Origin of the sequence: Pseudomonas fluorescens, from assembly GCF_902498065.1 — a bacterium.
Lineage (GTDB): Bacteria > Pseudomonadota > Gammaproteobacteria > Pseudomonadales > Pseudomonadaceae > Aquipseudomonas > Aquipseudomonas fluorescens_BJ.
The window spans coordinates 1366212-1423435 of sequence record NZ_CABVIR010000001.1 but is presented as its reverse complement, the minus strand read 5'-3'; the positions used below and the strand labels follow the sequence as shown (position 1 = coordinate 1423435).

The 57224-nt window shown below is 58.8% G+C and carries 53 protein-coding genes and 1 pseudogene (2 of these 54 cut by a window edge); 19 read left to right on the top strand and 35 right to left on the bottom strand.

The features are described from left to right. Nucleotides 1–231 carry the end of an HAD family hydrolase gene (locus F8N43_RS06750; protein ID WP_150639006.1) on the top strand. 591 nt of this gene lie to the left of the window's left edge, so the window shows 231 of its 822 coding nt (coding positions 592–822); its start codon lies beyond the left edge, outside the window; its stop codon occupies nucleotides 229–231. A 112-nt stretch (nucleotides 232–343) separates the two neighbouring features. Here the strand turns inward: F8N43_RS06750 and nhaB are convergent, their stop codons facing one another. The 3 genes from nhaB to F8N43_RS06730 all read right to left on the bottom strand — a co-directional run bounded on the left by nhaB (nucleotide 344) and on the right by F8N43_RS06730 (nucleotide 3766). Further along, the gene (gene nhaB, locus F8N43_RS06740; RefSeq protein ID WP_150629721.1) at nucleotides 344–1846 is read right to left on the bottom strand and encodes a sodium/proton antiporter NhaB; all 1503 of its coding nucleotides are present in this window, start codon (nucleotides 1844–1846) and stop codon (nucleotides 344–346) included. Nucleotides 1847–1924: 78 nt separating this feature from the next. Next, nucleotides 1925–3214 (bottom strand): hypothetical protein, encoded by a 1290-nt coding sequence (locus tag F8N43_RS06735; protein WP_150639004.1) that lies wholly within the window; start codon nucleotides 3212–3214, stop codon nucleotides 1925–1927. A gap of 285 nt (nucleotides 3215–3499) precedes the next feature. Further along, on the bottom strand, nucleotides 3500–3766 hold the full coding sequence (locus F8N43_RS06730) for a hypothetical protein (protein WP_150629717.1): 267 nt from the start codon (nucleotides 3764–3766) through the stop codon (nucleotides 3500–3502). Nucleotides 3767–4109: 343 nt separating this feature from the next. Here F8N43_RS06730 and F8N43_RS06725 point away from each other — a divergent pair, with 343 nt between their 5' ends. Further along, nucleotides 4110–5435, top strand: a complete 1326-nt coding sequence (locus tag F8N43_RS06725; RefSeq protein ID WP_150629715.1) for a sigma-54 dependent transcriptional regulator — start codon at nucleotides 4110–4112, stop codon at nucleotides 5433–5435. 63 nt (nucleotides 5436–5498) lie between these two features. On the opposite strand, the gene F8N43_RS06720 is transcribed toward F8N43_RS06725, so the two are convergent. The 9 genes from F8N43_RS06720 to F8N43_RS06680 form a co-directional block, all read right to left on the bottom strand. Continuing rightward, complete coding sequence (locus tag F8N43_RS06720) at nucleotides 5499–6803, bottom strand: transporter (RefSeq protein ID WP_150639003.1); 1305 nt, start codon at nucleotides 6801–6803, stop codon at nucleotides 5499–5501. Nucleotides 6804–6849: 46 nt separating this feature from the next. Beyond that, the gene (locus F8N43_RS06715; protein ID WP_150629710.1) at nucleotides 6850–7593 is read right to left on the bottom strand and encodes a hypothetical protein; all 744 of its coding nucleotides are present in this window, start codon (nucleotides 7591–7593) and stop codon (nucleotides 6850–6852) included. A 43-nt stretch (nucleotides 7594–7636) separates the two neighbouring features. Next, the gene (locus F8N43_RS06710; protein ID WP_150629708.1) at nucleotides 7637–8317 is read right to left on the bottom strand and encodes a C39 family peptidase; all 681 of its coding nucleotides are present in this window, start codon (nucleotides 8315–8317) and stop codon (nucleotides 7637–7639) included. Nucleotides 8318–8380: 63 nt separating this feature from the next. After that, entirely contained in the window at nucleotides 8381–9403 is a 1023-nt protein-coding gene (locus F8N43_RS06705; protein WP_150653449.1) for a heme utilization protein, read from the bottom strand. Nucleotides 9404–9466: 63 nt separating this feature from the next. Continuing rightward, nucleotides 9467–10045 carry an adhesin gene (locus tag F8N43_RS06700; protein WP_150629704.1) on the bottom strand — a complete coding sequence of 193 codons (579 nt, stop codon included), beginning with the start codon at nucleotides 10043–10045 and terminating at the stop codon, nucleotides 9467–9469. A 1-nt stretch (nucleotide 10046) separates the two neighbouring features. Further along, entirely contained in the window at nucleotides 10047–10493 is a 447-nt protein-coding gene (locus F8N43_RS06695) for a hypothetical protein (protein ID WP_150639000.1), read from the bottom strand. Between the two features lie 357 nt (nucleotides 10494–10850). Continuing rightward, on the bottom strand, nucleotides 10851–11375 hold the full coding sequence (locus F8N43_RS06690; protein WP_150629700.1) for an AAA family ATPase: 525 nt from the start codon (nucleotides 11373–11375) through the stop codon (nucleotides 10851–10853). Next, nucleotides 11372–11935 carry a nicotinamide riboside transporter PnuC gene (gene pnuC / locus F8N43_RS06685; protein ID WP_150629698.1) on the bottom strand — a complete coding sequence of 188 codons (564 nt, stop codon included), beginning with the start codon at nucleotides 11933–11935 and terminating at the stop codon, nucleotides 11372–11374. The genes F8N43_RS06690 and pnuC overlap by 4 nt, the downstream gene beginning before the upstream one ends. Before the next feature lie 158 nt (nucleotides 11936–12093). After that, entirely contained in the window at nucleotides 12094–13728 is a 1635-nt protein-coding gene (locus F8N43_RS06680) for a methyl-accepting chemotaxis protein (RefSeq protein ID WP_150638997.1), read from the bottom strand. 293 nt (nucleotides 13729–14021) lie between these two features. On the opposite strand from F8N43_RS06680, the gene F8N43_RS06675 reads away from it, so the two are divergent. Both F8N43_RS06675 and F8N43_RS06670 read left to right on the top strand, forming a co-directional pair. Further along, nucleotides 14022–14852 (top strand): undecaprenyl-diphosphate phosphatase, encoded by an 831-nt coding sequence (locus tag F8N43_RS06675; protein ID WP_150629694.1) that lies wholly within the window; start codon nucleotides 14022–14024, stop codon nucleotides 14850–14852. Further along, on the top strand, nucleotides 14849–15274 hold the full coding sequence (locus tag F8N43_RS06670; protein ID WP_150629692.1) for a DUF1294 domain-containing protein: 426 nt from the start codon (nucleotides 14849–14851) through the stop codon (nucleotides 15272–15274). Before F8N43_RS06675 ends, F8N43_RS06670 begins: the two co-directional genes overlap by 4 nt. Here F8N43_RS06670 and F8N43_RS06665 read toward each other — a convergent pair. Continuing rightward, the gene (locus F8N43_RS06665) at nucleotides 15271–15630 is read right to left on the bottom strand and encodes an MmcQ/YjbR family DNA-binding protein (protein ID WP_008043775.1); all 360 of its coding nucleotides are present in this window, start codon (nucleotides 15628–15630) and stop codon (nucleotides 15271–15273) included. The two genes, F8N43_RS06670 and F8N43_RS06665, sit on opposite strands and share 4 nt — an antisense overlap. After that, nucleotides 15627–16535, bottom strand: a complete 909-nt coding sequence (locus F8N43_RS06660) for a LysR substrate-binding domain-containing protein (protein ID WP_150629690.1) — start codon at nucleotides 16533–16535, stop codon at nucleotides 15627–15629. Before F8N43_RS06660 ends, F8N43_RS06665 begins: the two co-directional genes overlap by 4 nt. A 129-nt stretch (nucleotides 16536–16664) precedes the next feature. Between F8N43_RS06660 and F8N43_RS06655 the strand changes: the two genes are divergently transcribed. Together F8N43_RS06655 and F8N43_RS06650 are read left to right on the top strand one after the other, a co-directional pair. Beyond that, the gene (locus tag F8N43_RS06655; protein WP_150653448.1) at nucleotides 16665–17276 is read left to right on the top strand and encodes an FMN-dependent NADH-azoreductase; all 612 of its coding nucleotides are present in this window, start codon (nucleotides 16665–16667) and stop codon (nucleotides 17274–17276) included. 257 nt (nucleotides 17277–17533) lie between these two features. Further along, nucleotides 17534–18571: an alpha/beta hydrolase family protein gene (locus tag F8N43_RS06650; RefSeq protein WP_150629686.1), complete on the top strand. Its 1038-nt coding sequence runs from the start codon at nucleotides 17534–17536 to the stop codon at nucleotides 18569–18571. A gap of 94 nt (nucleotides 18572–18665) precedes the next feature. Here F8N43_RS06650 and F8N43_RS06645 read toward each other — a convergent pair whose 3' ends face one another. Beyond that, entirely contained in the window at nucleotides 18666–19853 is a 1188-nt protein-coding gene (locus tag F8N43_RS06645; protein ID WP_150653447.1) for an MFS transporter, read from the bottom strand. 205 nt (nucleotides 19854–20058) lie between these two features. Beyond that, nucleotides 20059–21648 (bottom strand): ABC-F family ATPase, encoded by a 1590-nt coding sequence (locus tag F8N43_RS06640; protein WP_010460520.1) that lies wholly within the window; start codon nucleotides 21646–21648, stop codon nucleotides 20059–20061. Between the two features lie 494 nt (nucleotides 21649–22142). Between F8N43_RS06640 and lpxO the strand changes: the two genes are divergently transcribed. After that, entirely contained in the window at nucleotides 22143–23042 is a 900-nt protein-coding gene (gene lpxO / locus F8N43_RS06635; protein WP_150653446.1) for a lipid A hydroxylase LpxO, read from the top strand. Nucleotides 23043–23178: 136 nt separating this feature from the next. On the opposite strand, the gene F8N43_RS06630 is transcribed toward lpxO, so the two are convergent. Further along, on the bottom strand, nucleotides 23179–24051 hold the full coding sequence (locus tag F8N43_RS06630; protein WP_150653445.1) for a Ku protein: 873 nt from the start codon (nucleotides 24049–24051) through the stop codon (nucleotides 23179–23181). Nucleotides 24052–24237: 186 nt separating this feature from the next. Between F8N43_RS06630 and F8N43_RS06625 the strand changes: the two genes are divergently transcribed. Then, nucleotides 24238–24594, top strand: coding sequence for a hypothetical protein (locus F8N43_RS06625; protein WP_150653444.1), 357 nt, complete (start codon nucleotides 24238–24240; stop codon nucleotides 24592–24594). A gap of 51 nt (nucleotides 24595–24645) precedes the next feature. After that, nucleotides 24646–25797: a PQQ-dependent sugar dehydrogenase gene (locus F8N43_RS06620; protein WP_150653443.1), complete on the top strand. Its 1152-nt coding sequence runs from the start codon at nucleotides 24646–24648 to the stop codon at nucleotides 25795–25797. Nucleotides 25798–25900: 103 nt separating this feature from the next. On the opposite strand, the gene rimI is transcribed toward F8N43_RS06620, so the two are convergent. Further along, a complete protein-coding gene (rimI, locus tag F8N43_RS06615; protein WP_150653442.1) occupies nucleotides 25901–27004 on the bottom strand; it encodes a ribosomal protein S18-alanine N-acetyltransferase in 1104 nt (367 codons plus the stop codon). Between the two features lie 92 nt (nucleotides 27005–27096). Here rimI and F8N43_RS06610 point away from each other — a divergent pair, with 92 nt between their 5' ends. Continuing rightward, complete coding sequence (locus F8N43_RS06610) at nucleotides 27097–28671, top strand: RimK family protein (protein ID WP_150638994.1); 1575 nt, start codon at nucleotides 27097–27099, stop codon at nucleotides 28669–28671. A 7-nt stretch (nucleotides 28672–28678) separates the two neighbouring features. Continuing rightward, nucleotides 28679–29602 (top strand): magnesium transporter CorA family protein, encoded by a 924-nt coding sequence (locus tag F8N43_RS06605; protein ID WP_150629670.1) that lies wholly within the window; start codon nucleotides 28679–28681, stop codon nucleotides 29600–29602. 128 nt (nucleotides 29603–29730) lie between these two features. Here F8N43_RS06605 and F8N43_RS06600 read toward each other — a convergent pair whose 3' ends face one another. Further along, nucleotides 29731–30066 (bottom strand): DUF2834 domain-containing protein, encoded by a 336-nt coding sequence (locus F8N43_RS06600; protein ID WP_150638993.1) that lies wholly within the window; start codon nucleotides 30064–30066, stop codon nucleotides 29731–29733. A gap of 248 nt (nucleotides 30067–30314) precedes the next feature. Here F8N43_RS06600 and ilvA point away from each other — a divergent pair. Then, a pseudogene (gene ilvA / locus F8N43_RS06595) lies at nucleotides 30315–31310 on the top strand (threonine ammonia-lyase, biosynthetic); the annotation flags it as partial. A 172-nt stretch (nucleotides 31311–31482) separates the two neighbouring features. On the opposite strand, the gene eco reads toward ilvA, so the two are convergent. Then, nucleotides 31483–31965, bottom strand: coding sequence for a serine protease inhibitor ecotin (gene eco, locus F8N43_RS06590; protein WP_150653440.1), 483 nt, complete (start codon nucleotides 31963–31965; stop codon nucleotides 31483–31485). A 308-nt stretch (nucleotides 31966–32273) separates the two neighbouring features. On the opposite strand from eco, the gene F8N43_RS06585 reads away from it, so the two are divergent. Further along, a complete protein-coding gene (locus F8N43_RS06585; RefSeq protein ID WP_150629663.1) occupies nucleotides 32274–32543 on the top strand; it encodes a DUF1652 domain-containing protein in 270 nt (89 codons plus the stop codon). Between the two features lie 59 nt (nucleotides 32544–32602). On the opposite strand, the gene F8N43_RS06580 is transcribed toward F8N43_RS06585, so the two are convergent. Continuing rightward, a complete protein-coding gene (locus F8N43_RS06580; protein ID WP_150629661.1) occupies nucleotides 32603–32869 on the bottom strand; it encodes a DUF2790 domain-containing protein in 267 nt (88 codons plus the stop codon). A gap of 402 nt (nucleotides 32870–33271) precedes the next feature. On the opposite strand from F8N43_RS06580, the gene F8N43_RS06575 reads away from it, so the two are divergent. Continuing rightward, nucleotides 33272–34573: an OprD family porin gene (locus tag F8N43_RS06575; RefSeq protein ID WP_150638992.1), complete on the top strand. Its 1302-nt coding sequence runs from the start codon at nucleotides 33272–33274 to the stop codon at nucleotides 34571–34573. Between the two features lie 122 nt (nucleotides 34574–34695). Here F8N43_RS06575 and F8N43_RS06570 read toward each other — a convergent pair whose 3' ends face one another. The 12 genes from F8N43_RS06570 to F8N43_RS06515 form a co-directional block, all read right to left on the bottom strand. Next, nucleotides 34696–35640, bottom strand: a complete 945-nt coding sequence (locus F8N43_RS06570) for a carbohydrate kinase family protein (protein WP_150653439.1) — start codon at nucleotides 35638–35640, stop codon at nucleotides 34696–34698. Between the two features lie 13 nt (nucleotides 35641–35653). Continuing rightward, a complete protein-coding gene (gene xylB / locus F8N43_RS06565) occupies nucleotides 35654–37150 on the bottom strand; it encodes a xylulokinase (RefSeq protein ID WP_150653438.1) in 1497 nt (498 codons plus the stop codon). A gap of 187 nt (nucleotides 37151–37337) precedes the next feature. Beyond that, nucleotides 37338–38807, bottom strand: coding sequence for a mannitol dehydrogenase family protein (locus tag F8N43_RS06560; RefSeq protein WP_150653437.1), 1470 nt, complete (start codon nucleotides 38805–38807; stop codon nucleotides 37338–37340). Between the two features lie 16 nt (nucleotides 38808–38823). After that, a complete protein-coding gene (locus tag F8N43_RS06555) occupies nucleotides 38824–39927 on the bottom strand; it encodes an ABC transporter ATP-binding protein (RefSeq protein ID WP_150629652.1) in 1104 nt (367 codons plus the stop codon). A gap of 31 nt (nucleotides 39928–39958) precedes the next feature. Then, a complete protein-coding gene (locus F8N43_RS06550) occupies nucleotides 39959–40789 on the bottom strand; it encodes a carbohydrate ABC transporter permease (protein ID WP_007936731.1) in 831 nt (276 codons plus the stop codon). 10 nt (nucleotides 40790–40799) lie between these two features. After that, nucleotides 40800–41726 carry a carbohydrate ABC transporter permease gene (locus tag F8N43_RS06545; RefSeq protein WP_150629650.1) on the bottom strand — a complete coding sequence of 309 codons (927 nt, stop codon included), beginning with the start codon at nucleotides 41724–41726 and terminating at the stop codon, nucleotides 40800–40802. Between the two features lie 143 nt (nucleotides 41727–41869). Beyond that, a complete protein-coding gene (locus F8N43_RS06540) occupies nucleotides 41870–43180 on the bottom strand; it encodes an ABC transporter substrate-binding protein (RefSeq protein WP_150629648.1) in 1311 nt (436 codons plus the stop codon). A gap of 241 nt (nucleotides 43181–43421) precedes the next feature. Next, complete coding sequence (locus F8N43_RS06535) at nucleotides 43422–44327, bottom strand: AraC family transcriptional regulator (protein ID WP_150638988.1); 906 nt, start codon at nucleotides 44325–44327, stop codon at nucleotides 43422–43424. Nucleotides 44328–44422: 95 nt separating this feature from the next. Beyond that, nucleotides 44423–45298, bottom strand: a complete 876-nt coding sequence (locus tag F8N43_RS06530; RefSeq protein WP_150629645.1) for a phospholipase — start codon at nucleotides 45296–45298, stop codon at nucleotides 44423–44425. A 110-nt stretch (nucleotides 45299–45408) separates the two neighbouring features. Further along, nucleotides 45409–46311, bottom strand: coding sequence for a phospholipase (locus tag F8N43_RS06525; protein WP_150629643.1), 903 nt, complete (start codon nucleotides 46309–46311; stop codon nucleotides 45409–45411). Nucleotides 46312–46361: 50 nt separating this feature from the next. After that, nucleotides 46362–47663, bottom strand: coding sequence for a glycosyltransferase (locus F8N43_RS06520; RefSeq protein ID WP_150629641.1), 1302 nt, complete (start codon nucleotides 47661–47663; stop codon nucleotides 46362–46364). 93 nt (nucleotides 47664–47756) lie between these two features. Beyond that, on the bottom strand, nucleotides 47757–48122 hold the full coding sequence (locus tag F8N43_RS06515; protein WP_150653436.1) for a response regulator: 366 nt from the start codon (nucleotides 48120–48122) through the stop codon (nucleotides 47757–47759). Between the two features lie 260 nt (nucleotides 48123–48382). Here F8N43_RS06515 and F8N43_RS06510 point away from each other — a divergent pair, with 260 nt between their 5' ends. The 5 genes from F8N43_RS06510 (at nucleotide 48383) to F8N43_RS06490 (ending at nucleotide 54927) form a co-directional block, all read left to right on the top strand. Continuing rightward, nucleotides 48383–51874: a response regulator gene (locus tag F8N43_RS06510; RefSeq protein ID WP_150629638.1), complete on the top strand. Its 3492-nt coding sequence runs from the start codon at nucleotides 48383–48385 to the stop codon at nucleotides 51872–51874. Beyond that, nucleotides 51874–52707: a CheR family methyltransferase gene (locus tag F8N43_RS06505; RefSeq protein WP_150638986.1), complete on the top strand. Its 834-nt coding sequence runs from the start codon at nucleotides 51874–51876 to the stop codon at nucleotides 52705–52707. Before F8N43_RS06510 ends, F8N43_RS06505 begins: the two co-directional genes overlap by 1 nt. Beyond that, nucleotides 52704–53297, top strand: coding sequence for a chemotaxis protein CheB (locus tag F8N43_RS06500; protein ID WP_150638985.1), 594 nt, complete (start codon nucleotides 52704–52706; stop codon nucleotides 53295–53297). The genes F8N43_RS06505 and F8N43_RS06500 overlap by 4 nt, the downstream gene beginning before the upstream one ends. Then, nucleotides 53291–54472, top strand: a complete 1182-nt coding sequence (locus F8N43_RS06495; protein ID WP_150638984.1) for a hybrid sensor histidine kinase/response regulator — start codon at nucleotides 53291–53293, stop codon at nucleotides 54470–54472. Before F8N43_RS06500 ends, F8N43_RS06495 begins: the two co-directional genes overlap by 7 nt. A gap of 77 nt (nucleotides 54473–54549) precedes the next feature. Continuing rightward, nucleotides 54550–54927, top strand: coding sequence for a response regulator (locus tag F8N43_RS06490; RefSeq protein WP_150629631.1), 378 nt, complete (start codon nucleotides 54550–54552; stop codon nucleotides 54925–54927). A gap of 132 nt (nucleotides 54928–55059) precedes the next feature. Here the strand turns inward: F8N43_RS06490 and F8N43_RS06485 are convergent, their stop codons facing one another. Together F8N43_RS06485 and F8N43_RS06480 are read right to left on the bottom strand one after the other, a co-directional pair. After that, nucleotides 55060–56730 carry a response regulator gene (locus tag F8N43_RS06485; protein ID WP_150653435.1) on the bottom strand — a complete coding sequence of 557 codons (1671 nt, stop codon included), beginning with the start codon at nucleotides 56728–56730 and terminating at the stop codon, nucleotides 55060–55062. Further along, nucleotides 56727–57224 carry the end of an ATPase domain-containing protein gene (locus F8N43_RS06480; RefSeq protein WP_150653434.1) on the bottom strand. The gene runs 1005 nt beyond the window's last position, so 498 of the gene's 1503 nt are visible here — the last part of the coding sequence; the start codon falls outside the window, past its right edge — the gene reads right to left on this strand; its stop codon occupies nucleotides 56727–56729. Before F8N43_RS06480 ends, F8N43_RS06485 begins: the two co-directional genes overlap by 4 nt.

Genomic DNA, 57224 nt, shown 5'->3' with positions numbered 1-57224 from the left:
AACAAGGGTGACGCCTTGGCGACACTGGCCGAGTTCCTCGGCGTGCTGCTGGCCCAGACCGCCGCCATGGGCGATGGCGGCAATGACCCGGCGATGTTTCATCGCGCCGGATTGTCGATTGCCATGGGGCAGGCGGAGGAGGCGGTGAAGCGTCAGGCCGACGTCGTGACCGGCGCCAACACCGAAGATGGCGCGGCGCAGGCGATCGAGCGGTACATCCTCCCTCGCTAGCGACACAAAACCCTGTGGGAGCGGGCTTGCCCGCGATGGCGGACTCACATTCAACAATGATGCTGAATGTGAGGGACTCATCGCGGGCAAGCCCGCTCCCACAGGGTCGGTGTTACAGCCAAAAACTTACGGCATACCAGCCCAGCCCACCCATCACCACGGTATATGGCAACGCCATCCACACCATCCGCCCATACGACAGACGAATCAGCGGTGCAATCGCCGACGTCAGCAGAAACAGAAACGCGGCCTGACCATTGGGCGTCGCCACGCTCGGCAGGTTGGTGCCGGTGTTGATTGCAATTGCCAGTGTCTCGAAATGTTCACGGCTCATGTGGCCGGAGATGAACGCCTGTTTCACTTCGGTGATGTAGATGGTCGCGACGAACACATTGTCGCTGATCGCCGACAACAAACCGTTGGCGATAAACAGCATGCCCGGTTGCTGATCCGCCGGCAGCGCCAGCACCCACTGGATCAGCGGCGTGAACAACTGCTGGTCGTGAATTACCGCCACCACCGCAAAAAACACCACCAACAGCGCCGTGAACGGCATGGCGTCCTTGAACGCACTGCCGAGGCGGTGCTCGTCAGTAATCCCAGTGAACGCGGTAATCAGCACGATCACCATCAAGCCGATCAGGCCCACTTCAGCCAGGTGGAAAGCCAGGCAGCCAATCAGGATCAGCGCCGCCAGCCCCTGAACAATCAACGCAGCGCGTTGGCGCGAAGTGCGTTCGGCGTTGTCTTCGGCGGCATAGTTGGCCAGCACCGCGCGCACGTTGTCCGGCAGCAGCGTGCCATAACCGAACCAGCGCAATTTCTCCAGCAGCACGCAAGTCACCAGGCCCGCCACCAGCACCGGCAGGGAAACGGGGGCGACTTTCAGGAAAAACTCAGCGAAGTGCCAACCCATTTCGTGGCCGATCAGCAGGTTTTGCGGTTCGCCGACCAGCGTGCAAACACCTCCCAGTGCAGTGCCCACGGCGCCGTGCATCAGCAGGCTGCGCAGAAAGGCGCGGAACTGTTCGAGATCCCCGTGATGCAGCGTTGGCAGGTGCTGGTCATCGCTGAATTCACTGTCCTGACGCGGATCGTTGCCCGAGGCGACACGGTGATACACCGAGTAAAACCCGACGGCGGCACTGATGATCACGGCGGTCACGGTCAAGGCATCGAGAAATGCCGAGAGAAACGCCGAGAGAAAGCAGAACATCAACGCCAGCATGGCTTTGGAGCGAACGCCGAGCAGCAGGCGCGAGAACAGAAACAGCAGCAGGTCTTTCATGAAGTAGATGCCGGCCACCATGAACATCAGCAGCAGAATCACCGGAAAGTTGTGCAGCAGTTCGTCATACAGCGCCTGAGGCGTGGTCATCTTCAGCAACAGCGCTTCGATCAGCAGCAAGCCGCCTGGCATCAGTGGATAGCACTTCAGCGCCATGGCTAGGGTGAAAATGAATTCCAGCACCAGCAGCCAACCGGCCGCTACCGGACCCACGGTCCAAAGCACCAAGGCATTGAGAATCAGGAAACCGACAATACTGGCCTTGTACCAGCGGGGTGAGTGCCCGAGAAAATTATGCGCGAACGCCTGGGCCATTGAGCCGGACATCGGCTGCTCCTTGTATTAAGAAGCGCGCAACTTGCCGTAAGCGGCCCGGAAGATCAAGTGTGGGAAATGTCGGCAGGTCTATCCCAGGTAGCGTGCGACGATTGCCCGGTAGTTGCCATCCAGCGAATAGCCACCTACGACGATGTTGCCATCGTCCTGCACGGCCAGCGACGTCGCCGTATCCAGGCTGCGACCCAGGCGGGTACGGACCCAGCCAGTGCCATTGCCGAACTGCTCGTCGAGTTGTCCGTCAGGACGATACCGGGCCAGGATGAAGTCGGCTTCGACGCCACCGATGGTCGCGCCAACGGTCAACACACGCCCGTCTGCAAGGGCTTGGGCGGCGGTCCACTGGCAGCCACTGTGGCCGATGCCCAGCAGGTGCGGCTGGCCGTCGTTGCAATGAATGTCCGGGCGACCGTTACTGTGGACTTTCAGGGCCATGCAATGCATCGGGTCGCGGCTGCTGCCAAAACAGTGCAAGTCGCCGTTGTCCTGTTGGATGATCTGGCTGACCTGAGCGTGACGTTCCTGTGCCATGAAACTCATGAAGCCATCCACGGCGAAACTGTCGTCGAGGCTGCCGTCGCTGTGATAGCGCGCAAGCAGGCCCTCTTCAGGAAAGTTGATTGAGCCGCCCACCAGTATCCGGCCGTCGCGTTGCACCATCAGGCTGCTGAGCCAGGTGTTCATCAACAGGTGCCGGACCAGGACGAAGCCGCGACCGTTGAAGGTATCGTCCAGTGTGCCATCGGGGTTGAGCCGCATCAGCAGGCCGACGTGATCGGCGAGTTCGAAATGATGATTGGCCAGCAGGAGCAGTCGTCCGTCTTCCTGCACGCACACATCACAGGCTTCGGCGCCCGGTACGCCGGGGGGAAGCCAGCCATCCCGCACACCCAGGGAAAGATTGCCCGGCAGGCGCACGACACGGCGTCCGTTGTTGCCAAAGCCTTGGACCGGTTTGCCTTGCTGATCGAACAAGGCGAGGGCGGGCAGCGTCTTGTGTGCATTTTCATAGTGCAGGCCGGTCAACAGAATGCACCCGTCGGGCAGGATCAGCACTTTGCCCCCCATGGCTTCGAAGCCGGGTTCGAACTGGCTGATGACACTGCCTTGATTGCCGAATGCCAGATCCGCCGAGCCGTCCTCAAGCAGGCGGGCCAGACCGAAGCGGCTGCCACCTGGGGTTCCGACCTTGGCTGCGACGAGTAGCCGACCCTGCGAATCAATCGCGACGCCATTGGCCATGCTCGACGTGCTGCCGGCGAAATACACCTGGGTTTTACCGGCGCTGGCAAAGGTTTTGTCGAGTGCCCCGGCGCCGCTCAGTGTCGCGGGTAGGGCAAAAGCGGTCTGGGTTGGCATCCACGCATCTCCTTGCGAGTCGTCAGGGGCCAGGAGTTGGGGTGGCGACTTATAGGGGAAACATTCAATCCCTGAATGAATGGCTGCACAACTCCAAGAACTAACAGGCGGAGGGTCGCTGTGTGCCAGAACAGTGTCTTTTCGATCCACTGACAAGCCTGCCAAGTAGTTGGCCGCGTTCAAGTACACACAAATAGATGTCGCGAGTGCTATTGGCCTGCAACGCCAACAAACTAACGATCAAGGAGGAGGGTGCGGATTACCACCAAGTAATCCGCAAAAAGATTAGTGCGGCATCGACCACGATTGCAGCGCGTAACCTTCCTGGCTCAGCTCTTTACGGGCTTCTTCCAGAACATGTTCCAGTTGCGCTGGATCGGTATAGGCACTGCTCGGGATCTGTTTGCGCCCGATGCGGTTATTGGTGCGGTCGATGACGGTCAGGCTGAGTTCGCCGTTGCCGTCTTGTGGGGCCCAGGCCACGCATTGAAATGGCTTGAACGCGCGGTCGGCAATCAAAAGAGCTTCGTTGATACGGAGCGGGGCGGTCATGGGATCTTCTCTCTGTATGCCCAATCAAGTGATGTGCCGTCGGTTGGGCTTACCGTTCGGCTGGTTACTTGTACTGATGCCCGCAACCCGTGGGTGGGTCACATACAATTAAAAGAATTTTCAACTTTCTTTCATTCGTTCAGGTTTCTGACGTTTTTTGAAAGCTGAATGAATGGTTCGACTCGTTAGGTAACTAACAAAGTTGCTTCTTATAACTGCTTGCTCGCACTCCCTATAGTCAATCGATACAAGCCAGCGTCAAATTCTTGCTAATGTTACAGCCAGATTCGCCAAATGATTGTTTTTAATAATATTTCCTATAATTTGGCGTCAAGGAACAGTCATGATCGAAACGCCTGCGTTACGACGTCTGTTAGTAGTGGACCCTTGCGACGACTGTCATCGCCTGCTGCCAGGTCTGCGTTCTGTCGGTTGGGACGTTGATAGCTGTACGCTGGAAAATGCCGCCGACCGAACCTGCGACGTTGGCCTGTTGCGGCTCCAGCCGTTTCACCTGGAGCGCCCCGATGCCGTCAAGGAGCTGATCAGCCGCAGTGGCACCGAGTGGATCGCCGTGCTTAACCAGGAAGTCCTGCGGATGCAAAATGTCGGGGACTTCGTCTGCGAATGGTTTTTCGATTTTCACACCTTGCCGTTCGATGTATCCCGGGTTCAGGTGACGTTGGGCCGGGCGTTCGGCATGGCGCGCTTGCGTGGCCAAGGCACGGTTCACATCGATCAGCCCGAACACGAGCTGCTCGGTGACAGTAAACCTATTCGCGAACTGCGCAAACTGCTGAGCAAACTGGCGCCCACCGAGTCTCCGGTGTTGATTCGCGGCGAGAGCGGGACCGGCAAAGAGCTGGTCGCCCGGACACTGCACCGACAATCCCAACGCCACAACAAACCTTTTGTCGCGATCAATTGCGGCGCGATTCCCGAACACTTGATCCAGTCCGAATTGTTTGGCCATGAGAAGGGGGCCTTTACCGGTGCCCATCAACGCAAGGTCGGACGGATCGAAGCGGCCAATGGTGGCACCCTGTTTCTCGATGAGATCGGTGACCTGCCGCTGGAGCTGCAAGCCAACCTGTTGCGTTTCCTCCAGGAAAAACACATCGAACGCGTGGGCGGCAGCCAGCCGATTCCGGTCGATGTGCGGGTGCTGGCGGCGACTCACGTCGACCTTGAAGCGGCCATCGAGAAGAAACGCTTTCGCGAAGATTTGTATTACCGCCTCAACGTGCTGCAAGTGGTCACCGCGCCGCTGCGTGAGCGGCATGGCGACTTGTCGATGCTGGCCAACCACTTTTCCCATTTCTACAGTCATGAAACCGGGCGTCGTCCGCGCAGTTTCAGCGAAGACGCATTGATTGCCATGGGTAAGCATGACTGGCCGGGCAACGTGCGCGAGCTGGCCAATCGCGTACGTCGCGGGTTGGTTCTGGCTGAAGGACGACAGATCGAGGCGCGTGACCTGGGGTTGATCAGTCAGCATGCCATCGCCGCACCGATGGGCACTCTCGAAGACTACAAGACTCGCGCCGAACGGCAGGCGTTGTGCGATGTATTGAACCGCCACAGCGACAACTTGAGCGTCGCCGCCCGTGTGTTGGGCGTGTCGCGGCCGACCTTTTACCGATTGCTGCACAAGCACCAGATACGCTGATCTTCAGACACAATCAAAAGCCCCGCTACGATCGAAATCGCAGCGGGGCTTTTGTGTTGCGGGTCAGAAGTAGTACGGGAATTTCAGGCTGAAGGTGAAGTCCGGCGCATCGTCCGTGAGTCCAATGGACAGGTTCGGCACGATGGTCAGGTTGTCGGTGGCCGCAACGGTCATGCCGATGTTGAAGTAACCGGCGTTGGCATCGCTGGAAGTAACCGATTGCCAATCCCCGCCATCCTCCTTGATCTTGCTTTTACGCTGCACCAGGTCAGACACCGAGAACGACATACTCATCTTCTCGTTCAGTGCGAACGCAACGCCGGCACCGATCTGGAAACTGTCGCCAATACTGACCTTGCCAGGGTTCTTCACGTTTTCCGTGGAGCTGATGTCGTCGAAGGACTCCTCAAAGTTGTGGGTGTAGGACAAGCTGCCGAACAGTACGGCCGGGTCGAAGGTTTTGACGAGCGAGATGCCCGGGCTGATCGACCAGACGCCATTGCCGGTCGGCAAGGTGTCAGGCACGAACAGGTTGGTGTTCTCGTCGGCCTGGCGCAGCTTGATGCCGAACGGGTCCTTGCCGGTAGGCGCCTTGACTCGCAAGGTGACCACGGCATCCGGCGTACTCACCGATTCGTCCATGAACTTGTAGGCGATGCCGAAGTTGACGTCGCCAATGGTCGGATCCCGGGTGACGCTGTCTTCGGTGGTGACGCCTGCTGAACCCTGGTTGCCGCCGCCGGATTGATACGTCGATTCGCGGTAGATGACGGGCACGTTCAGGTCGAACTGCCAGCGGTTGTCGAAGTTGTAGCGGCCGGTGAGGTCAAGTGTCCAGGTGTCGGCCTTGATCCGGTCCAGGTTGATGTTGCCGAGAAAGATCGAATCCAGTGCGAGGAAGCCGTTGAGAATCAGCTGGCGGGTGTCATAGCGGGAGTAGGTAATCCCGGTTTCGAAGCTGAACTTGCCGCCGCCGAAGAATCCGCTGGCCTCGTCGTAGAGATTGGAAACGCTTTGTGCCGGTTGTGAATCATCAGCCAGCGACTGCCCGTAGGAACTGCCGCTTCCCCCGGCGGCGCCACCTGAAGCTGCCGCGGCGCCGGTGCCGGTCGCTACCTTGTTGCCTTTCATATCCGCTGGCGACTTGGCCAGGCGTTTAGGTTGTGGGGTTGCCGGTTGATCTTCGACCTGGCGGACCCGTTGCTCGAGTACCGCCAGGGCTTTTTGTTGTACTTCGTATCGTTGCTTCAGCTCCAGAAGCTCTTGTTTCAGAAGCTCTACATCCGCATCGGGCGCTGCTTGCAGCATCGCCGCCGGGAACAGAGTGCTCAAACATACAACTGCGCGCAGTGATACTGATCGATACATGTAATAAGCCGTCCCTTTAAGCCCAATGATCGAGAGTCAGCGTAGTTCAATATCCGAGGGAACGTAGTGCGGTTAGTTGAGAAAGGTTGCAGTCCAGTCCACCTGCACTCGGGCCGTTATTATTGAGCACTACGTTGAGTTGGGTCATGTTGGTGACCATATTGCTGCTACCCAGTAGCTGGGTGTTTTGGAGCAGGCCGCCCTGGCCAACCCGTTGCATGGAGGACCCCTGGTTGTTGTTGGCCGCGATGGCCATCTGGATACCACCGCGCGTAGCGGAAATAGCCACATTCCCCGCAGCATTGCCGCCCGTCACAGTTTGTCCGCTCATCAGCAACTGGCCTTGGCCAGGGCTCAATGCAGGGGGCAGTCGGCCCTCGCTGACGTTGATGCCGACGTTGTTATAGGCGGTGTTGCCATCGCCAGCGGCACGTACGCTTTGCGTGACGCCCTGGCTGCCGTTCAGCCCGGCGCCGCCGACAATAACGCCGGTGCCTTGAGCGGGCGTACTGCCGTCGCCGCTCTGGCTGTAGGTCGAAACATAGAATTCGGGTTTGACGGTAGACGACTGGATCTGCATCGAGGAAGTCGCCCCGATCAAGTCACCACTGGCGTTGCGCCAGGTACTGCTCATGACAATACCGAAGCTGATGATCCGCCCCGGCATAACGTAACGACCGCGTAGCTCACCGAGCTGCTGATCACTTATTTCGATGGGTTTGAATCCGTTGGCAAAACTTGAAGCGCTCGCTGCCAGGCAGGCGGCGGCCAGCAAGTATGACGTTTTCATTTGCTGCTCCCGGGGCATCCAGCCCGAATAACATCGTAGGCGATTAAAAGAAGTCGCTCTGAATGAAACCAAAGTCCATCAATTCAGCATCTTTGACCGGGTTGAAGTTATCCAGCTTGTTCTTGGCTGTCAGGGGTTCCGGTGGACTGCGTAATGCATTGGTTTTTTCGTAACCGGGCCCGACGATAGCGAAAACGATGCCGTTCCAACCTTTGACAAAGTCATCGTGGGAGAAGCGTTTGTGACCGAGTACCGGGTCGCCGATATAGACCCAGTTTTTGTCTGAGCGCTGCAACACCACGAAATGCTTGTAGCCGCGAATATCCATCAGTACCACCACCGGAATAGTGACTGCATCCAGCTTTTCAGGTGGGATCTTGTAGCCCCGTGCACGCATGCCGATGCTTTCTACGTAGCGCTTCATGTCCAGCATGGAGAAACCTTGAGTGCGAACAAGGTCCTGGTCAGCGTTGACCAGCATGCCTTTGATGACGTGCTCTTCATCGACGTCGAGCCAATAGGCCTGGCGTAAAATCGTTGCCAGTGCGGCGGCGCCGCAGCTGAAATCGGTTTTTTGTTCGACGATGTCGGTGAACTTGCGCTCACGCACACTCTGCACGTCTTTGTAGATCAGCACGCCGCCAGGCAAGGCGGCCACAGGCATCTGTGCGGCCTGAGTCAGGCCAGACAGGCAGAGGAGGGCGAAAAGGGCAGTCTTACGCATGATCGATACGCCTTTGCGGACTGAGGAAAAGCCCCGTTTCCGGGGCTTTCGTTTCGATCGCGGTTACAGGCAGGCTCTGCAGCCTGCGGCGATGGACAGCGAGTTGCTTTGTTGGTTGCCTACGCCAGCCGATACGTTGACGCCACTGTTGCCGGACATCCCGTTCATCGAGTTGGTCATGTTGGCAGTGTTGGTGACAGGGTTTTTCCAGCCGTCTGGAGTCATCACTTGTTGGGTGTATACGCCAGCCAGGCCGAATACGCCTACAGCCACGAAGTCAGAGGTGTCGTTGTCACCATGACCACCACCGTTGTTGCCGCCGCCTCTGTAGTCATTGCCGTGACCATTGCCATGACCATGATCGTCATCACGGGTAGTGGCAGTGCCTGCGGCTACGAACACGCCAGCCGCATTAAAGGTACCGACCAAGGTATCTTTTTTGTAGACCTGGGTGCCGTAGTTGTTGACTGTCAGCCCGCTGGAGGTTTGGTTGGCCGACGCAGCAGCTGTTGCTACACGTCCACCCGATACAGCGATCGCCAGGTTGTTTTTCTGTTGGTTGAAGTTGCCGGCCGCCACGTTGACACCGATGTTGCCGGAGCCGTTGTTGGCAGCGTTGTTCAGGTTGGCAGTGTTGGTACTGGACCAGTTGTTGACCGTGTTGTTGGTGTTGGTTTGTGTGGCGCTGGAAACAGCGACGGCGGAGCCGAAGATGAACCTTTCGTCAGCAGTGGCCAGTGCCGCGGCGTTGTCTTGTTGGTTGCCGTCGCCAGCTGCAACGTTGGCGCCCATGTTGCCGTTGGAACCATTGAGCGAGCCGTCGACTTTGGCGTCGTTTTTGGTGCCTTGGTTCGAGACGTTGTTGCGTTGGCTGCTTTGAGTGTCAATGACGGCAGCCCCAGCGCCCGCAGTGATTGACAGCAGAGTTTCAAGGCTTGGGCCCCGAGGACCATGGTTGTTGCCATGCCCGTTGCCATGCCCGTTACCATGACCGTTATTATCGTCACGCCCGTTAGCTTGTGCTGCGATTGCCATCACTGCTGCCAGAGCGAAAACCAGTGGTTTGAGAGCCATTGTAGGTTTCATGGTGTTTCTCCGTGCTTATTAGTTGGTTAAGTATTGGTACTTTCTAATCGCACTGCGTTTGGGTCAGTCAGCGACCCGGATGCTCAGGGTGTTAGCCATTCGGTTCCCCACCCCAGCACTCTGGTTCACCTGAATCACGCCCCGGCTGCCGGTGAAGGCCTGGTCGCTGGTAACGACCTGGCGACTGCCGATTGGGGTGCCAGTTGCTCCTGAGCTTGGTAGCAACGCCACGTTCTGTTGAGAAAGGGCGCTATCGTCAACGGCTTGCGGCCCGGCACTGATGCTGATGCGCATGACGTTGGCCATCTGGTTGTTGGCCCCGGCGCTCTGGTTGACGCCCAGAACTCCGTTGCCATTACTGAAAGAGGTGCCGCCGATGGTGGTGGTCGCGTTCATTGACCGGTTGGCGGGGGTATCGATTCGCTGGTTTACGCCAGTGATCGCAGCGGCTTCGGTGCCGATGGCGATTGCACGAACGTTGGTTTGTTGCTGCTGGTCACCGGCCGCCTGGTTGACGTTGTAGTTGCCTCTGTATTGCGTGCCGGAGTTTTGAATATTGGCGGTGTTCACCGTACTGACGCTGGAGTCAGCCATTGCAGTGGTGCAGGCGAACATGGCAAGGAGCAGGAGGGTACGATTCATGTCATTGACCTCCAGCCAGTCTGCCCAATGGGGCGAGGCCGGAACCCATGGCACGGTTGATGGTTCCCGAAATCGCGCTGCCACTGCCGCCGCCGTGGCCGGCGCCCATGCCAGACATGCCGTTGGGGTTGTTGACTACGTTGAGGCCGTGAATGCTGCCATTCGGGATGACGGTGTTGCGAATGGAAGAGCCGCTGGATACGCCGGCGAAGTCACCGTCGCTCAACTCGTTATTGGCAATGTTCTGATTGACGCGGCTGGATGGATTGGCATTGACGGTGGTCGGGTTGGGATCCTTGCCACCGGTACGGCCGAAGTGAACAGGCTTGACATCACGAGTCAGCACAATGATGCCATCGCCCTCTGCCTGAGCGGTGAAGCTGAGTAGCGAGCTGGCGGCACATCCGATCAGCAGGAGGCAGGTCAAACCTTTATTGATAGTCCCCACGGCGGCAATTCCTTCTTCTTGTGGGCTGGCCCTAGTCAGCGTTGTGAAGGAGAGAGCGAAAGCTGTGCCGCTTTTGGATTATTGTTTTAATTCAATAGCTTGCAAGTTTTGTCCGGGAAGGTGGTGTCTAGGCTGTTTCACGATTGAGACAACGCCTCGCACCTGCAACTGAACAAAGTGGGCGCAATGCTCTAGAACAAGGGTTTGCGCGGAGGTGTTTCACAACCTTGACACTTTGCGCACCAAGACCGCACAGGCCGCTGAAACGGCCTGTTTTGGGTGCAAGGTGTGTATCAGAGACGGACACTTTTCCCCCTCAACAGGGGAAACGCTGGGGAAAAGGCCCCAAAAACAGGGTCAGGGGCCGAGCAGTAGCGTGACGGCTTGCAGTGCGTGGTGACGGCGCTCCGCCCAGTTTCCCCGCAGTATCTGGAACGGTTGTTCATGGGTTTGGAGCCAGGTCAGGGTCGCGTCGAAAAATGCCCGGCGCTCACTCAAATCGGGTTGGCAGCGCTGACCATCGTCCGTCCAGTCGACCTGTTCAGGCGACAGCAACAGGTGCAAATCGTACTGCCGAGTCAACAGTGCTTGCTCAATCCATGGCGGGCAATCGCCAAACAGCGTCTGGCTCCAGAGAATGTTGCTCAGCAAGTGAGTGTCGAGAATCAGCAGCCGTGGCCGCCGGGTGCGGGCCTCGTCTTCGCACTGCAATTGCCCACGGGCAATGTCGGGAACATCGGCCAGGCAGGTATCTCTAGGGTTCTGCTCGATGAACCGGCGCACATATTCGTCGACCAGAACCCCGCCGAAATGCGCTTGCAACTCGGCTGCGAGCCAGCTCTTGCCGCTGGATTCGGGACCGGTGAGTACCAGGACTTTCATGTGCGCAATGCCGGATCAGCCCGCCATTCCCGCCAGCCCTGTACGGCAATCAGGGTAAACAGCGCATAGAGCCCGGCGGTCAAGTACATGCCCTTATAGATGAAGAGACCGACGAAAATCACATCCAGGGTGATCCACAGGGGCCAGCATTGAACGCGCTTTTGCGCCATCCAGACCTGTGCCACCAGGCTGAAGCCAGTCAACGCCGCATCGAGCCAGGGCTGGGCGGCATCCGTCCAGTGCGCCATGGCCGCGCCGAGCAGCAGACTGCCGAGGGCTCCGATGGCCAGACTTGTCGTAATCGATTTGCCCCCGAGGCGGCTGACCTGCCGCCCTTGTCGCGCATCCCCGGCACGCGTCCACTGCCACCAGCCATAGAGCTGCAATGCGGCGTAGATCACCTGCAATAGCATGTCCGAATACAGCTTCACTTCAAAAAAGACCCAGCTGTAAAGCAACACCATGACCAGGCCGATCGGCCAGCACCAAGGATTCTGTTTGACCGTCAACCAGACGGCAATGACACCGAGGGCGGCGGCAAACAGTTCAAGCCCGGACATGGAGGTTCCTTGGAGGAGACGAAGAGGGGGGTCGGATTGTACCCGGATTGTGGCGGATGGGATTGTGATGGGGAGGGAGAATGCACCCGCTGACCTGTAGGAGCCCGGCTTGCCGGCGATGGCGATTTCATGGTCGCCATCGCCGGCAAGCCTGGCGTCTACACCCGGAATTGCTTGAGCAACCCGTTCAGTTGCTCGCTCAATTCCTTGAGGTGGACGCTCGCCACGCTCGACTGTTCTGCCGCCAGCGCCGTGCTGTGGGACAAACCGGCCGCCTGGGTCACGTTCTGGTTGATGTCTTCGACCACATGGGCCTGTTGCAGAGTGGCGCTGGCAATGGATGCGTTCAGCCCGTTGAGGTTGCGCAGTGCCTGGCCAATGGCATTCAGGCTCGCACCGGCGAGGCCGGCCTGTTCGATAGTCAGTTGCGAGGCGCGACTGCTGTCGCCGATGACCTTGACCGCCGCTTCAGAGTGGCTTTGCAGGCGTTCGATCATTGCCTGGATCTCGGCGGTGGACTTCTGCGTGCGCTGGGCCAGCAGGCGCACCTCATCGGCCACGACGGCAAACCCGCGCCCTTGCTCACCGGCACGGGCAGCTTCGATGGCCGCGTTGAGGGCCAGCAGGTTGGTTTGCTCGGCGATAGAGCGGATCACTTCCAGGACGCTGCCGATCTGGGTGCTTTCTGCGGAGAGGGTACGGATGACCTCCACGGCCTGATCAATCGTTGAAGACAGCTTGTCGATTTGTTGCAGGCTGCTGTCGATGTTGACCTGGCCCTGCTGTGCCTGAGACTCGGCATCGCGCATTTCACTCGCGGCGTGCTCGGCATTCTTCGCCACGTCCTGCACGCCATAGGTCACTTCATTGATGGCCGTGGCCACCAGTTCCATCTGTTGCGATTGCTGCTGACTTCGTTGCTGGGCCTGGGCGGCGTCGTTGCCCAGTTCGCTGGACGACTGGCCCAGGGCGCTGGCAGACACCTGCAATTCGCTGATCACCTGTCGTAGCTTGGCGGTGAACGCATTGAAGTGACGTGCCAGCTGCGTGACTTCGTCCTGGCCGTGGGTGTCGAGGCTGCGAGTCAGATCGCTCTCGCCGCTGGCGATGTTGGCCATGGCGTTCACGGTGTCCTGCAGCGGACGGACGATGCTGCGGGCAATCAGGATCACCAGCAGCGCCATGATGGCGGCGATCACCAGCCCGACGACTGTCGCTTTCCAGACCTGGCCCATGAACTCGGCTTGCATGTCATCGATGTACACACCCGAGCCGATCACCCAGCCCCACGGCTCGAAGAGTTTGACGTAGGAGGTTTTTGCGACCGGATCGCTGGCGCCCGGTTTCGGCCAACGATAGTCGATCGGGCCGGCGCCCTTGGCCTTGGCGAGGGCGACCATTTCATTGAACAGCGCAAACCCGTCGGGGTCGCGGATCGCCGAGAGGTTCTGGCCATCGAGCTTCGGGTTGACCGGATGCATGATCATCACCGGCGTCAGGTCGTTGATCCAGAAGTACTCGTTCTGGTCATAGCGCAGGCCGCGAACGGTGGTCAGTGCCTGTTTTTGTGCGGCTTCGCGCGTCAGCGTGCCGGCGGTTTCGAGCCCGTGGTAGTAGGTCAGAATGCCGCTGGCCGTCTGCACGACGTGCTGGGTTTTCTGCGCCTTGGCTTGATACAGGTCCTCGTGAATCTGTTTGAGCATCAACACGCCCAACGTCAAAAGCATCATGACGGCCACGATCAAAATCAGCCACAGACGCCGGCTGATCGACATATTGCGCAAGCTGTTCATAACGCTGTCACTCCTGTTTCTTTTTCTTGTAATAAACGACCGCCAGCATCCAACCACATTTTGCCGATCGGGCATATCCGACCCAAGTCCAATAACGTGGCAGCGTTATTCGGCCTTGTCTGATAGGATTTCGGCCCCGCACGGAAAAACCTGAATCCAAGTTGATTTTTCACGGAATGTTTACGGTTCCGTCTGGATTCTGTGCGCGTCGGGTTGCAGCGACGATGATCGCAGTCAATGTTTTGGAAAATATTAACGGGGCATGCCGCAGTGCATTGCTTTTTGGGGGATTGATGGATCTTTGGACCGCCTTTCAGGCATTGATACTTGGCGTTGTAGAGGGGCTTACGGAGTTTTTGCCCATTTCCAGTACCGGACACCAGATCATCGTGGCCGACTTGCTCAACTTCGGCGGCGAGCGGGCCATGGCGTTCAACATCATTATCCAGCTTGGGGCGATCCTCGCGGTGGTGTGGGAGTTTCGCCGCAAGATTCTCGATGTCGTCATCGGTTTGCCGACGCAGCCCGGCGCCCGTCGCTTTACCGCCAACCTGCTGATTGCCTTCATGCCGGCCGTGGTCCTGGGGGTGATTTTCGCCGACCTGATCCACCATTACCTGTTTAACCCGATTACCGTCGCCACGGCATTGGTCGTGGGCGGTATCGTGATGTTGTGGGCGGAGCAGCGCCAGCATGAAGTGCATGCCGAAACCGTCGACGAGATCACCTGGAAAGATGCCTTGAAAATCGGCTTCGCCCAGTGCCTGGCAATGATTCCGGGTACCTCGCGTTCAGGCTCGACGATCATTGGCGGCTTGCTGTTCGGGCTGTCGCGAAAAACGGCCACCGAGTTTTCGTTCTTCCTGGCGATGCCGACCATGGTCGGTGCGGCGGTGTACTCGGGCTACAAGTATCGCGACCTGTTCGTCCCGGCTGATTTGCCGGTGTTTGCCCTCGGCTTCGTCACCGCGTTCATATTCGCCATGATTGCCGTCAGGGGCTTGCTCAAGTTCATCGCCAGCCACAGCTACGCGGCGTTCGCCTGGTATCGCATTGCATTTGGCCTGGTCATTCTTGCCACCTGGCAGTTTGGCTGGGTTGACTGGACCGCGGTCAAGCCATGAGTGACGCCAGCGCACGCAACCATCCCGGAGGCCGGTCCGGGGGCGGGATCCAGAACCCACGGTTGAAACTGCTGGTGTTCGCGATGGTGTGTGCGCTGCCGTTGTTCGGCTCGATGTCGTTCTGGTTGCGAGGGATTTCGCTGATTCCCCTGGCGGCCTACGGCATCGTCAGCGTGCTCGCGTTCTTCCTTTACTGGAGCGACAAACGCAAGGCCCGGACCGACCGCTGGCGCACGCCGGAGAACGTTTTGCATGCGGTGGAACTCGCTGGTGGCTGGCCGGGTGCGTTGCTGGCTCAGCAGGTGTTTCGGCACAAGACCCGCAAAGTGTCGTTTCAGTTGCTGTTCTGGGTGATCGTGCTGCTGCATCAAGTGTTCTGGATCGATCAACTGTTCCTCGGCGCCAATCTGGCGCTGCTTTAAAGCAGCAGCCCGACCTGCGTGCGTTTGGGCAGTTTGCTCACCACCAGTTGATGAGAACGTTGCAGCAGCCCTTGCAGTTCTTCGCTGCCCAGCGGGTAGGGCGTTTGCATGATGATCCACTGGGCCCGCGCCAGATAGGGCGCCGGATGAATTCCCGGGCGGTCGCAATGCCCCAGAAACAGATCCTTGTCGACCTTGAACGCCAACGAGTCGCCCCGCAGGTTTTGCAGGGCGAACATCTTGTTCCCGGCAATCGAAAACACCCGCACGCCTCCCCATTTGTAATCTTCCCGCGCACCCGGTAGCGCGAGACAGAACTGCGCGACGTCCTCTTCGCTCATACGCCCAGCCTTCATATCAGTCGGTCCCCACAGGCATTGAATGATTCGATCAAATGGTCGAGCCAGGCGCGAACGGCCGGCATCACCCCGCGCCGATGAGGGTAGACCGCTTGCAGCCAGCCGCCAGGTAAAGACCAGTCCGGCAGCAATTGCACCAGCGCGCCGCTTTCCAGTTCCTGCTCGCAATACATCATCGGCAACATGGTAAAGCCCTGGCCGGCGAGGGTGCAGGCCTTGCGCACGATAAAGTCATCGATGCCCAGTCGTGCTTCGAGGGCGAGTTCATGACTTTTACCCTCTTGGTCGAGCATACGGATGTGCACCATGCGGTCCGCTTCAAGTGCGCCGAGCACGGGCAAGCCCTTGAGGTCTTCGGGGTGATTGATCTCGCGCCCATGTATAAAAGCCGGACTGGCGACCAGGAGCATCTGCGCCTGACGTAGACGCCGGGTCACCAGCAACGGGTCTTCATCGCCCAACTCGCGCACGCGCAGGGCGACGTCGACACCCTCGGTCACCAGATCCACCCGACGATTGAGCAGCATGACTTCCAGTTGAACCTGCGGGTACTTTTCGAGAAACCGGCTGATCACCGTCGGCAACATTTGATGGGCGAGCCCGACGGGGCAGGACACCCGCAAACGTCCGCGAGGTTCACTGGACATGCTGGCCACGGCCTCATCGGCCATCTCGGCTTCCAGCAACATGGCCTGACAGTGGCGTAAATAACGCTCGCCTACCGCCGTCAACTTAAGCTGCCGGGTGGTGCGTTGCAGCAGGCGCGCGCCCAGGCGTTCTTCCAGTTCGGCAATGCGACGTGACAAACGCGACTTGGGAATCCCCAGCAAGCGCCCGGCCGCCGCGAATCCGCCGGCTTCGACCACCTTGGCGAAATAGTAGAGGTCATTGAGGTCTTGCATGCGTTTAGCTCGATTGTTCTATCAGTGAGACGAACTATCGCATTGTTGCGGTCTAATCAGCTATTGGTTTCGTCTGTAGGATTGTCTCCATCAGATCGCCCCGTGGCGATCCTCACCTGGAGATCCCACATGAAACTGCTGCATATCGATTCGAGCATTCTTGGTGACAACTCGGCTTCCCGTCAGCTGAGCAGCGAAGTCGTCAACGCCTGGCAAGCTGCCGAGCCGACCGCCGTCGTGACCTACCGCGACCTGGCCAGCGATGCCATCAGCCATTTTTCCGCCACGACCCTGGTCGCTGCCGGCACCACCGCTGAACTGCGCAACGCCGCGCAGCAGCACGAAGCTGAACTGAGCGCTTCGACGCTGGCCGAATTCCTCGCCGCCGATGCCGTCGTCATCGCAGCGCCGATGTACAACTTCACTATCCCGACCCAACTCAAGGCCTGGATTGACCGCATCGCCGTTGCCGGTCAGACCTTCCGCTACACCGAAGCCGGCCCTGAAGGCCTGTGCGGTGGCAAAAAAATCGTGATCGTGTCGACTGCCGGCGGTTTGCATGCTGGTCAGGCGTCCGGTGTTGCGCACGAAGAGTATTTGAAGTTGCTGTTCGGCTTCCTTGGCATCACCGACATCGAATTCGTCCGTGCTGAAGGCCTGGCGTACGGAGACGAAGTGCGCACCAAAGCCATGAGCGATGCCCGCACGCACATCAGCGAGCAACTGTTCGCCGCCGCGTAAGGCTTGCGTAAAGGTGTAAATCAGCTCGGGTAACACCCCAAAAAACTCTGTATTCTGATCCTGCAAGATCAGATACGGAGTTTTTTGTTTCAGATCATTGCGTAATTTTTCATGTTGTGGCCCAGGTTATGCAGTCGAGGGTTTAACGTCCCCGTTCTGTAACGACCTTGGTGGCCGCAAATGCGGGTACAAGGCCGCTTCCTCGGTAGTCGATGGAGAACGGGCTTCCCGGTCAAGTAACAAAGGTGGGGCATCCCATGGTGCGTCTTTGGGCAACGTTACTGATTTGCCTGCTCTGCAGCCTGACTTCAGTGCACGCCGCGCCTGCGCCGCATCCTCACTGGAGCGTCGGTTTCCATGAGATGAGTTTTCTCGATCCGCTGGACCTGCAACCGATGCGGGCCATCGCGTTCTACCCCTCCAGCGACCGTGAGCACACCAGCAAACTCGAGGGCTACACGGTCGAGGCGGGTGAAGACACTCGCGTCGCGATTGGCCGCTTCCCGATGCTGATGTTGTCCCACGGCAACACCGGAACGCCGCTGGCCCTGCACGACCTCGCCACGTCGCTGGCGCGCAAGGGTTTTGTCGTGGTGGCGGTGATTCATCCCGGCGACAACTCCAAAGACCACAGTCGCCTCGGCACCTTGAGCAACCTGTACGGGCGGCCGATCCAGATTTCCGAAGCCATTACCGCGACTCTGGGCGACCGCATGCTTGCGCCGTTCGTCAATGCCGATCAGGTGGGGGTGATCGGTTATTCGGCCGGTGGGGAGACGGCGCTGATTCTGTCGGGCGCAACGCCGGATCTGGATCGTCTGCGTCGCTATTGCCAGGAGCGTCCGGACGACCATGATGCCTGCAACACCCAAGGTGAATTGATCGTCGACCGTGATGACCTGCAACCGGTCGCGGATCCGCGGGTTCACGCGCTGTTGCTGATGGCGCCGTTGAGCCTGAAATTCGGCCGTCATACGCTGGCCGACGTGCATGTGCCGGTGCTGCTGTACAGCGGTGACGGCGACAAACTGGTGGCCTTCGACAAAAACGCCGCAGCGTTGGCGCGCAAACTGCCGATCGCACCGGACTTCAAGTTATTGGCCGGGGCAGGGCACTTCGTGTTCATGGCGCCGTGCAACGAAGAACAGATCGCGGCAATGCCGGCGCTGTGCACCGATGCCGACGGTGTCGACCGCGAGGACATTCACCGCAACATGATCTCCGAAGCGGGGCGCTTCTTCTCCCACGCCCTGGGCAAACCGACCCGCGCCGGCATGCAAACCGCCGATCAATAGGATTCACGCACCCCTTGCAGGAGCCGGCTTGCCGGCGATAGCGCCCTGAAATCGCCATCGCCGGCAAGCCGGGCTCCTGCAAGGTTTGTGTTTTTCAGGTTGTTGCGCGGCGTTTCAGTAACAGGGTCAACGCCAGGCCGGTGATTGACAACATTGCCGCACTGAAGAAAATCCACGAATACCCCAGGTTCAACGCCACCGCGCCCATCAGCGGTCCGGCAATCGCCAGCGCCAGATCGAAAAACACCGCGTAAGCACTCAAACCCGCACCGCGACTGGAATTGGGCACCTGTTTGATGGCTTCCACCCCCAGCGCCGGGTACACCAGCGACAGGCCAAACCCGGCCAGACCCGCGCCGATCAGGGTGAAACCGGTCGACGGCGCGAGCCACAGCAGCACCAGACCCACTGTTTCAATGCTCATGCAGACAATCGCCGACGTGAACCCACCAAAACGGCTGATGCTGGAAATGAACAGCAGCCGCGCCAGAATGAAGCAAACGCCGAACACCGTCAGGCAGTACGCGGCGCCGGTCCAGCCACGGCTCACGTAGTACAGGGTAATAAAGGTGGTCAACGTGCCGTAGCCGATCGACGCCAGGCTCAAACTCGCGCCGAACGGCGCGATACGCCCGAACACCGCCCAGAAGGGCAGGCGCTCACCGCGAACCACCGGCACCGAGGGTTTGTTGCGGATCAGCAACAGCGCCAACGCGGCCAGCGCCGACAGCGCGATCCCGAGGCTGGCAAAACCGTATTCAGCCACCATCACCACGCCCAGCGGCGCACCAATCGCAATGGCCCCGTAAGACGCGATGCCGTTCCACGAAATCGAACGCGCGGTATGTTCAGCGCCGACCTGACCCATGCACCAACTGATGGTGCCAACGCCGATCAAGCCCTGTGCGATGCCCAGCAACAAACGGCCGGCGATCAGGATCAACAGGCTCGTCAGCGGAAAGCTTTGCAGCAGCGTCGACAGCAACGTCAGCGCGCCGCTCAAGACAATCCCCGCCAACCCGTAAACAATCGAGCGTTTGGTGCCGATGCTGTCCGACATGCGTCCGGCCATCGGACGGCTGAGCAGGGTGGCGAGGTATTGCGAACCAATGGTCAACCCGGCCACGACCGCACTGAAACCCAGCTGCTCGTGGACATAACCCGGCAGCACCGCAATCGGCAGGCCGATGCAGAGGAAGGCAATAAAGGTATAGAAAACGATAGAGACGATCTGCAGGGTGATCGCCATTGAGCTTTGCGGTGGCAGTTGCGGCGCAGACATAGGGCTCGTTCGCGGGCAGCGGTGGGAGAACTGCATCATGGCGCGGGTGTGGCATAAAAGAAAGCAGGCTAACGATCAAAGCGAGCAGGTCTTGCCTTGAAATACGCCTCCTACAGAACTGCGGTACGCAGGCTCAAGCAGTTTGATGCTGAAAATGCAAAAAGCCCCGTCACAAGGACGGGGCTTTCAGTCGAAGCAGGCTTGTTTAGAACACTACGCCTTGGCTACGCAGGTAATCATCATACGTACCGCTGAAGTCAATCACGCCACTTGGGCTCAGCTCGATAATGCGAGTGGCCAGCGACGATACGAACTCACGGTCGTGGCTGACGAAGATCAGCGTGCCCGGATAGTTCTCCAGCGCCAGGTTCAGCGCCTCGATGGATTCCATGTCCAAGTGGTTGGTCGGTTCGTCCATGATCAGCACGTTCGGTTTTTGCAGGATCAGCTTGCCGAACAGCATGCGACCTTGCTCACCACCAGAGATGACCTTGACCGACTTCAGAATCTCGTCGTTGGAGAACAGCATGCGCCCAAGGGTGCCGCGAACGATTTGCTCGCCGCCCTGAGTCCACTGGCCCATCCAGTCGAACAGGTTGCAGTCGTCTTCGAAGTCGTGCGCGTGGTCCTGGGCGTAGTAGCCCAGTTCGGCTGCGTCGGTCCACTTCACGGTGCCGGCGTCCGGGGTCAGTTCGTTGACCAGGGTGCGCAGCAGGGTGGTTTTGCCGATACCGTTCGGGCCGATGATCGCTACGCGCTCGCCCGCTTCAACCTGGAAGCTGAAGTCCTTGAACAGTGGCTTGCCGTCGAAGCCTTTGGCCATGCGCTCGACGATGACCGCTTGACGGTGCAGCTTCTTGGTTTGTTCGAAACGTATGAACGGGCTCACACGGCTCGAAGGCTTGACCTCGGCCAGCTGGATCTTGTCGATCGCCTTGGCGCGGGAAGTGGCCTGCTTGGCTTTCGAGGCGTTGGCCGAGAAGCGGCTGACGAACGATTGCAGTTCGGAAATCTGAGCCTTCTTCTTGGCGTTGTCCGACAGCAGTTGCTCGCGGGACTGGGTCGCCACGGTCATGTACTCGTCGTAGTTGCCCGGGAACAGGCGCAGCTCGCCGTAATCCAGGTCAGCCATGTGGGTGCACACGCTGTTCAGGAAGTGACGGTCGTGAGAGATGATGATCATCAGGCTGGAGCGTTGGGTCAGGATGTTTTCCAGCCAGCGGATGGTGTTGATGTCCAGGTGGTTGGTCGGTTCGTCGAGCAACAGCACTTCAGGATCGGAGAACAGTGCCTGTGCCAGCAAGACACGCAGCTTCCAGCCTGGGGAAACCTCGCTCATCGGGCCGAAGTGTTGCTCGATGCCGATACCCAGGCCCAGCAACAGCTCGCCAGCGCGGGATTCGGCGGTGTAACCGTCCATTTCGGCGAACTCGGTTTCCAGCTCGGCCACGGCCATGCCGTCTTCTTCGGTCATTTCCGGCAGCGAGTAGATACGATCGCGCTCGGCCTTGACCTTCCACAGCTCTTCGTGACCCATGATCACGGTGTCGATCACGGTGAATTCTTCGTAGGCGAACTGGTCCTGGCGCAATTTACCCAGACGCACGTTCGGCTCGAGCATGACCTGACCGCCGGACGGCTCGAGGTCGCCACCGAGGATTTTCATGAAAGTCGACTTGCCGCAGCCGTTGGCGCCGATCAGGCCGTAGCGGTTGCCCGCGCCGAATTTGACCGAAACGTTTTCGAATAGCGGCTTGGCGCCGAACTGCATCGTGATGTTAGCTGTAGAGATCAAAGGTTTTTCCTGCGAAGCATTCAGAGTAGCTAGGGTTGCGGCAGTACCGATTCAGTACCCGTTTCCGGTATTCAAACCACGGGAAATGCATCCCGGTCAGAAGCGGAAGGTCCATCTGGCAATAAGTGGACAGCAGCAGTTGGAGCGCTTGGCCCGAGTCGAAGCGCGCTGAAACGGGGTTCATTCCCGTCATCAACCAAGGGGGGCGCGTAATGTTTGGCGGCGATTGTACTGGTCTGGCTCTTTAAACGATAGGGCGTTGAGGCCGCACGGCTGCTTTGGTGGTATCAGCGGACAGATTTTCACATCTGAAGGTTAACTATTGGTTACAAATTGTGACTAAAATGCCATCTTTTCCACCTGATGCCGGCCGCCGGCGTGCTCAAGGACGCGCCTCAGGGACGCTGTTTCGTATTCAGACGCTGCACAAGACCCTTGAGCCGTTGGGCTGGCAGGGGACGCAGTTTGTTCACTTCTGACGTGTGACGATTTCCGTGAAACTCATCATTGCCGCTATTTATGTTGTATCGATTGCCTACGTCCACCTGCGCGGTCGCGTGCGCCACAAGCTGGGCCGCCAACTGAGCGATCACTCGACGTTTCTCGCACCGATCAATTGCTTCCTTTATCTGTTCTCGAAAATTCCCAACAAGCCTTACCTCGATCCAGCCGACTTCCCCGACCTGAGCCCATTGCAGACCCATTGGGAAGAAATCCGCGCCGAAGGCCAGAACCTGCTCCGGGCGGGTGAGATCAAGCGTTCGAACCAGTACGACGACGTCGGCTTCAACTCGTTCTTCAAGACCGGCTGGAAGCGCTTTTACCTCAAGTGGTACGGGGACAGCCATCCTTCGGCAATGAAGCTTTGCCCGCGCACCACCGAACTGGTGCAGAGCATCGGCTCGATCAAGGCGGCGATGTTCGCCGAACTGCCGCCCGGTTCGAAGCTGGTGCGCCACCGCGATCCGTATGCCGGTTCCTACCGTTATCACCTGGGCCTGGAGACGCCGAACGACGCCGGTTGCTACATTAACGTCGATGGCGAGAACTACCATTGGCGCGACGGTGAAGCGGTGATGTTCGACGAGACCTTCATTCATTACGCTGAAAACACCACCCAGCAGAACCGCATCATTCTGTTCTGCGATGTCGAGCGACCGATGAAGTACCGCTGGGCGGCGGCGTTCAATGGTTGGTTCAGCCGTAACGTGATGTCGGCGGCGGGCGCGCCGAACGATGTGGGCGACAAGACCGGCGGCATCAATCGCCTGTTCGCCAAAATCTACAAGATTCGCCTGCGCGGCAAAGCGTTGAAGAAGCGTAACCGCAAGCTGTATTACCTGGAGAAGTGGGCGATTTTTGCCGGGTTGTTGGCGATTTTTGTCTGGATCTGATTCTGTGTCGCCGCTTATTGCGCCATCGCCAGCAGGCTGGCTCCCACAGTTGGAATGCATTTCATTGTGGGAGCCAGCCTGCTGGCGATGGGGCCGGTAGATTCTCCGAAAGACGCTCAGATGCCCTCGTAATTGATCAACCACTCGACCGTTTCGTCCCTTTTTTCGCCGCCGCCGGCTTTTCCGTCGACTTCGCTTTGGCCACCGCTTTACCGCCAGCCTTGCCCCCCAAACTGCGCTTGAGCAACTCGGTCAAATCAATAACATCCGCCGTCTTCCGTTCCTCTTCACTCGTCGCCGACTCAACATCCTCAATCTTCCCTTCGTTAGCCTTCTTCTCGACCAACGCCATGATCTTGTCTTCGAAACTGTCGCGGTAATCCTCGGGGCTCCAGTCGCCGCTCATGTCCTGCACCAGCCGCTTGGCCATCTCCAATTCACCCTTGGCCAATTCCGGTTTGGTCACCTCGCTGCCCAGTTCGAGCGTGTCGAGACTGCGCACTTCCGCCGGCCAGCGCAGCATCACCAGCACCATGGCCGAGTCCAGCGGCATCAGCGCGGCCAGATGCTGACGGGTATGCAATACCACATGGGCGAGGGCGACCTTGTTGGTTTTACTCAGCGTTTCCCGTAGCAGCGCATACACCTTGCCACCGCGTTTATCCGGCGCCAGGTAATAGGGCGTGTCGATGTTCTGCAACGGAATCTGTTCACTGTCGACAAAGGAAAATATGTCGATGGTCTGCGTGGACAGCGGGTGCGCCGACTTGATTTCCTCTTCGCTGAGCACCACGTAGCGACCCTTTTCGTACTGCACACCCTTGACGATGTGCTCCTTGGTCACTTCCTTGCCGGTGACCTTGTTCACGCGCTTATAGCCCACCGGGTCCATGCTGCGGCTGTCGAGCCAGTCGAAATCCACCCCTTGCGAAGACGTCGCCGAGACCAGCGCCACAGGGATATGCACCAGCCCGAAACTGATTGCGCCTTTCCAGATTGCCCGTGCCATGGTCGTCTACTCGCGAGTGATGATCAGGTGACCCGCGCCCCGGCGCAAAAGTTTCAGCGGCGTGCCACCCCGTCCGGCCGGGGGATCAACTTCGTGTTACATCTTGCCGGGGAGGTTTTGGTTAACAAATCCGAACCCTGGGCGTAGCGTGCTATCGAAGGCTCTATCCACGTAGAGAGGCTACCCATGAATCGATTTGTGCTGGGCGTCATCGCGTTGGCACTGAGTGGCGTGCTGAGCAATCTGGCCCAGGCCGCCGCCCCGTCGCCCACATTCCCTTTGCTGTTGGCCCAAAGCCCGACGGGCGCCGCCAGCAACCCTTACAACAGCCCGATCCGCCGGGCCAATCCCAACAGCATGCAAGGCACACAACCCAATGCGCCGGCGATCCGCGGGCCGAACACGGTTCCCGTTCCGCGGCCACCGACGCTGGACAACGGTGGCGTCGGCAACCGCTACCCCCAGGACCGGTCGGCGCCCGCCAGCCCACCGAAATTCATCCCCAATCCGCCGCATCGGGACGCAGACACCAGCAACCGTTGAGCGGCAGGACGCAGGTCTTGTCAGCCATTCAGACGACAAAAGGAATCGTGCATGTTGCGTAAAACCCTCCTGGCCACCGCGTGTGCCAGCGCATTGATCAGCGCCGCCACCGCTGTTTTCGCGGCGCCCGCGCAAGAGCTGAAAAGCGAACAGGGCACCCTTGAGGTCGCACCCATCGCCAAGGGGCTGGATCACCCGTGGGCCTTGGCGTTTCTGCCAGATCGACAAGGGATGCTGGTGACCGAACGGCCCGGTAACCTGCGCGTGGTCAGCGCCGATGGCAAACTGTCGGCGCCGCTCAGTGGCGTGCCGAAGGTGTGGGCCAAAGGGCAGGGCGGTCTGCTCGATGTGGTGCTCTCGCCCGACTTCAAGCAGGACCGCACCGTTTATCTGTCCTATGCCGAAGGCGGGGGTGAGGGCGGTAAGGCCGGTACGGCGGTCGGTCGTGGGCAGTTGTCGGAAGACCTGACCGCCCTCAGGAATTTCAAAGTGATCTTCCGTCAGGAGCCGAAGCTTTCGGTCGGCAATCACTTCGGTTCGCGCCTGGTGTTCGACCGCGACGGATACCTGTTCATCACCCTCGGCGAGAACAATGACCGGCCGACCGCGCAGGATCTGGACAAGCTGCAAGGCAAGGTCGTGCGGATCTACCCGGACGGCAAGGTGCCCGACGACAACCCCTTCGTCGGCCAAGCGGGTGTGCGTCCGGAAATCTGGTCCTACGGCCAGCGCAATCCACAAGGCGCGGCACTCAATCCGTGGACCGGCGTGCTCTGGGAAAACGAACACGGCCCGCGCGGCGGTGACGAGATCAACATCATCGAGCGCGGCAAGAATTACGGCTGGCCGCTGGCGACCCATGGAATCAACTACTCCGGTCAACCGATTCCCGAATCCACGGGCAAGACCGCCGAAGGCGCCGTTGCGCCGCACCACGTCTGGGAAAAATCCCCCGGCCTGAGCGGCATGGCGTTTTACGACGCGGACCGCTTCAAGGTGTGGCAGCACAACGTCTTCATCGGCGCGCTGGTGAGTCAGGAGTTGATACGCCTGCAGTTCGACGGCGACAGGGTGGTTCACGAAGAGCGTTTGATGGGCGAGCTGAACCAACGCATCCGCGATGTGCGGCAGGGGCCGGACGGGTATTTGTATGTGCTCACCGATGAAGATGATGGTGTGTTGTACAAGGTTGGGCTCAAGTAAAAATAATGCGCCGCCATCGCGAGCAGGCTCGCTCCCACCGTTGACCGAGATCGAATGTGGGAGCGAGCGTGCTCGCGATGGCGGCGTTGGACTGAATAACCGTTCAGTGATTCTCCCGCGCATACAGAATCACCGCGGCCCTGAGCTTGCCGCGCCCGAAACTGCACATCTTCTCGAACTCCCCATGGCTGACCGGCAAATGCTGGCAGTCCATGGGCTGACGATGCTGGCTATGGTCGACATCCGGGTCGTGCAGGTACACAAAATCCTCATCGCAATCGGTGACGATCACCCAGTGCGGCGACTTGGAGCGGGTCAGCCGGTAACTGCTGATCAACACCATCGGCTGTCCGCCGTCGTTCAGTAACCGTGGCAGGTCCAGCGGTCCGCCGAGTATCTGTTCGACGTCGGTCGCTCCCAGTTGGGCCATGAACTCTTCGTGCACCAGGCGCATGACATCTTTTTTATGCTCATCACGCACGCCGTCGAGGAACAACGGCCCAGCCATGCTCACTTGCAGGCGCACACGAAACCCGCGTCGCGTCGCCGCCAGTGCCAGGCCCTGAGGGCTGCACCCGCCATGACCCGAAGTCATAAACACGGTGGTCGCTTCGCGCCAGATCTGCAATTCTTCGCGGCGCTCCAGCACGCGACCGGTTTGCAGCGCGCCCATGGCCATCAACAGGCACGCCGGGCCACAGGTGAAATCGGTGGTCTGGGCGTACCAGGGGACATTGATATTGCGCGAGTCACGATGCTCAAGGATGCGTTTCTCCAGGCGCAGCGCATCGGCGTGGTCCTGGTAATAATCGTGAATCAGTGCGAAACGCCGATAACCGTTGCGCTCATACAGGGCGATGGCGGCGGGGTTGTCGATGCGCACCTCCAGCCGCAGGTACGCGCAGTCATGCTCAAGGGCACAAGCCTCGATGCGTTCAAGCAATTGCTTGCCGAGCCCGCTGCCGCGAGCCTGTTCGGCGATGGCAATCGAGTAGAGCCGCGCCAGCGATGTGCCTCGGTGAAACAACACCACCGCGTAACCCAGCAATTGCTCGCCACGCTGGGCCACCAGCAGTCGTCCGTGAGCACGGGTGATCATCCATTGAAAACTGCGACTGGTGAGCCGGTCCGTGGTGAAACATTGCTGTTCGAGTGCCAACAACGCGGGTAAGTCTTCAACTACCGCCAAGCGAAAGACAGGATTCATATGACCGCCGTAAAAGTTGCGTAACGAAACGGGACTTTCGAAAAAGTTCGTGCTTAATAGGAAAGGTCTTGTTCTCCAACGGATCAATCACTATGTCAGCGGTACAAGGTCATTGGCGCGAAGTATCCGAGCAAACTTTGCCGGCAGCAACTTATTTAAATGACACGGTCAGAACTTCAAGTCAGTTGATTATCATCGTCGAGCGCAAGGAAGACTGGGCATCTTACTTTCCCAGCGAAGACATCGTCACGGCTCAGGAATACCTCGAGCAGACCCGCGACAATGAGCAGGGCAAGCGGGTCCAGGTGATCAACCTGTGCCGCAGCTACAAGTACCTGGGGCACGGTTATTACTGCTCTTTGCTGGCCGAGGCGCGGGGGCACAAGGTCATTCCGTCGGTGCGCACCATCAGCGAACTGACGCGCAAAGCGCTCTACGGTCTGGCGCTGGATGATCTGGATAAAACGTTGGAGAAAGCCCTCAGTCATCATCTTTACAGCGATACCGAAGGCTTTACCCTGACCCTGTATTTTGGCAAGACGCATATTGAACCTTTGCAGGACTTGGCGCGGCAGTTGTTTGAAGTGTTTCCGTGCCCGATATTGTTAGTTGAGTTTCGTCGAACTAACGGTTGGCACATCGAAGGGATAAAGTCTGGCGCCTTGCACAAGTTGCGCGAAGATCAGGAAGACCAGTTCGCCCACTCACTCGACACGTTCAGTCGCAAGATCTGGCGCGTGCCACGGTCGCGACGCGTGGCCCGTTATGACCTGGCGATCCTGCACGATCCGCAGGAAGCGCTGCCGCCGTCCAACCCCAAGGCGCTGGAAAATTTCGTACGTGTCGGCAAGACCTTGGGCATCGATGTAGAGCTGATCGAGCGCAAGGACTACGCGCGCATCGCCGAATACGACGGGCTGCTGATCCGGGAGACCACAAGCGTCGACAACCACACCTATCGTTTTGCGAAAAAAGCCGAGAGTGAAGGGTTGGTGGTGATGGACGACCCGACATCGATCCTGCGCTGCACCAACAAGGTCTACCTGACCGACCTGCTCAACAGCCATCAGTTGGGCATGCCCGCCACCGAAATCCTCTACAAGGAACGACCGGAAGATTTCGAACGGGTCGGCGAGCGCCTGGGATTTCCGCTGGTGTTGAAGATCCCCGACGGTTGTTTCTCCCGTGGCGTGATCAAGGTCGAAAGCCAGCAAGCCTTGCTTGAAGCGACCGCCGAACTGTTTGAGCACTCGGTGCTGTTGCTGGCTCAGGAGTTCTTCTACACCGAATACGACTGGCGCATTGGCGTGCTCAACCGCAAACCGATCTTTGCCTGCCAGTACTTCATGTCCAAGGGGCACTGGCAGATCTACAACCACAAGGCCAAGGGGCAGGACATCAACGGCGAATGCCGCACCCTTGCGGTTCACGAAGCACCGCGCGCCGTGGTGGAGCTGGCGGTAAAAACCGCCAACCTCATCGGCGACGGCCTCTACGGCGTTGACCTCAAACAGTCCGGCGACAAGGTGGTGGTGATCGAGGTCAACGACAACCCGAATATGGACGCCGGCATCGAAGACGCGTATTTGCAAGACGATTTGTACTCACTGGTACTGGAAGAGTTCGTCCGCCGACTGGAACTCAAACGTCGCGGCCAGGCCTGGTGACCGGCCGATGATCAAGAGCTTTCAACTGACCCATGGCGCGTTGCATGCGGTCGAACGGCTGGACGCTGAAGTGATGCTGTTCAGCAACCCCGACGCGGCCGAGCGTGACTTGCTGCACAGTCATTTCAAACTCGATGAACACGCGTTGGCCTCGGCGCTGGACCCGGATGAGGTGTCGCGCATCGAGTTTCACCCCGACAACCTGTTCCTGATCTGGAAACGCCCGGAGAACTATTCCGGTGCCGGCAGCCTGGCCTTTGAAGTGTCTTCCTGCGGTTTGCTGTTTTGTGCGCAGCGCTTGCTGGTGATCGCCACCGACGACTCGCCGCTGCATGGCCTCGGCACCCGGCAGAAGTTGAACACGCCACTGGATGTGTTGCTCGATCTGCTGTTCAACAACATCCACCACTACCTGGGTCACCTCAAAGTGATCAAGCTGGTTGCACGGGAATTGCAGCAGAAATTCAACGCGTCGATGCAGAACCAGCACCTCATCCAGATGTTCAACCTCAGCGAAAGCCTGATCTATTACATCAACGCGATTCACAGCAACGGCGCGGTCCTGACACGGCTGCGCAACCACGCGGAAAAGCAGCGCTTCAGCGCCGAGGCCATCGGCCTGATCGACGACCTGATCATCGAAAACAACCAGTGCTACAAGCAGGCGGAAATTTACTCCACGGTGTTCTCCGGGCTGATCGATGCCCGGGGCAACCTGATGAACAACAGCATGAACAACCTGCTGCGCAAACTGACGCTGATCAACGTGGTGTTTTTGCCCCTGAACCTGATTGCGAGCATCGGCGGCATGTCCGAGTTCAGCATGATGACGGCAGGTACGCCGTGGTGGGTTTCTTACCCGTTGTTTCTCACGGTGATGATGCTGGGGGCGGGGGTGATGGTGTTGGGGCTCAGGCGGTTGGCGAAATAATATCGGCGGCTGTGATGCCGTCATCGCGAGCAGGCTCGCTCCCACAGTAGTCCGAGTGATCAACTCAGATCCCCTGTGGGAGCGAGCCTGCTCGCGATAGCTATTTCATTAACCCGACAAATCCGGAATCAGGCCACTTGTTCGGCGTCGACAGGCTTTTTTCTGTCCTGCAGCCCACGAACAACGAGATACAACAACGGCCCAACCGACACAAAAACCGCAGTGAGCAAAAGATAGGGAACAACGGACCACCCCGACCGCCCACGCTTGCGCACATCGCTATACATCCACACCCCGGCCAGCGTCGCCAACAGGTACAGATCTATCACTACCTGCGCCGTATCAGGTCGCGACATCAGGCTGATACCAAACTCGATCAACGACTGTTCGGCCTGGAGCATCACCGAAACGGTGTAGCCAGCGAACGCGAGCAGGGCAATCAGGGGCAGGGCGACAGACTTCATGGTTTCCTTCCTTGGGACAATGAGCAGAACAGCGAGCCTACACAGGCCGGGGAAAATTGGCCATTGACTTGACTGCCATGCCCGGCTAATTTCCAGCCATGACTTCCACCGTATTGCGTTGCCAGCCAAGCATTATTACCGCCATTCCTTATCTGGCGGGCTAGCTCACGACTGCAGCACCCAACCCGCCCTAGAGGCGGGTTTTTACTTTCCGTCTCCCGGGTTTTGATCAGTGTCAGGAGACGACCATGAACAGCACGCCCGCCCAGCAGACCTTGCTCGAGCACTACGTCAAAAAGATCCTCGCTGCGCCGGTGTACGAGCTGGCGGTACGCACGCCGTTGCAAGCAGCGCCAGCGCTGTCCGAAGCCCTGGGCAACCAGATCCTGTTGAAACGCGAAGACTTGCAGCCGACCTTTTCCTTCAAAATCCGTGGTGCCTACAACAAATTGGTGCAACTGAGCGATGAGCAGAAGGCACGCGGGGTGATCACCGCGTCTGCCGGCAATCATGCCCAGGGCGTAGCGCTGGCGGCGCGAGAGTTGGGGATCGCCGCCACCATCGTCATGCCCGCCACCACACCGGAATTAAAAGTGCTCGGGGTGCGCAGTCGGGGCGCCGAGGCCTTGCTGCACGGGGAGAGTTTTCCATTTGCCCTGGCGTACGCCTTGAAGCTGGCGGAACAAACCGGGCGCACCTTTGTTTCGCCCTTCGACGACCCGGATGTGATCGCCGGGCAGGGCACCGTCGCCATGGAAATCCTCCGTCAACACCAAGGACCGCTCGACGCGATCTTCGTACCCGTGGGCGGTGGCGGCCTGATCGCAGGCATCGCCGCTTACGTCAAATACCTGCGACCTGAAATCCGCATCATCGGCGTCGAGTCGGAACATTCCGCGTGTCTGTCCGCTGCGTTAGAGGTCGGCGAGCGCGTTGTCTTGCCGAGCGTCGGCACTTTCGCCGATGGCGTCGCCGTGGCTCAGATCGGCGCTTATGGTTTCGAAGTCTGCCGGTTTTGTGTGGATGAAATGCTGACCGTCAGCAACGACGAACTGTGCGCAGCGATCAAGAACATCTACGACGATACCCGCTCGATCACCGAACCTTCCGGCGCGTTGGCTGTGGCAGGCATCAAAAAGTACGTGGCGCAGTCGGGCGTGCGTGGTCAAACGTTGGTGGCCATCGACTCCGGCGCCAACATCAATTTCGACAGCTTGCGTCACGTCGCCGAGCGCGCTGCATTGAGCGGCACCCCGGCGTGAGCGGGCGCAGGGGACCAAGCAATCACCCAATCCCCCTGTGGGAGCGAGCTTGCTCGCGATTGCGGTGTGTCAGTCGACAAAGATGCCAGCTGACACATCGCCTTCGCGAGCAAGCTCGCTCCCACAGGTTTTGCATTTGGACGGGCCGCAGTGGTTATTCCTGAACGGCTTTTTCAACCTTGCTGGACGCCGACCAGATCCGGTAGCGCACCTCAACCTCCTTGGGCACATACAGCACGATCGGCAGTTTGCTGTTGTAGCGCAGCATGAAGCCGTCGCCGACGACCGGGACGAACTCCTGCCGGCTTTTGCCATCGGGACAGGCCATTAGGGTACTCATCGGGCCGATCACTTTTTCCAGACGGTAAAACGGATAGCCCCAGCCCTCGAGGTTCTTCTCTTCGAGCATGCCGCCCAGGCGCTGGCGATTGCAGTCCACGGCCAGGGTCTTGCCGGCAAGAATTTCGACCTGGTAGCTGTCTTCCTGCTGCTGTGGCGCCAGGTGAATAACCTGGCGGGTGAACCCGCTGTCGGCTTTGGGGAAGGGCGCGACGTCTTCGAGTTTCGCGGCGTGAACGACGGTCGAAAGCCCGGCAACTATCAGCCCGACGGTAGTGACACAGGTCAATGAACCCATGAAGCCTCCTTGCGTGTGAGTAGGGTCAGCGGATACTGAATGGACGGGATCGCAATTTTTACTGCCATGGGCGGCCAATGCAAACCTGGCGTCACCAGGTTGCAATTTGCAGGAAGCAAAACCTCCTCTCTTGCAAATTGCATGAGGGTATTTATAGACGAGTTGAGTAAACCATTGATTTGCCGATGAGCTGCAGGGCGAAATGTGCGGCATGTTTTATGCTGTAGCTGGTTCTTAAAGCTGACCGGGTTTTACAAGTCAGTTATTTGCTCGTTGTTTGGCAAACTCACACTCAGGAGAGGGTCGCCATGTTTCTTTCTGCCTTGGAACTCCGCAACATCGTCGAAAGCAGTTTTCTGCCGAAACGTTGTCAATGCACGTTGTCGCCGGACTTGTTAATGACCGTCAAGGTGTATTCGGACGGTAAAACCGATCAAGTGGATCTATTGAAGACCGACATCGATGCCAAGTCGCTTAATGGATGTCGGGAAATAAACGATCTGATCGCCGCATTGCGCTCCGACATGCAGCTTCAGGCCAACACCCAGACGCTGCACCCCGACAAGCAAGCGCTTTAACTCATCCTCGTCGCATTCCGGGTCTGGCCAAGAAGCCAGACCGCGGTCGTTGTTTTCGATCAACCCTGATAACTGCACGCATCCGACAGTTTGCGATACGTGATCTCTGCGGGTTTGCCGGACGTATCGATGTACTTCATGTTTGCCGTAATGACTTTGCAGTCCAGCGTCGAGGGTTCGGTCAGGGCGACGACCTTGGCCACGTGCAGCGGCATCCCGTATTCGTAGGGTACGGCTTGAGAGGATGCGGTGTCGTTGGCCTGGGCAAGCCCGGCGAACCCGGTGCAGGCGAGAGCGGCGGTAACCAGCAAAATGCGCGTATTCATGAGCAATCTCCGGTGCGGACGGAAGGAGAGTTCGACGTAGCGAACGTCGAACCTGCCGCACTGGGCATCAGAAGAACCTGAGGGCGTGCGGTCCAGTAAAGTTTTGGACCGCAGCGTTAAGCGATGGTTAACCGGGCTGAGTGCCGCTTGTCGTGTGGTGCGATTCTGTCAGGCAATTAGTCGGGCAAGAATCTTCGGTAGTTTCGGCTTCGTCCTGCAAGGATGGATGCCCCGCCTGACTCATTTCCGACTAAAGTCGTCTGTAGCCGGTAAAAGCCCTCTGCCATCATTGCCCCTCACCCCGTGTGTCGCCTTCATCCTGGCCAGTTTCCTGGTCCGGGGCGAAGCTATTTTCTGGCTTATTGCGCCTTGCGCAAACGCTGCACTGTTGGAGCTTTTTTCATGCGTCCCCCCTTGCCACTCATCACCGCGCGCCAGTCATTTGGCCTCGGCGCTTTAGTCCTGTGCGCCGGTTTTACCCTCCCGGCTCAAGCGAGCGGTTTTATCGATGACACCACGGCTAAAATCGAATCGCGCACGGTGTATTTCAACCGTGATTTTCGCGATGGGCACACGTCCACCGAACAGGGCGCGTCCAAGCGCGAAGAATCGGCCCAGGGCTTCATTCTCAACCTGCAGTCGGGTTACACCGACGGCACCGTCGGCTTCGGTGTTGATGCGTTGGGCATGCTCGGATTGAAGCTGGATTCCAGCGCCGACAGCAGCAACAGCGGCTTGCTGCCCTCATCGGGTGAAAACCCGCGTGGCTCGAAAGACCAGTACGCCAAACTCGGCCTGACCGCCAAAGTACGCGTGTCCGACAGCGTGTTGAAGTACGGCGCGCTGTTGCCTGACGTGCCGCTGCTCAAGTACAACGACGGCCGTCTGCTGCCGACGATGTTCAACGGCGCGCAGCTCACCTCTAAAGAGATCAAGGACCTGACGTTCATGGCCGCGCGCCTGGACCAGTACACCGCCCGGGATTCCACCGATGCCCAGGACATCCGCGTGCACTGCAAAAACAAGCGCTACGCCTGCAACGTCACGGCCGATCATTTCGATATGTACGGCTTTGACTATAAGATCAACGAGCGCCTGACCGCCCAGTATCACTACGCGGAACTGGAAGACATCTACCGTCAGCACTTCGTCGGTCTGCTCGCCAATCAACCGTTGGGCAGCGGCGTGCTCAAGGCCGATCTGCGCGTGCTCAAGAGTGCCGACAGCGGCGCCGAACGTGCCGGCGCCATCGACAACCGCGCATTGAGCGGCATGTTCGCGTATGCCATCAGCGGCCACACCTTCAGTGCCGGTTGGCAGCGCATGAACGGCGACAATTCGATGCCGTACCTGGATGGCACCAACCCGTATCTGGTGAACTACGTCCAGGTCAACGACTTCGCCGCCGCGCAAGAGCGTTCGTGGCAACTGCGTTATGACTATGACTTCAAGGCGATCGGCATCAACGGCCTGAGTTTCCTGACCCGCTACGTGAACGGCGACCACATCAAGGTGTTGGGCAGCGATCAGGAAGGCAAGGAGTGGGAGCGCGATAGCGAGCTCAAATATGTGGTGCAGAGCGGGACGTTCAAGGATGTCAGCCTGCGGCTGCGCAATGCGACATACCGGACCAACTACGAGAAGTTCGCCCGGGATGTGGATGAGACGCGGTTGATCATCAGCTATAACTTTTCAGTCTTGTAGCGCCTGACAGAAAGTCATCGCGAGCAAGCACGCTCCCACATTGGAACTTTGGTGAACATGGATCTTATGTTCGGCATCGATTCAATGTGGGAGCTTGCCTGCTAGCGATGAGGCCATCACATTCAACGCAAATCCAACTGCCGCCGATACGGCAAATCCGGCCCGGCCTTGCTGCACGTCAACGCCGCCGCCCGCACCGCAAACTTCAACATCCCGTCGATCTGCTCACGCGCCAGCGATTGCACACCCTCGACCGAGTCCAGCTGCTGCTCGGTCAACCACGTAAGCAACGCCGCCTGAAACGTATCGCCAGCCCCCACGGTGTCGGCAATCTTCACCGAACAGGCCGGCACCGACCACGAACCATGGCTGCGGCTGAACACCGTCGCCCCCTCGCCACCCCGGGTCAGGAATACGACCTGACAGCGATGCTGCAACCAGCCTTCGATCACCCGCTGCGGATCCTGCCCGGGGTACAGCAGGCTCAAATCCTCGTCGCTGACTTTGATCAGGTCGGCCAGCTCCACCAACGTAGCAACCCGCGACCGCCACAGGTCGATGTTCGGTTCAGGGTTGAGCCGCACATTCGGATCAAGGCTGATCAGACGCTTGCCACTTTCGCGCTGCACCAGGGCCAGCAACGTGTCGGCAATCGGCTGCACCACCAGCGAGAACGAGCCGATGTGCAAACCGCGCACCTCAGGCCCCAGTTCCGGCAGATGCTCCAGTTTCAACTGCCGATCCGCGCAACCCTCGCCACGGAAGCTGTACTGCGGCGAACCGTTGGCGCCGACCGCAACCATCGCCAGGGTGGTCGGTGCGGCAAAATCCGCCAGGTAATCCGGACGTACACCTTCATCGTGCAGCACTTGCCGCAAGCGCCGGCCCAGGTAGTCGGTCGACAACCCGGCAAACAGCGCTGCGTCCACGCCCAGGCGGCGCAAACCGACCGCTACGTTGAAAGGCGAGCCGCCGGCAATCGCCTTGAAATTCACTTTTGAAGCCAGGCCGCTGGCGTCGTCTTCACTGAAGAAATCGAACAGCGCTTCGCCACACACCAGGTACATAGTTGTTCACTCTTTAAAGGGTTGCGACATGCTGTTGATAGCGTTCATAGGCCTGCTGACAGGCCGCCACGTTTGCTGCGATCGGCAAGGTTTCGCTGGTGAGGTCGAGCTTAACGCAACGCTCACACAGGTCCGCGAGGCTGTCTTCGTGGCCGTTTGCCCAGGATTGGCACCACGCGGCCTGAATCGCCGCGCCGAGGGCGGCGGCTTCGCTTTGTTCGGTGCAGATCACCGGGGTGTTCATGATGTCGGCGACGATCTGTCGCCACACCGGGCTTTTCGAGCCGCCGCCGATCAGGCAGATGGTGCGGCTTTGTAAGCCATTCTGACGCAGCAGGTCCAGCCCGTAACGCAAACCGAAAGTGGTGCCTTCGACCACGGCGCGGCACAGGTTGGCTTGCGTCAGGTTCGTCATGGTCAAGCCGAGCAGGCTGCCGGTGGCGTGGGGCAGGGCGGGGACGCGCTCGCCGTTGAGAAACGGCAACAGGGTCACCCCTTCGGCGCCGATCGGTGCTTGCGCGACGAGGGCATTGAACTGCTCGATATCCAGCTCGAACAAATCGCGAATCACCCCGGTGGCGTTGGTCAGGTTCATGGTGCAGATCAGCGGCAGCCAGCCACCGCTGGAGGAACAGAACGTCGCGACCGAGGCATCCGCACTGACGTTCGGTTGATCGGCATAAGCGTAAACCGTCCCCGACGAACCGAGGCTCATGGTGATCGCGCCGGGGCGGATATTGCCGGTGCCGATGGCGCCCATCATGTTGTCGCCACCGCCGCTGGACACCAGCGCCTTGGGGTTGATGCCCAGGTGTTCGGCGATGCCTGGCAGGAGCGTGCCGACGGCTTGATGGGCGTCGATCAGCTCTGGCAGCGCCGCTTGCAAACGCCCACTGGGGTCGATGTCGCGCAGCAGCTGCAAGTCCCACTGGCGGGTGCGCACGTTGAAATAACCGGTGCCCGAGGCGTCGCCGTACTCGCTGCAACTGCGGCCGGTGAGCCAATGGTTGAGGTAGTCGTGGGGCAGCAGAATGTGTGCGATCCGCGAAAAAACCTCCGGGTGTTGTTCTTTGGTCCAGAGTAATTTTGAAACCGTGTAGCCCGGCGCGATGACCACGCCGAGGCGTTCGAGCGAGCCTTTTTCACCGCCCAGATGGGCTAGCAGGCGGTCGTTTTCCGCAGTGGATTCGGTGTCGCACCAGAGCTTGGCGGGGCGCAGCACCTGGCCTTGATCGTCGAGCAGGACCAGGCCGTGTTGTTGCCCGGAGACGCCGATGCCGAGGATGTGTTGGCCGTCGACGTTTGCCGCGATCAAAGCACGGCGAGTCGCCAACGTGAACGCTTCAAGCCATTGCGATGTGTCCTGCTCACGGCGGCCATTGGCGCCGCTGAGCAACGTGTGCGCGGCGGCGCCCTGGCCGAGAACCTGACCACTGGCCGCATCGAGAACGATGGCCTTTGTGCCTTGGGTGCCGCAGTCGATGCCGAGGAAAAATTGTTGGTTTGCCATGGGCGGTCCTTGCTGCGTCAGTTCGATATCAGTGCGTATTCATCAACATGTCGGGAGGCTGTCAGTCAGCCATCGCGGGCAAGCCCGCTCCCACAGGGATCAATGTCGTTCACAAATCTGTGTTCCACCACGGGCCACTGTGGGAGCGGGCTTGCCCGCGATGTCGGCAGTAGTTTCACCACTGTATTTAAGCCAGCACCCGCTCCAACGTCCGCGTCACGCCAACCTCCCGCAAACTGTTACAGCACCACTCAAACGCCGCGACAAATTCCGGCGAACGCGGAATAACCGTGCCAAAAATATCCTCGATCCCCAGCAATCGCTGGGTAATCAACGCATCATCCGCCACCAGCGCCTGGCAAAACGCGGCGCGCGGGTCGGGAATCGAATAGGTATCGCCATTCTCATCCACCCCCTTCAAATACAGCGCCCACGCCGCCACCACCAACGCCGCACGTTGTGTCTCCCGGCCATCGGCAATCAATCGGTTGATCGTCGGCACGGTGAACTTGGGAAACTTCGACGAACCGTCCGAACACACGCGTTCGAGTTGGTCGGCAATCGCCTGATTGGAGAAACGCGCCACCAGGGTGTTCTTGTAGTCGCTCAGGTCGATCCCCGGAACGGCGGACAACTGCGGCGTCACGTCCAGGTCCATGTAGGCACGCATGTAGCGCACGAACAGTGGATCGTTCATGGTCTCGTGAACGAAGCGATATCCCTTGAGGAACCCAAGATAGGTCAGTGCCAGATGACTGCCGTTGAGCAGCTTGATCTTCATCTCTTCATACGGCGTGACGTCGTCGGTGAACTGCACGCCGACCTTCTCCCACGCCGGGCGCCCGTTGACGAACTTGTCTTCCAGCACCCACTGCACAAACGGCTCGCAGACCACCGGCCAGGCGTCGTCCACCGCGTGTTTGTCGTGCAATTGCAGCTTGTGTTCGGTGCTGGTCATCGGTGTGATGCGGTCGACCATGGCGTTCGGGAAACTGACGTTTTTGGCGATCCAGTCGTGAAGTTCTGCGTCGCGTAATGCGGCGAAGGCCAACAGCGCTTTGCGCGTCACTGCGCCGTTGTGCGGCAGGTTATCGCAGGACATCAAGCTGAACGCCGGCGTGCTGGCAGCGCGGCGTTTGGCCAGCGCGGCACAGAGGAAACCGAATACGGTTTTCGGCGAATCCGGGTGCGTCAGGTCGTGCTGGATCTGCGGCAGGTGTGCCATGAATTCGCCGTTGCTGTCATCGATGCAGTAACCGCCCTCGGTGATGGTCAGCGAGACAATGCGAATCTCGGGGCTGGCCAGCTTGTCGATCACCGCCTGCGCGCCGTCTTCGGCCAGCAGCATGTCGCGGATCGCGCCGATGACCCGGACCTCGGTGTCGGTATCGCCGAGTTCAAACAGGGTGAACAGGTAGTCCTGATCCTTCAGGTCGTCACGGGCGCGACGGTCTTCGGCGCGCAGGCCGACGCCGCAAATGGCCCAGTCCAGCGCTTCGCCAGTGTTCATCAAAGCGTCGGTGTAATACGCCTGATGAGCGCGGTGGAAGCCGCCAACGCCAATGTGCGCGATGCCTTGGCGCGTATCGCTCAGGGCGTAGGCGGGCAGGACCACTTCGGGGGCTAGGTGGTGCAGGTTCTGTTTATTCAGTTTCATCACAGGCTCTCTGAAATCAGGCCGCAGCGCGCAATGGACGGGTCAGCGCCACGCCGTCGGCATCGAATAAATGGCAGTGTTCGGCGTCCAGGTGCAGGCTCAACGCTTCGCCATATCGACTGGCCAGATCGCCGCGAACACGCATGGTCAGCGCTTCACCGGACGAGGTCAGCACGTGGCAGAAGGTGTCGCTGCCCAGCCGTTCGCTGACGTCGGCGGTGACCTGCAAGGTGCAGTCGCCGGTTTGCGCGAGGTTGAGGTGCTCAGGGCGAATGCCCAGCGTCACGGCGCCGCCAATGCTCAAGTTGGCGCCGGTCAGCGGCAAGGTGATGCGGGTGCCGGCATCGAGCGCGACTTCGCAGCTTTGGCTGTCGACACGGGTGACTTTGCCCTTGAGGAAGCCCATTTTCGGCGTGCCGAGAAAGCCCGCGACAAACAGGTTGGCCGGCTGGTGATACAGGTCCAGCGGCGAGCCGACCTGCGCGATCTTGCCGCCATTGAGCACGACCACTTTGTCGGCCATGGTCATGGCTTCGACCTGGTCGTGAGTCACGTAGATCATCGTCGCTTGCAGTTCTTTGTGCAGGCGCAACAGTTCCAGACGCATCTGCACCCGCAGTGCCGCATCGAGGTTGGACAGCGGTTCGTCGAACAGGAAAATTTTCGGGTTGCGCACGATGGCGCGGCCGATGGCCACGCGTTGACGCTGGCCGCCGGACAGTTGTTTCGGCTTGCGCTCCAGCATCGGCCCGAGCTCGAGGATGCGCGCCGCTTCGCCGACTTTTTTCTCGACCTCGGCTTTTGGTACGCCCGCGAGGTCGAGGGCAAACGACATGTTTTTGCGCACGCTCATGTGCGGGTACAGGGCATAGGTCTGGAACACCATGGCCAGGTCACGCTTGGCCGGGCTGACTTCGGTGATGTCGCGGCCGTCGAGTTCGATGGTGCCGCCGCTGACTTCTTCCAGGCCGGCGATCAGGCGTAGCAGGGTGGATTTGCCACAGCCCGACGGGCCGACGAAGACCACGAATTCCTTGTCGTTCACTTCCAGGTCGATGCCTTTGATGATGGAAAAGCCTTCGAAGCCTTTTTGCAGATTCTTGATTTTCAGGTTGGCCATGGTGGCGCTCCTTTATGCTAATTCTTGAGGGCTATTTCACTGCGCCAAACGACAGGCCGCGGACCAGTTGTTTCTGGCTGATCCAGCCGAAGATCAGGATCGGCGCGCAGGCCAGCGTGGACACCGCCGACAACTTGGCCCAGAACAACCCTTCGGGGCTTGAGTACGAAGCGATCAGCGCGGTCAGTGGCGCGGCTTTCGACGAGGTCAGGTTCAGCGACCAGAACGCCTCGTTCCAGCACAGGATCAGCGACAACAACACCGTGGAAGCCAAACCGCCCTTGGCGATCGGCAGCAGCACCCGGACCATTTCCTGCCACAGCGTGGCGCCGTCGAGGCGCGCGGCTTCGAGGATGTCTTTGGGGATGTCCTTGAAGTAGGTGTAAATCATCCAGACCACGATCGGCAGGTTGATCAGCGTGTAGATCACGATCAGCGCGATGCGTGTGTCGAGCAGGCCGAAGCTCTTGGCCAGCAGGTAGATCGGCATCAGCACGCCCACTGGTGGCAGCATCTTGGTGGAGAGCATCCACAGCAGCGTGCCTTTGGTGCGCTGGGTTTCGTAGAACGCCATGGAGTAGGCCGCCGGCACCGCGATCAGCAGGCACAGGGCCGTGGCGCTGAAGGAAATCACCACCGAGTTCCAGGCGAAACTGAAGTAATCGCTGCGCTCGTTGATGTGCAGGTAATTCTCCAGCGTCGGCGTGAAGATGAATTGCGGCGGCGTGGCGAACGCGTCGATTTCGGTTTTGAAACTGGTCAGCACCATCCAGAAGATCGGGAAGAAGATCAGGATCGCGATGGCCCAGGCCAGCGTGCCGAGCAGCAGGCTTTGCAGACGACGGGATTGTTGAAGGGTCATGGCGCAGGCCTCAGGCTTTGTCTGTCAGGTTTTTGCCGATCATGCGCACCAGCACGATGGCCGCGATGTTGGCAATCACCACCGCAATCAAGCCGCCGGCGGACGCCATGCCGACGTCGAACTGCACCAGCGCCTGGTTGTAGATCAGGTAGGCGAGGTTGGTCGAGGCGTAGCCGGGGCCGCCGTTGGTGGTGGTGAAGATTTCGGCGAACACCGAGAGCAGGAAAATGGTTTCGATCATCACCACCACCGCAATCGGTCGCGCCAGGTGCGGCAGGGTCAGGTGCCAGAAGATGGCGACAGGACCGGCACCGTCGAGGCGCGCGGCTTCTTTCTGTTCCTGGTCGAGCGACTGCATGGCGGTCATCAGGATCAGGATCGCGAAGGGCAGCCATTGCCAGGACACAATGATGATGATCGACAGCAGCGGGTAGTGCGCCAGCCAGTCCACCGGCTGCGCGCCGAAGAGTTTCCAGACGTAGGCGAGAATCCCCGAGACCGGGTGGAAAATCAGGTTCTTCCAGATCAGCGCGCCGACGGTGGGCATGATGAAGAACGGCGAAATCAGCATGACCCGCACGATGCCGCGACCGAGGAACTCACTGGCCTCCAGCAAGGCACTGATCAATACGCCAAACACCACGCTGATCAGCAACACGCTGCCCACCAGCAACAAGGTGTTGGTGGCGCCGGGCATGAACCCGGAATCCGTCAGGAAGTAGGTGAAATTCTCCAGCCCCACGAACTCGTTTTCGCCCGGGTTGAGCAGGTTGTAGCGGATCATCGAGAAGTACAGCGTCATGCCCAGCGGCACGATCATCCACAGCAGCAACAACGCCACCGAGGGGCTGACCAGAAACCAGCCGGGGTTGGCCAGGCGGTTTTTGCGCACCGGCTGGGGGATGTCCACTTGAGCTTTGGCAGTTGAAATATTCATGGCGTTAAAACCGATTGGGAACAGACGATGAAGATCAACTGTGGGAGCGAGCCTGCTCGCGATAGCGATTTATCAGCCAACATTGATGTTGAATGTCATGGCCTCATCGCGAGCAGGCTCGCTCCCACATTGAAATGGTGGGGTTACTTGGGATAACCCGCGCGCTTCATCTCACGTTCGGTGGTTTGCTGGGCAGCGGTCAGGGCTTGATCCACCGTGGTCTGACCGATCAGCGCCGCCGAGAAAGACTTGCCGACCTGGGTGCCAATGCCCTGGAACTCGGGAATGGTCACCAACTGAATGCCGATGTAAGGCACAGGTTTGAGTGTCGGCTTGCTCGGGTCCGCCTTCTTCAGCGACTCAAGCGTCACCTTGGCGAATGGCGCAGCGCTCATGTACGCCTCGCTGTAAGTCGAGGCCCGAGTGCCTGGCGGCACGTTGGCGATGCCGTCCTTTTCCGCGACCAGCGCCCCGTATTCCTTGGAAGTTGCCCAGGCGCTGAAGGTCTTCGCCGCATCCTTCGCCTTGGAGCTGGTCGGAATCGCCAGCGCCCAGGAATAGAGCCAGGCCGACCCTTTGTCAGTGATCTGATGCGGCGCGTAGGTGAAGCCGACGTGCTCGCTGACTTTGCTCTGGGTCTTGTCGGTGACGAACGAGCCGGCGACGCTGGCATCGACCCAGATTGCGCACTTGCCGCTGTTGAACAGCGCCAGGTTTTCGTTGAAACCGTTGCTCGACGCGCCCGGCGGGCCGGATTTCTTCATGGTCTCGACGTAGAAGTTGAGTGCGTTTTTCCACTCCGGACCGGTGAATTCCGGCTGCCACTTCTCATCGAACCAGCGTGCGCCGTAAGCATTGGCGACGGTGGTGATCAGCGCCATGTTCTCGCCCCAGCCGGCCTTGCCGCGCAGGCAGATGCCGTACTGCTCTTTGTCCTTGTTGGTGAGTTTGCTGGCGAATTCGCCGATCTGTTCCCAGGTCGGATGTTCCGGCATGGTCAGCCCGGCGTCCTTGAACAGGTCAGTGCGGTAATAGGTGATGGAGCTTTCGGCGTAGAACGGCAAGGCATACAGCGAACCCTTGACCGACAGGCCTTCACGCACCGAAGGGAACACGTCGTCAAGGTCATAAGTGGCGGGCAAATCCTTCATCGGTTCCAGCCAGCCCTTGGCGCCCCACAGTGCGGCTTCGTACATGCCGATGGTCAACACGTCGAACTGCCCGCCCTGGGTGGCGATGTCGGTGGTCAGGCGTTGGCGCAGGACGTTCTCTTCGAGCACCACCCAATTGAGTTTGATGTCCGGGTGCTCGGCCTCGAAGGTTTTCGAGAGCTTTTGCATGCGGATCATGTCGCTGTTGTTGACGGTGGCGATGGTCAGTGTCTGAGCGCCGAGGCTGACGCTGCTGAGGGTCATGCAGGTGAGGGCTAGCAGAGCTTTTACAGAAGGTTGCATCGTGCACTCCTTTTCTGCACCCGGCGGGGGCAGAAGGACAGTTATTGTTTTTGTGTCTTCCGAGGCAGGAAGAATGTGCACTGATTACAGCCTTCAATTGAGGATGAGACAAATCATCCATCGCACTTGAATCGATACTATTTTGCACTGGCGTTTGGAGTGGCAAACGAAGGGAAGGGCTTTTCAGCGCTCAAGCGTTATCGAATACGTATAGGTTTCTGGCCTCAACGCCGTAGCGGTGCTAGCCCAGATTCTGCTCGGTCAACCGCTGTACCGCCAACCGCCGATAGTGCGACGGCGTCATGCCTTTTAACTGCTGAAAACGCCGGTTGAAATTGGAAATGTTGTTGAATCCCGACTCGAAACACACGTCGGTCACCGGTTTGTCGCCGTCGGCCAGCAGTTCGCAGGATTTGCTGATGCGCAGCCGGTTGACGAACTCGATGAAGCAGCGCCCGGTGGCTTGTTTGAACACGCGGCTGAAATAGGTCGGCTTCATGCCCAGGTGCTCGGCGACTTCCTCCAGCGGCAGTTCACGGGCGTAGTGGGCAAAGATGTAATCCACCGCACGGTTAGTGCGATCGATATTGTGTTCATCCGCCAGTTGCGGCGTTGTGGCGCCGGACAACAGTTGATAGTCGTCGCAGGCGGCGAGCAACTCCAGCAGAATGAAAAAGTGCCCGAGGCGGGTCACGCCTTTGGTGTCGGCGATGCGTTGCATCAAGGTCATTGCCTGGCGGATGGTGTGTTTGCAGCGAAACTCGATGCCGTATTGCGCGCGCTCCAGCAAGGGCGCAAGCGACTTGAGCTCGGTAAACACTTGATGGCCGCTCTCGAACAACTCGTCGGTGAAATTGACCAGCATGTCGCGCTTGGGCACCACCTCGTCTTCGGCGACCTGGCTGATCCAGTTGTGGGGCAGGTTGGGGCCGGTGAGGAACAGTGTTTGCGGATAGAAGTTGCCAATGTAGTCGCCAATGAACACCTTGCCCGAGCTGGCGACGATCAGGTGCAATTCGTATTCCTTGTGAAAATGCCAGCGCACCAAGGGGCAGGGGAAACCGTGCTGGCGATAGATGATCGACAACCCATTGTGGTCGTCCATCAGTTCGTAGGAAGGATCGGTGACTCTGGCAGTCCGGGTCATATCAGGGCGCTTTTATTGTTATTGCACCCTGATCATGCCTCTTTACCGGCCGACATTGCCAGCCTTGGGCATGTCGACCGGCGTCATGCGTCCGCTTACTGATGCAACGCGCTGCCGTAAACCGCCTTCATGCTCGACGCGCTCCAGCAGTAACGCACGATGTCTGACTCATCGAAAAAGTCGGTGCTGATAATGCTGCAACGCGTTACCCAGTCGCGGGTCGGGTTGAACCAGGCGTTGATCTGGGTCTTGATGTCCTGAGGCCCGCCCAGAAAGCCATAACTGGTGGCCGACAACAACCATAAAAAGGTCTCGAACGGTGCGTCTTGCAGCTCGCTGGCAATGTGGCGTTCCAGTTCCGCGGTGTCAGTGAAGGTTTCACCGCTCCATTTGTGCGGGATACGCGGCCAGAAGCAATCATCGTCCAGCCCCGTTACCACGTGCGCAGCCAGTACCAGTCTGCGGCGGGTGCTGATGCGCTTGAGCTCGCCCACCGTTTTCGACGCGTCGTAGGGCGGTATGACGCGGTTCCCTAGTCGATTTACCAACAAATCATTGAGTTTCTTGTGGTCAAAACGCTTCGCACCGTCGCCCATTTGGTGAAAGTCGAAGACGATGAATTCGTCCGGGTTTTGATCAAGGAACGTCGTCGTCGCGTCGATCAGCTCATCAAGGACGCGATGAGATTGAAAACCGTTGTGATGAAAGTAGAAGATCGATTGATCGTGCCCCTCGGTGTAACCAAGACGAATATCAAAGGCCCGTGCGCCGTTGGCCAGTTGCCACGCAAATGAATCGTTCTGACACGTGGTCCAGTTGCCAATCACGACATCATAGTTGGGGGCTTTTTTATCCATGCCGCTGTTATGAGTGCAGGGCCAGACCAAGTCGGTCAACTTCAGGCGGTCAATGTCGAGCACATTACTCATCCATTTCTTTTTGTCGAGAATACCTTGTAGAGATTGGGTCATTATCTTTCCTGATAGTGGCTTCAGCCCGTCCGTGGGATGAAGTGGATAAATGTAAATTCAAGCATAGAAGTGCGCTCCGACATTGCCAGTGATGGAAACATCTGCACAAATTAATGGTTGTAGGCGTTTACCTTGAACAGGTTGGCCGTTCGACAATGGCCTACCAGATTCGACGTTTCAAAAAAATCGACATTGATAATGCTGCTCTTCAGAACCCATTCGCTGGCGGCCGGATTGAACCATTGATCAAGTTGCTCGCCGATGTTCACCGGACCGCCCGCTGCATGGTAGCTGGTCGCGGAGAGCGACCACGGCAGGCCGCTGGATGGCGGGTATTTCATCACGCGAGTGATATGCGCGTTCAGTTCACTGATGCTGGTCGTCCCGATCCCGCTCCATTCGTGCTGGATGGACCGACTAAAGAAGGTTGCATCGAATGCCGGGTGATAGTCGGCGGCGACCAGCACACGCTGGGCATGACTGGCCCGTTTCAATTGACTGAGGGGCAGGTTCGCATTTCTGCGAGGAATGATCCGGTCCCCCAGATGTGTCATCAGCAGGCGGTTGAACTCGTGATGGCCAAGGGGCTGGTTGCCTGTGTTCAGCTGATGAAAATCCAGGATGATGAATTCATCGGGGTTTTCCTGCAGAAACCGGATCACGCTCGTGATCAGATTTTCCAGGGAGCGGGAAGAGCGAAAACCGTTGTGCTGAAACCAGAACGTTCCGACGCCATTGCTGCCGATTTCATACTCAAGGCGCAAATCGAGCGCACGTGCGCCGTGGGTCAATTGATAATAAAACGAATGGGTCTGACAAGCGGCCCAGTGACTGATCCCCGGCGCCGCGTAGGAAGCCTTCTTGTCCACCCCGGCATTATGAGCGCCGGGCAAAACCAGTTCCGCAAGCGAGAGTGCATCAATAACGGGAAGTTGGGTCATCCAGTTGTGGGCGGTGAAAGCGTGAGTGTCATAGGGGACGTCGGGCAGAAGTCGAATTGCATCGTTATTCATAGTGCATCCTTGCACAGTGGGTTAATCGTCAGATGAGACGATTCTAACGATCAAGTGTCCGCTTTAGTTTGGTTTTTCGCTTCAATCCATTGCGCCATGTATTGAGTACTTTTGTGTTGATGGTGACGCAACATGCTGCCGGTGAAGTTGTCCCGTCTAAGTGTCGCCAAGTGCTGTTGGCAATACTTGAGTTGTGCAATCAACGCCGGGCCGTGAGTGTGCACCTGGTAACGTTCGGCGAGCAGTTCCAGGCCAACCGTCTGGGCGTTCGACCATTGCGCCTGGTCTTTATAAAGTTGCACCGCGCAATCGGCAAACTCGCGCGCCGTGCGGGTCACCGCACCCGGCCAAGGGCCTTGGCCATGCATGGCTTCGGCGCCGATCGGCGTGGTGACATTAGGCGTACCGCAGATCATCGCATCGACGATTTTGCCCTTGATGCCGGCACCGAAACGCAATGGCGCCAGGCACACGCGTGCGGCCGACATGACTTGCAACGCATCTTCTGCCCAGTTCATTACATGGAAACCTTGAGCCGCATTGTGCAGCGCGGTCGCCTTGGGGGGCGTGTAGGCCCCGTAGATGAGCAGACGGGCAGTGGGCAATTGCTCGCGAATCAGTGGCCAAATGGTGGTTTTCATCCAGAGCACCGCATCCCAGTTGGGCGCGTGGCGGAAGTTGCCAATGCTGAGAAAGTCCGCGCGTTCCTCAAAACCCGCTGGCGGCACGCTCGGCAGATCGACCATCAACGGGCACCAGTGCAGCAGGCTGCGTGGCACCTTGAACTGCTCGACCAGCAACTCGATTTCCGTTTCGGAAATCATCAGGTTCAAGTCGCAGCGATACAGCGCAGCGATTTCCCGTTTGGCCAGGTCGGTGTCGGCCATCAGTTCGAATTCTTCACGCAAGGCCGGCGCGAACAGCTCGCTGAAATCATTGTCGTCGTCGCGGGCCTTCAACCGGTCCTTGAGCCGTTGATGACGGGCATGACGCAGGCTTTGCAAATCCTGGGTGCCGAGTACGCGCAAGGCATCTGGGCAGTGCTTTTCAACACGCCAGCCGAACTGTTCTTCCATCATGAATTGTTCGAACAGCACGATATCCGGCGCCAGTTCACGGACAAACACATCGAAACTGCTGTTGTTCAGTTCTATCGGCACTTCACGAATGCCCAACGCCGTCAGGTCTTCCTGATGTTCGCCAGCGCCGGCCGGGCTGCTGAATGTCACGTCCCAGCCTTGTTGCAGAAACGTCCCGAGCAGTTGCATCACATACCCACCCGCCGCAGAAGAGCGAGGCTCGGGCCAGACGTAGCCGATAACCAGGACTTTGGTGGCGCGGGGCTGACTCATGCAGGGAGGTTCCTTGAAGCGGGGCAGGGGAATAAAAGCGGGGCGCAATTAAACCACAGCCGTGGGCGATTCCTCAGCCCGCTCCAGCGCAGACTAGGTGTGAGCGAGTATGTCTTTGACCTTTTCGCGCAGTTGATCAATGGAAAACGGCTTGCCGATCACCTGCATCCCTGCCGGCACGTCAATGTGTTCGGCATACCCGCTGGCGAACAGAATGGGGAGTTCGGGGCGCAGCATCCTCGCCTGGGTGGCCAGCTCTCGCCCGTCCATTACCGGTAAGCCGACGTCGGTCATCATCAGGTCGATGTACTGGTCTTCGTCGTTGAGAAACTCCAACGCCTTTTCACTGCCGTCGGCTTCGAGCACGTTGAATTCCAGCTCCTCCAGCACATCGACGATCAGCATGCGCACAATGTCGTCGTCTTCAACGACCAGGATGATGGATTTTTCAGCGGACATAATGGGGCTCTCGAAGGTTGAATGTGCGGTGACCGGTCGATCGGAAATGCCGGGCTTGTGCTTCAGTAAGTGACGGAACCCGACAAGTTCCCAAGCTCGCTGAAAAAAGAATAGCCGCATCGCGCCGGCAAGGATAACCACTCCTTTGCGCAGGGGCAGCTGAATGTAGGAATTCGCGTATAAACACGTCAGAAAATTGGATCAATGCGGCAGTTTTGGGGCAAACTCCTTGGTTTCCAACAGTTCGACAAGGCCCTCCCATGACCACTGCGTCTTCGGTTGATGAGCAACGATTCCGTAAACTCCTGAGCCGCAACGTCAGCCTGCCGTTGGGTGTCGGTGTGCTCAGTGCGGTGTTCTTTGTCTCGCTGATCACCTATCTGCTGTCGGTGATCCAGTGGGTCGAGCACACCGACCGGGTGATCAATAACGCCAATGAAGCGGTCAAGCTGACCGTCGATCTGGAAACCGGCATGCGCGGCTACCTGCTCAGTGGCGACGAGAAATTTCTTGAACCCTACGAAACCGCCCGGCCGAGAGTCGCGGTAGCGGTCAAGACCTTGCTCGAACTGACGGCAGACAACCCGGTGCAGACTGACCGCTTGCAACGGCTCCAGGCGTTGCAGGATGAATGGGCCACGTACGCGCAGAGCATGATCGACTTGCAGCGTGCGAGCGGTGATTACCGCGGTGCCGTCAAGGCCGGGCGCGGCAAACGCCTGACCGATGAAATCCGCAAGCAATTCGAAGACGTGATCGACATGGAGCAGCAGTTACGCGCCACGCGTAACGAAGAAGTGCGCCGTACCACGATCTGGAGCATCAGCCTTTATCTGCTGTTCATTGTCGGCATCAGCGCGTTGCTCGCCTATATTGGTCGCCGCGATCTGCTCAACCTTTCGCAAAGTTACAGCGCTAACCTGGCCGCGCAACAGGCCAGTGCCCATCGGCTGGGGCAGCAAGCCTGGTTGCGCAACGGCCAGACCGAGCTGGCCGAACAAGTGCTGGGGCAACTGTCGCTCAATCTGCTGGGGCGCAACATTTTGCAGTTTTGCGCGCAATACCTCGGCTCGGCGGTGGCGGCTATTTATGTGCGTGAAGAACATGGCGGCCTGAACCGCATTGCCTCTTACGGTTTCTCCCGGGAGCAGGAAGCCCTTGGTCAACAGATTTACAGCGACGAAGGGATTGTCGGGCAAGTGGCGCAACAGGCGCGGCTGATACGCCTCGACAATGTGCCCAGTCACTATTTCAAGGTCAGTTCCGGCCTGGGTGAAGGCTTGCCGCACAGTGTGCTGGTGGTACCGACCAGCGATGACGAACGGGTCAACGGGGTCATCGAACTCGGCTTCCTGCGCCCGCTGAACGACCGCGACATCGAATTGCTGGAATTGATTGCTGGCAACATTGGCACTTCCATCGAGGCCGCACGCTATCGCCAACGCTTGCAGGAAGTGCTCGCCGAAACCCAGCAGCTCAACGAAGAACTGCAAGTTCAGCAGGAAGAACTCAAGACCGCCAACGAAGAGCTTGAAGAGCAATCAAGGATTCTCAAGGAATCCCAGGCGCATCTGGAAACCCAGCAAGTCGAACTGGAGCAGACCAACGAGCAGCTCGCCGATCAGGCACAGATCCTCGCCGAACAACGCGATGCCATGGACCTGAAGAACACCGAACTCAATCATGCCCAGGCGCAGCTCGAGGAGCGCGCCGAAGAGCTGCAGCGCTCAAGCAAGTACAAGTCTGAATTCCTCGCCAACATGTCCCACGAATTGCGCACGCCGCTGAACAGTTCGTTGATCCTGGCCAAGTTGCTGGCGGAAAACCCGCAGGAAAACCTCAGCGCCGAACAGGTCAAATTCGCCGAGTCGATCTATTCGGCCGGTAACGATTTGCTGAACCTGATCAACGACATTCTCGACATTTCCAAGGTCGAGGCCGGCAAACTGGATATGCGTCCGGAAAACACCAGCGTTGCCCGTCTGGTGGACGGTTTGCGCGGGATGTTCCAGCCATTGGCGACGGACAAGCGCCTTGATTTCCAGGTCGATGTGCAGCCCGGCGCGCCGATGATGATCTTCACCGACCGCCAGCGTCTGGAACAGGTGGTGAAGAATCTGCTGTCCAACGCGGTGAAGTTCACTGAGAAAGGCGCGGTCAGCCTGACCGTCGCCAGTCAGCCAAACGACGGGATTGCCTTTATCGTTCGCGATTCCGGGATCGGTATTGCAGCGGAGCAGCAGGAAAGCATTTTCGAAGCATTCCGCCAGGCCGATGGCACCACCAATCGCCGTTACGGCGGCACGGGTCTGGGCCTGTCGATTTCCCGCGATCTGGCGACACTGCTCGGCGGCTCCATCAGCGTCACCAGCGAACCGGGGCAGGGCAGTGTGTTTACCCTGGTCTTGCCGCAGCACTACATTGAACCGGGCGAGACGCCGGTCAAGCCGATGCAGGCCTCACCGGTCGCGATGGCGCCGAGAGCGCCGACTCCCGCCCTGGTGCCGCTGATAGCTGACGTTGATATTCCGCGTTTCGACGATGATCGCAGCAAGGCGCCGTTCAACACTCGCTGTATTCTGGTGGTGGAGGATGAGCCGAACTTCGCGAACATCCTCTACGATCTGGCCCACGAATTGGGGTATCAGTGCCTGGTAGCCCATGGTGCCGACGAAGGTTACGACCTTGCGAAGGCGTACATTCCCGACGCCATCCTGCTGGACATGCGCCTGCCGGACCATTCCGGTCTGACGGTGTTGCAACGTCTGAAGGAACACGCGCAAACCCGGCACATTCCGGTGCACGTGATCTCTGTCGAAGACCGCGTGGAAGCCGCCATGCACATGGGCGCGATCGGTTATGCGGTCAAGCCGACCACCCGCGAAGAGCTCAAGGATGTGTTTGCACGCCTCGAAGCCAAGTTGACCCAGAAGGTCAAACGCGTGCTGCTGGTGGAGGACGACGATTTGCAACGCGACAGCATTGCCCGCTTGATCGGCGACGATGACATCGAGATCACCGCTGTCGGCCTCGCGCAGGATGCGCTGGATCTGCTGCGCACGACGATTTTCGACTGCATGATCATCGACCTTAAGCTGCCGGATATGCTGGGTAATGATTTGCTCAAGCGCATGTCCACCGAGGACATCTGTTCGTTCCCGCCGGTGATCGTCTACACCGGGCGCAACCTGACCCGGGACGAAGAAGCCGAACTGCGCAAGTATTCGCGCTCGATCATCATCAAGGGCGCGCGCTCGCCAGAGCGTTTGCTGGATGAAGTGACACTCTTTCTGCACAAAGTCGAATCGCGGTTGTCCCATGAACGGCAGACGATGCTCAAGACCGCGCGCAGCCGCGACAAGGTCTTCGAGGGTCGCAAAGTGCTGTTGGTGGATGACGATGTACGCAACATCTTCGCCCTCACCAGCGCGCTGGAGCAAAAAGGCGCAGTCGTGATCATTGGCCGCAACGGCCGTGAGGCGATTGAAAAACTGAATGAAGTCGAGGACATCGATCTGGTGCTGATGGACGTGATGATGCCGGAGATGGACGGTTTCGAGGCGACGAGCCTGATCCGCCAGGACCCGCGCTGGCGCAAGCTGCCCATCATTGCGGTGACGGCCAAAGCCATGAAGGACGATCAGGAGCGCTGCCTGCAGGCCGGTTCCAACGATTACCTGGCCAAGCCTATCGACCTGGATCGCCTGTTCTCGCTGATTCGCGTGTGGTTACCGAAGATGGAACGCATTTAGTGGAACGCAATTATTCAGTGGAGCGAAATAGCGAAATCGAACTGCGCTTGTTGATTGAGGCGATCTACCTCAAATACAGCTACGATTTTCGTGATTATTCTGGCGCGTCGATCAAACGCCGCGTCCAGCATGCGCTGAGTCAATTCGAGTGCGCGACCATTTCGGCGTTGCAAGAGAGGGTGTTGCACGATCCGAAGGCGTTCATGCAGTTGCTGCAATTACTGACGATCCCGGTCAGCGAGATGTTCCGCGACCCTTCGCACTTCCTCGCCATTCGCCAGGAAGTCGTGCCGCTGCTCAAGACCTACCCCTCGATCAAGATCTGGATTGCCGGTTGCAGCACTGGTGAAGAGGTCTATTCGATGGCGATCCTGCTGCGCGAAGAAGGCTTGCTCGATCGCACCATCATCTATGCGACCGACATCAATCCGCGCTCGCTGGACAAGGCCAAGCAGGGGATTTTCTCCATGGAGAATGTCCGGGCCTACACTCACAACTACCAGCAGGCAGGTGGCCAGCGTTCGTTCGCCGACTACTACACGGCGGCGTACGGCTACGCGATTTTCGACAAGAGCTTGTGCGAAAACGTGACCTTTGCCGATCACAGCCTGGCGACGGACAGCGTCTTTTCAGAAACTCAATTAATTTCGTGTCGTAACGTATTGATTTATTTCAATAAAAAACTTCAGGATCGAGCGTTTGGATTGTTCCACGAATCCCTTTGTCATCGGGGTTTTCTGGCGCTGGGCAGCAAGGAAACCCCGGACTTTTCGGCTTTCGGCAATCAGTTCGAGTCGTTGGTCAAACAAGAACGGATCTACCGTAAATCATGAACAGTGCAGCGGATTTGCCTACTGTCGAGGCCATCGTGATCGGCGCTTCAGCCGGTGGCGTGGAGGCGTTGCTGAGTATTCTCAGCCCTCTGCGTGAAGGTTTCGTGCTGCCGATCATTGTCGTGCTGCACCTGCCGGACGAGCGTCGCAGCCACCTCGCCGAAGTGTTTGCCCGAAGAGTCGCAATGCGCGTTGTCGAGGCACATGACAAGACGCTGATCGAAACGGGAACGTTGTATTTCGCCACACCGGGCTATCACTTGTCGGTGGAGCAGGACCGCACCTTTTCCCTGAGTCTTGAAGACCGCGTGCATTATTCGCGGCCGGCCATCGATTTCCTGTTCTCGTCGGCAGCGGATGCTTACGGTCCTGCCTTGGCCGCGGTGCTGTTGACCGGTGCCAATCGCGATGGCGCGAGCGGCATGGCAAAGGTCCAGCATCTTGGCGGCCTGACTATCGTGCAGGACCCGAACGAAGCCCAGGTTGCGACCATGCCCCTGGCGGCGCTGGATGTTCACCAACCAGACCACATTCTCCCCATACGCGGCATCGGCCGTCTGCTTGTCGAGCTGGAACGAATAGCATGCTAAGTAACATCCAAGCCAAACTGCTGATCGTCGACGATCTGCCGGAGAACCTGTTGGCGCTCGAAGCGCTGATCAAGCGTGAAGACCGTGTGGTCTACAAAGCCTTGTCCGCCGACGAAGCCTTATCGCTGCTGCTGCAACACGAATTCGCCATCGCCATTCTCGATGTGCAGATGCCCGGCATGAATGGGTTCGAACTGGCCGAGTTGATGCGCGGCACGGAAAAGACCAAGAACATCCCGATAGTGTTCGTCAGTGCCGCCGGCCGTGAACTGAACTACGCGTTCAAGGGCTACGAAAGCGGCGCCGTGGACTTCCTGCACAAACCCCTGGATATCCACGCGGTGAAGAGCAAGGTCAACGTCTTTGTTGATCTGTACCGTCAAAGCAAGGCCATGAAGCAGCAGGTCGAAGCGCTGGAACAGAGCCGCCGCGAACAGGAAGCGCTGCTAAAACAGTTGCAGAGCACCCAGTCGGAACTGGAGCAGGCGGTGCGCATGCGCGATGACTTCATGTCCATCGTCGCCCACGAAGTGCGTACGCCGCTCAACGGTCTGATCCTCGAAACCCAACTGCGCAAGATGCACCTGGCCCGGGACAATGCCGCTGCGTTCACCCTGGAAAAAATGCACGCGATGGTCGATCGCGACGAGCGGCAGATCAAAAGCCTGATTCGCCTGATCGAAGACATGCTCGATGTGTCGCGCATTCGCACAGGCAAGTTGTCCATCCGTCCGACACGCTTCGATCTGTCGGCTTTGGTGCGCAATTTGCTGCAGAACTTCGCCCCGCAGATCGATGCCGCCGAATCCGCGGTCACCCTGGACGCCGAGCATCCGGTGGAGGGCAATTGGGACGAATTCCGTATAGAACAGGTGATTTCCAACCTGTTGACCAACGCATTGCGTTACGGCGCCAAGAGCCCGATCAACGTGAAGGTGTACAGTGAGAACGATCAGGCGCGGGTGGAAGTGTGCGATCAGGGCATCGGCATCGGTGAAGAAAACCAGAAGCGCATTTTCCAGCAGTTCGAACGCGTGACGGCTAAACATGCCGTCGCCGGGCTGGGCCTGGGGTTGTTTATTTCAGAGCAGATTGTGACCGCCCATGGCGGTACCATTACCGTCGAGAGCCGGATTGGCGAAGGCGCCTTGTTTCGCGTTTGTCTGCCGCTGTAGGAAAACAGCCAGTTAAACGCAACCTCTGATCGACCTCACGGTCGTATCAGCAGCTATTGACCGAACAAAGGCTTCCCATGAGTGAAGATGCACAAGATGTCGTATTGATCGTCGAAGATGACCCCTCGATCCTGATGGTGTTGTCGGCTTACCTGTCGGGTGAGGGCTACCGGGTATTGCAGGCCGAAAACGGCGAGCAAGCCTTCGAGATTCTGGCGAGCAAGCCGCATCTGGACATGATGATCACCGACTTCCGTCTGCCGGGTGGGATTTCTGGCGTGCAGATCGCCGAACCCGCCGTGAAATTGCGACCGGAGCTCAAGGTGATTTTCATCAGCGGTTACCCGCAGGAAATCCGCGAGACCGACAGTCCGATAACGCGCACGGCGCCAATCCTGGGCAAGCCGTTTGATCTGGATGTGTTGCAGGAATTGATGCAGGACATGTTGTCTTAATCATTTGTCGGCATGGCTCGACCGGTTGACCCCGGACCAGCAGGAGCCGACTTGCCGGCGAAGAGGCCCCTGAGGTTTGCGTCGATCTTGCGGCCGCTATCGCCAGCAAGCTGGCTCCTGCAGGGGCGATCTTCAGATTCGGATCATCTCCCGCACCTTCGCCGTCAACAGGTCGAAGGTAAACGGCTTGGTGATCATCTGCATGCCCGGATCAAGGAAACCACCGCGCACTGCCGCGTGTTCCGCATAGCCGGTGATGAACAACACTTTGAGGTCGGGCCGGTACTGGCGGCCGATTTCTGCCAGTTGCCGGCCATTCATGCCTGGTAACCCGACGTCGCTGATCATCAGGTCGATACGCTGCCCGGAGTCGAGAATCGGCACCGCGCTGTCGGCGTCACCGGCCTCGACGAAGGCGTAACCCAGGTCACTCAGCACCGTACTCACCAGCACCCGCACAGCCGGATCATCCTCGACGATCAGCACCGTTTCGCCGTTTTGCGCGAACAGCGCATGCTGGACGCCTATCGGCGGGGGCTCGGGCAGCTCACCACCAAAGCGTGGCAGAAACAGACTGACGGTGGTGCCTACATCCACTTCACTTTGAATGGCGACATGCCCGCGCGATTGTTTGCTGAAACCGTAGATCATCGACAACCCAAGGCCCGTGCCCTGGCCGATTGGCTTGGTGGTGAAAAACGGGTCGAACGCGCGGTTGATGGTGCTTTGCGGCATGCCGCAACCGTTGTCGGTAACGCTAAGCACCACGTAATCACCGGGTTTCAGGGTGTTGTGGGCTTCGGTGAAATCGCTGTCCAAGTATTGATTGCCGGTTCTGACGACAAGTTTTCCGCCATCAGGCATGGCATCCCGCGCGTTGATCACCAGATTGAGCAGGGCACTCTCCAGTTGATTGGGATCTGCCTCGGCCACCCACAACTGCTCGCTCAACTGCATGTCCAGTTGAATGCTCTCATTGATGCTGCGCTGCAACAGCTCGCCCATGGACACCACGAGGGTGTTCATCTCCACGGGTTTGGAGTCCAGCGACTGACGCCGCGAGAACGCCAGCAGACGGTGGGTCAGCCCCGCCGCACGGTTGGCCGACGTCACGCCAAGATCGATCAGGCTGTCGAGGTCTTCAGTGCGTCCACGCGCCAGGCGTCGGCGCAACAGTTCCAGGCTGCCGATGATCCCGGTCAACATGTTGTTGAAGTCGTGGGCAATGCCGCCGGTGAGTTGACCGACCGCCTCCATTTTTTGCGATTGGCGCAGGGCTTCTTCGTTGTGGCGCAACTGTGCGGTGCGTTCCTCGACCTGCTGTTCCAGGGTTTCGAGGGTGGTTTGCAGGCGCAGTTCGCTTTGACTCAGATCGATCAGCCGATCCCTGGCGTCATACTGTCGTCGTCGGCCGCGCAGCGCGGTGGTCACCAGGCTGATCAACGTCACCGGATGAAAAGGGCGCTCAAGGAAGGTGACATTGCCCAGTTGCGGGCCGAAGCGCGAGGCAGGGTTCTGTTCCGGGCCGCCATGGTAGGTCATCAGAACAATCGGCAGATCGGACCACGACGGCTGTTGTTCAATCAGTCCGACCAACGGTTCGATATCGCCGCCCAGCAAGGCCTCGGAGGAGATCAGCAGCAACCCGGCGCCTTGCTCCAGCTCGGCGCACAGGCCGATCAGATCCCGGGTAATGACACCGTCGTAACCGGCTTCGTTGAGCATCATCAGGGCAATCTGGCCGTCACGTCCCAGCGGCGCGAGAATGATCGCGCGCTCGGACGTAGCTTGCATGACCGTCATGGGAACGGGTCCCCGAGCAACGGATTGCTCGCACCCAGGTAAGTTGGCACGCCGCGCAACACACCCTGGAAAGCGTCCAGCGGTTCGCCGATGGTCATGCCGTGTCCGCTGATGCGGTATTCGCGAATGGTCGATTCATGGCTGCCCGTACGTTTCTTGATGATCGAAATGGCCCGGCGAACCTTGCCCAGTGCTTCGAAGTAGCGCAGCAGGATGACGGTATCCGCCAGGTAGGTGATGTCCACCGGGGCCTGCATGTCGCCGACCAGACCGTGCTGGGCGACGGTCATGAAAGTCGCAGCGCCCTGGCGGTTGAGGTACAGCAGCAATTCATGCATGTGCAGCACGAGGGCGTTTTCTTCGGGCATCGCCGCCTGATAGCCGTTGATGCTGTCGATGACCACGGTCTTGATATTGCGCACATCGACGCAACGCCGAACCCGGTGGGAAAACTCGCCGGGGGACAATTCCGCCGCATCCACTTGCTCGATCAG

Coding starts and splice junctions, on each gene's coding strand:
- F8N43_RS06700 (WP_150629704.1), bottom strand. CDS start 10,045: ATGAATCGTACCCTCCTGCTCCTTGCCATGTTCGCCTGCACCACTGCA.
- F8N43_RS06730 (WP_150629717.1), bottom strand. CDS start 3,766: ATGACCGCCCCGCTCCGTATCAACGAAGCTCTTTTGATTGCCGACCGC.
- F8N43_RS06580 (WP_150629661.1), bottom strand. CDS start 32,869: ATGAATACGCGCATTTTGCTGGTTACCGCCGCTCTCGCCTGCACCGGG.
- rimI (WP_150653442.1), bottom strand. CDS start 27,004: ATGAATCCTGTCTTTCGCTTGGCGGTAGTTGAAGACTTACCCGCGTTG.
- F8N43_RS06560 (WP_150653437.1), bottom strand. CDS start 38,807: ATGAAACTGAATAAACAGAACCTGCACCACCTAGCCCCCGAAGTGGTC.
- F8N43_RS06735 (WP_150639004.1), bottom strand. CDS start 3,214: ATGCCAACCCAGACCGCTTTTGCCCTACCCGCGACACTGAGCGGCGCC.
- F8N43_RS06650 (WP_150629686.1), top strand. CDS start 17,534: ATGGTGCGTCTTTGGGCAACGTTACTGATTTGCCTGCTCTGCAGCCTG.
- F8N43_RS06490 (WP_150629631.1), top strand. CDS start 54,550: ATGAGTGAAGATGCACAAGATGTCGTATTGATCGTCGAAGATGACCCC.
- F8N43_RS06605 (WP_150629670.1), top strand. CDS start 28,679: ATGATCAAGAGCTTTCAACTGACCCATGGCGCGTTGCATGCGGTCGAA.
- F8N43_RS06610 (WP_150638994.1), top strand. CDS start 27,097: ATGTCAGCGGTACAAGGTCATTGGCGCGAAGTATCCGAGCAAACTTTG.
- F8N43_RS06705 (WP_150653449.1), bottom strand. CDS start 9,403: ATGAAACCTACAATGGCTCTCAAACCACTGGTTTTCGCTCTGGCAGCA.
- F8N43_RS06675 (WP_150629694.1), top strand. CDS start 14,022: ATGGATCTTTGGACCGCCTTTCAGGCATTGATACTTGGCGTTGTAGAG.
- eco (WP_150653440.1), bottom strand. CDS start 31,965: ATGGGTTCATTGACCTGTGTCACTACCGTCGGGCTGATAGTTGCCGGG.
- F8N43_RS06530 (WP_150629645.1), bottom strand. CDS start 45,298: ATGACCCAATCTCTACAAGGTATTCTCGACAAAAAGAAATGGATGAGT.
- F8N43_RS06485 (WP_150653435.1), bottom strand. CDS start 56,730: ATGACGGTCATGCAAGCTACGTCCGAGCGCGCGATCATTCTCGCGCCG.
- F8N43_RS06665 (WP_008043775.1), bottom strand. CDS start 15,630: ATGAAGGCTGGGCGTATGAGCGAAGAGGACGTCGCGCAGTTCTGTCTC.
- F8N43_RS06510 (WP_150629638.1), top strand. CDS start 48,383: ATGACCACTGCGTCTTCGGTTGATGAGCAACGATTCCGTAAACTCCTG.
- F8N43_RS06495 (WP_150638984.1), top strand. CDS start 53,291: ATGCTAAGTAACATCCAAGCCAAACTGCTGATCGTCGACGATCTGCCG.
- F8N43_RS06645 (WP_150653447.1), bottom strand. CDS start 19,853: ATGTCTGCGCCGCAACTGCCACCGCAAAGCTCAATGGCGATCACCCTG.
- F8N43_RS06515 (WP_150653436.1), bottom strand. CDS start 48,122: ATGTCCGCTGAAAAATCCATCATCCTGGTCGTTGAAGACGACGACATT.
- F8N43_RS06725 (WP_150629715.1), top strand. CDS start 4,110: ATGATCGAAACGCCTGCGTTACGACGTCTGTTAGTAGTGGACCCTTGC.
- F8N43_RS06655 (WP_150653448.1), top strand. CDS start 16,665: ATGAAACTGCTGCATATCGATTCGAGCATTCTTGGTGACAACTCGGCT.
- F8N43_RS06540 (WP_150629648.1), bottom strand. CDS start 43,180: ATGCAACCTTCTGTAAAAGCTCTGCTAGCCCTCACCTGCATGACCCTC.
- F8N43_RS06570 (WP_150653439.1), bottom strand. CDS start 35,640: ATGTACCTGGTGTGTGGCGAAGCGCTGTTCGATTTCTTCAGTGAAGAC.
- F8N43_RS06630 (WP_150653445.1), bottom strand. CDS start 24,051: ATGGCACGGGCAATCTGGAAAGGCGCAATCAGTTTCGGGCTGGTGCAT.
- F8N43_RS06660 (WP_150629690.1), bottom strand. CDS start 16,535: ATGCAAGACCTCAATGACCTCTACTATTTCGCCAAGGTGGTCGAAGCC.
- F8N43_RS06710 (WP_150629708.1), bottom strand. CDS start 8,317: ATGCGTAAGACTGCCCTTTTCGCCCTCCTCTGCCTGTCTGGCCTGACT.
- F8N43_RS06585 (WP_150629663.1), top strand. CDS start 32,274: ATGTTTCTTTCTGCCTTGGAACTCCGCAACATCGTCGAAAGCAGTTTT.
- F8N43_RS06555 (WP_150629652.1), bottom strand. CDS start 39,927: ATGGCCAACCTGAAAATCAAGAATCTGCAAAAAGGCTTCGAAGGCTTT.
- F8N43_RS06625 (WP_150653444.1), top strand. CDS start 24,238: ATGAATCGATTTGTGCTGGGCGTCATCGCGTTGGCACTGAGTGGCGTG.
- F8N43_RS06720 (WP_150639003.1), bottom strand. CDS start 6,803: ATGTATCGATCAGTATCACTGCGCGCAGTTGTATGTTTGAGCACTCTG.
- F8N43_RS06535 (WP_150638988.1), bottom strand. CDS start 44,327: ATGACCCGGACTGCCAGAGTCACCGATCCTTCCTACGAACTGATGGAC.
- F8N43_RS06500 (WP_150638985.1), top strand. CDS start 52,704: ATGAACAGTGCAGCGGATTTGCCTACTGTCGAGGCCATCGTGATCGGC.
- xylB (WP_150653438.1), bottom strand. CDS start 37,150: ATGGCAAACCAACAATTTTTCCTCGGCATCGACTGCGGCACCCAAGGC.
- F8N43_RS06550 (WP_007936731.1), bottom strand. CDS start 40,789: ATGACCCTTCAACAATCCCGTCGTCTGCAAAGCCTGCTGCTCGGCACG.
- F8N43_RS06520 (WP_150629641.1), bottom strand. CDS start 47,663: ATGAGTCAGCCCCGCGCCACCAAAGTCCTGGTTATCGGCTACGTCTGG.
- F8N43_RS06575 (WP_150638992.1), top strand. CDS start 33,272: ATGCGTCCCCCCTTGCCACTCATCACCGCGCGCCAGTCATTTGGCCTC.
- F8N43_RS06525 (WP_150629643.1), bottom strand. CDS start 46,311: ATGAATAACGATGCAATTCGACTTCTGCCCGACGTCCCCTATGACACT.
- F8N43_RS06545 (WP_150629650.1), bottom strand. CDS start 41,726: ATGAATATTTCAACTGCCAAAGCTCAAGTGGACATCCCCCAGCCGGTG.
- F8N43_RS06690 (WP_150629700.1), bottom strand. CDS start 11,375: ATGAAAGTCCTGGTACTCACCGGTCCCGAATCCAGCGGCAAGAGCTGG.
- nhaB (WP_150629721.1), bottom strand. CDS start 1,846: ATGTCCGGCTCAATGGCCCAGGCGTTCGCGCATAATTTTCTCGGGCAC.
- F8N43_RS06600 (WP_150638993.1), bottom strand. CDS start 30,066: ATGAAGTCTGTCGCCCTGCCCCTGATTGCCCTGCTCGCGTTCGCTGGC.
- F8N43_RS06670 (WP_150629692.1), top strand. CDS start 14,849: ATGAGTGACGCCAGCGCACGCAACCATCCCGGAGGCCGGTCCGGGGGC.
- pnuC (WP_150629698.1), bottom strand. CDS start 11,935: ATGTCCGGGCTTGAACTGTTTGCCGCCGCCCTCGGTGTCATTGCCGTC.
- F8N43_RS06680 (WP_150638997.1), bottom strand. CDS start 13,728: ATGAACAGCTTGCGCAATATGTCGATCAGCCGGCGTCTGTGGCTGATT.
- F8N43_RS06620 (WP_150653443.1), top strand. CDS start 24,646: ATGTTGCGTAAAACCCTCCTGGCCACCGCGTGTGCCAGCGCATTGATC.
- F8N43_RS06715 (WP_150629710.1), bottom strand. CDS start 7,593: ATGAAAACGTCATACTTGCTGGCCGCCGCCTGCCTGGCAGCGAGCGCT.